Source organism: Kitasatospora sp. NPDC096128, assembly GCF_040303105.1.
GTDB lineage: Bacteria > Actinomycetota > Actinomycetes > Streptomycetales > Streptomycetaceae > Kitasatospora.
Genome location: NZ_JBEOSP010000005.1, coordinates 224756 through 281437 on the forward strand (window position 1 = coordinate 224756; position 56682 = coordinate 281437).

The window sequence follows — 56682 nt, forward strand, 5'->3', positions numbered from 1 at the left end:
GGTCGAAGGGTCGCCAAGCGCAGCCAGCGCCGAGGAAGTCGAGAAGGAGTGCCGATGGCCACCGCAGCCGCCATACCCGGACCGGCCGGGAACCCCCTGGTCGGATCGCTCTTCGACCTCACCCGCCGCCCGTTGCGCACCTACCTCGCGGCCCGGCGCGACCACGGCGACGTGGTGCGCATCGCGGCCGGGCCGCCCGGTCTGCGCGTCGACCTCTACGGGGTGTTCTCGCCCGAGGGCGTCCACCAGGTGCTGGGCAGTGAGGCGGCGAACTTCCGCAAGGAGAACAACTTCTACGACGAACTGCGGGCCAGCGTCGGCAACGGACTGCTGACCAGCCAGGACGAGGTCTACCAGCGCCAGCGCCGGCTGATCCAGCCGCTGTTCACCCGGCGCCGGGTCGACGGCTACGCGGAGGCGCTCGCGCAGGAGGCGCAGGCGCTCGGCGATCGCTGGCGGGCGGTGCCCGGCGGGGTGGTGGACGCGGCCGAGGAGATGTCCCGGTTCGCGCTGCGGGCCGTCGCGCGGATCCTCTTCGGTGCCGACGTGGAGGAGGCGGTGGAGGTGGTGAACCGCAGCTTCCCGGTGCTGGGCGAGTACGTCAAGGAGCGCGGATTCGCGCCGGTCCGGCTCCCGCGCGGCTGGCCGACGCCGGGCAACCGGCGCGGCCTGGCGGCGCAGCGGGCGCTCTACGAGGTGTGTGACCGGATCATCGCCGAGCGGGCTGTGCGCGGGGGCGGCGTCGACGAGGCGGACGACCTGCTGACGCTGCTCGGGCGGGCCCGCGGTGAGGACGGCGAGCGCCTGGATCCGGCCGAACTCCGGGACCAGGTCCTGGTGTTCCTGCTCGCCGGGCACGAGACCACGGCCACCTCGCTGGCCTTCGCGCTGCATCTGCTGGCCAAGCACCCGGAGCAGCGCAAGCTTGCCCAGGCGGAGGCGCGGACCGTCCTGGACGGGCGGGCGCCGACGGCGGCGGACCTGGAGCGGCTGCCGTACCTCACCCGGGTGCTCAAGGAGGCGATGCGGCTCTTCCCGGCGGCGGCGCTGATCGGGCGGCGGGCGGTCGAGGAGACGGTCATCGACGGGTACGTCATTCCGGCGGGGGCCCAGGTCGTGATCGCGCCGCTGGTCACCCAGCGGCACCCGGACCACTGGGTCGAGCCCGAGCGCTTCGAGCCGGACCGGTTCCTGCCGGAGAAGGAGAAGGCCCGGCACCGGTACGCGTGGTTCCCGTTCGGCGGAGGGCCGCGGGCCTGCATCGGGCAGCACTTCTCGATGCTGGAGTCGGTGCTGACCCTCGGGGTGCTGCTACGGGACTTCGAGCTGGAGGCGGTGGACCAGCGGGTGGCGCTGGCGCAGGGGGTCACGCTGCGGGCGGCGAGCGCGATGCGGGTGCGGGTGACGGCCCACGGGGGTCGGCGGCTGACAGGTAACAGCTGACAGATGACAACTAACAGATAACGGATAACAGATGTTGAAATCTGTTATCCGTTATCTGTTAGTTGTTCGTTGTCAGGCGCCCGGGCATCACTGGGCACAGGACCGGGTCATTCGAACACATCACCCCAACTGCGCGTGCAGCTTTTCAGATCTTCGCCTGACCTATTCCAGCCGCTCGATAGCGTCCCACGCACCCCAGGCCGAAAGCGCACATGCGAGCGGCATATGCCGCTCGGATGCAGTCCGCCCGGCCGGGGGTGCCCGGGGGCTCCGCCTGCCGCCCCGGGCCCGACCGGTCGACCGGAGGTCCCGTGGGCGCCCTCAACCAGTTCAGCCTCGGCTGGCTGACCCCCGTCCTGTCGTACGCGATGGCCTGCACCGGTGCCGCACTCGGGCTGCGCTGCACCCTGCGCGGCCTGGCCGCCACGGGCGCCGCCCGCCGCAACTGGCTGCTCACCGCTGCGGCCGCGATCGGCTCCGGCATCTGGACCATGCACTTCGTCGCCATGTTCGGCTTCGCCGTCGACGGCACCGAGCTGCGCTACAGCGTGCCGCTGACGGTGCTCAGCCTGCTGGTCGCCGTCCTGGTCACCGGCCTCGGCCTGACCGTGGTCTGCTACGGCCGGCACCGCGGACTGGCCCTGCTGGGCGGCGGCTGCATTACCGGCGTCGGCGTCGCCGCGATGCACTACCTCGGCATGGCCGCCGTCCGGATGCACGGCGGGCTGCGCTACGACGCCGGGACGGTCGCCCTCTCCGTCCTGGTCGCGGTCGGCGCCGCCACCGCCGCGCTCTGGGCCGCCGTCACCATCCGCAACGTGTACGCGGCGGCCGCCGCCTCGCTCGGCATGGGCCTCGCGGTCAGCTGCATGCACTACACCGGGATGGCCGCCGTCCACGTCCGGCTGGATCCCGCCCGTACCGGCCTGGGCGGGGTCAGTCCGATGGAGTTCGTCTTCCCGCTCGCCGTCGGCCTCGGCTCGTTCCTCTTCCTGGCCTCCGCCTTCGTCGCGCTCTCCCCGACCGCCCAGGAGCGGGTCGGCTACCTGGCGGCGGGGGAGCTGGCGATCGAGGAGTTCCCCGGCCTCGGGGCCCGGCCCGGCCCCGCGTCCGCGGGCCCCGCGCTCTCCGACCCCTACGGCCCCGACCCGGACGGCCCCGACCCGTACGGCCAGGACCGCGCTGCCTGAGCCCCGCCGCGTCCGAGCCCCGCTGCCCCCGCCCGAAAGGCCCCCGTCCATGCGCGAAGTCCGCGGTACCACCTCCGGCGCCCGCCGGGGTGCCCACGCCGGGCCACCCGCCCGTTCGCCGCGCCCCGGCCCCTGGCTGCGCCCCCGGACCGTCCGCGCCCGGATCATCGCCCTGCTGATGGTGCCGGTCGTCTCCGTCCTCGCCCTGTGGGGCTTCGCCACCGTGACCACCGCCCAGGGCGTCTGGGACCTGCTGCGCCTGCGCGACGCCCAGCGCGGCCTGCTCACCCCGGTCGCCGACACGGTCTCCGGCCTGCAGGCCGAACGGGCCGCCGCCGGGCAGCTGTTGGCCGGCCCGGGGCTCGTCCCGGGGACGGTGCCCGCCGCGGGCCGGGAGGGCGCTCTGCGCGAGGCCGCAGCCGCCACCGACCGGGCGCTCACCCCGCTGTACCCCGATCCCAGCCACCCCGGCCAGGGCTACAACCGGGCCGACGCCCAGGGTCTGGGCGCCGAGGCCGCCGCCCGCCTGGACGACCTCGGCGCCGCGCTGGCCGACCTGCCCGCGCTGCGCGGCAGGGTGCTCACCCGGAGCGTGGGCTGGCCGGAGGCGTACGCGGCGTACGGCGCGGCCGTGGACCGGGCGCTGGCCGTCTCCGGCGCGGTCGCCGCGTCGCAGGACGGCCGCTCCGGAGCCGACGCTCGGGCGCTCCCGGACTTGGACCGCGCCCGTGAACTCCTGTCCCGTGAGGACGCGTTGCTCCGCTCCGCGGAGCTCTCCGGCGCGCTCGGCGACGAGCAGCTGCGCGAGTTCTCCGGCACGGCCTTCGCCCGCCGCGCGTTCGAGCAGGGCGCGGCCGCCGGCTTGGGCTCCGCCGACCGGGACGCGCTGCTCGCCGTCACCGGCAGCCCGGACCACCGGGAGCTGGTCGGCTACGAGGAGAAGGTCCGCACCGCCGCCGACGGGCGATCCGCCGTCGCCGCGGTACCGGCGGACCGGTGGGCGGCGGTGGCCGTGAGTGTCGCCGACGGGCTGCGCGGCGTCGGGGACAGCGCCGGACGGCTCGCCGCCGAGCGCCGGAACCCCTACGCACTGGGCCTGTTCACCCCGGCCGGGGTCGCCGTGCTGCTCGGGCTGCTGGGCGTGGTCGCCTCGCTGGTGGTCTCGGTGCAGATCGGCCGGGGCCTGGTCACCGAGCTGACCGGCCTGCGCAACTCGGCACTTGACCTGGCCGGGCGCAAACTCCCCGCCACGATGCGGAGGTTGCGCGCGGGTGAGGAGGTGGACATCGAGGCCGAGGTGCCCCGGCCGGTGGGCCGCGACGACGAGATCGGCCAGGTGCACCGGGCGCTCGGCACCGTGCAGCGGGCCGCCGTCACGGCGGCGGTGGAACGGGCCGAAGTGCTGTCCGGGGTGTCCGGGGTGTTCGTCAATCTCGCGCGCCGCAGCCAGGTCCTGGTGCACCGCCAGCTCGCCCTGCTGGACAGCATGGAGCGGCGCACCGAGGATCCGTCCGAGCTGGCCGACCTGTTCCGGCTGGACCACCTCACCACCCGGATGCGCCGCCACGCCGAGGGCCTGATCATCCTCTCCGGCGCCGCCCCCGGCCGGGCCTGGCGCCGGCCCGTCCCGCTGGTGGACGTGGTGCGGGCGGCCGTCTCGGAGGTGGAGGAGTACGCCCGGGTCGAGGTGCACCCGCTGCCGCGCGCCGCCGCCGTCGGCCACGCCGTCGCCGACCTCACCCACCTGGTGGCCGAACTGGTCGAGAACGCCACGGGGTTCTCCCCGCCGCACACCAGGGTGCACATCCGCGGTGAACGGGTCGGCAACGGCTACGCATTGGAGATCGAGGACCGCGGCCTCGGCATGGGCCCCGCCGCACTGGCCGCCGCCAACCGGCGGATCGCCGCCGCCGAACAGACCGACCTGTTCGACAGTGACCGGCTCGGCCTGTTCGTGGTCAGCCGCCTGGCCCGGCGGCACGACGTCCGGGTCTCCCTGGTGACCTCCGCGTACGGCGGCACCACCGCCGTGGTGCTGCTGCCCACCGGGCTGCTGGCCGACGGGCGGGAGGAGCCGGGGCAAGACCACGAGCCGGTACCGGAGTTGGACGTACGGCCCGGTCCGGAGGCGGAGCCGGTCGAGGCCCTGTGGCCGGCGCCCCCCGCCGCTCCGGACGCCGGCTCCGGTCCTGCGTGGTGGCCGCAGGAGGGGCCGGCCCCCATCCGGTCCGGGGCGGAGCCCGTGGAGCCCGTGGAGCCCGTCCTCCCGGGCGGCGGGGTGGCGGGGACAGAGCTTCCGGCGGCGGGTGGGCCGCCGCCGGAGGGCGGGGCGTTGCTGCCGTTCGGCGTCCGGGGCGTCGACCCCGGGCCGACGCGCCGCACCCCGCTCCGGGCCTCCGGCGCCCGGACGGCCGGACCGGCTGCGGATGGGGGCCCGGGTGCGGCCTCCCGTCCGCAGCCCGGTCCGCCGCGGCCCTATGGCGCGGTGGCCGAGACCTTGCCCGGCGTGCGTCAGCCGACCGATGAAGCGGGCGAGTTGCCGCGCCGGGTGCGCCAGGCGAGCCTGGCGCCGCAGCTGCGGGAGACGCATGCCGCCGCCCCGCCCGGCGGCCGCCGGGCCACCGCCGGAGCCGGAGCCGGGGCCGCCGGGGCCGGGGCCGGTGCCGGGCCGGGCACCCGCAGTCCGGAGGAGGCGCGGGCGGCGATGGCGGCCTTCCAACGCGGCTGGGCCCGCGGCCTGCGGCTCGAAGCCCGGCCCGAAGCCCGGTCCGAGGCCCAGCCCGGCACCAGGCCCGACACCCGGCCCGAGGCCCGGCCCGGCACCAGGCCCGACACCCGGCCCCAGGTCTGGCCCAGCGCCCGCAGCGAAGCGCGACTCGACACCCGACCCGAAGGAGACCGGCCGTGATCGGCACCACCCACCGCACGGGAGAGCTGAACTGGCTCCTGGACGAGTTGGTCCAGCGCGCCCCCGAGATCCGCTTCACCGTGATGCTCTCCGCCGACGGCCTGGCCATGGGCAGCTCGGCCGGTCTGGCGCGCGAGGACGGCGAACACCTGGCGGCCGTCGCCGCCGGTTTCCACAGCCTCGCCAAGGGCGCCGGACGGCACTTCGGCGCGGGTGAAGTCCGCCAGACCATGGTCGAGTTGGAGGGAGGCTACCTGCTGGTCGCGGCAGCCGGGGAGGGCGCCTGCCTGGCCGTGTTCGCCACCGCACGGGCCGATCTCGGGCTGGTCGCCTATGAGATGGCCAGACTGGTCCGCCGGGTCGGCGAGCACCTCGGCGCCCCGCCCCGCGCGGTGCACGGCGGGTGAGTCCGGTGCCCCGGCCGGACCGCCCGTACCACCGGGCGGAGCACGCCTTCCACCCGTACCACCAGCGACATCCGGAGCACTCGCGGGCCGCCCCCGACCGGCCGCCCCGCAACCCGCTCGCCGCCGCCCACCAGGCCCGCTGGTACGACGACGAGGCCGGGCCGCTGGTCCGCCCGTACGCCATGACCGGCGGCCGGACCGGCGCCGGTGAGCAGCAGTTCGACCTGATCGCGGTGGTCGTGTCCGACCTGCCCGACCCGGCGCTCGCGCCGGACGGGCCAGGGCCGCCGGTCGGTCCCGAGCAGGCGCGGATCCTCCGCCTGTGCCTGGGCACGCCGCTGTCCGTGGCCGAGCTCGCCGCCGAACTCGACCTGCCGGTGGGCGTCGTGCGGGTGCTGCTCGGCGATCTGCTGGCGGCCGGGCTGGTCCGGGTCAACCGCCCCGTCCCGCCCGCCCTGCTCCCCGACGAGCGCATCCTCCAGGAGGTCATCCATGGGCTTCGCGCACTCTGACCACCCGTCCGACCCGAGGCACCCGTCCGACCGGACGCCCCCGTCCGGCCGGCGGCAGCCGCTCGGCCGGTGGCCGTCCGACCCGGTGGGTCCGGTGGACCCGTCCGACCCGGTGCTCGCGCTCAAGATCCTGGTGGCGGGCGGGTTCGGGGTCGGCAAGACGACGCTGGTCGGCGCGGTCAGCGAGATCCGCCCGCTGCGCACCGAGGAACGGCTGACCGAGGCCGGGCGCGGGGTGGACGACCTGGACGGGGTGGAGCGCAAGTCCGCCACCACGGTGGCGATGGACTTCGGCCGGATCACCATCCGCGAGGGGCTGGCCGTCTACCTGTTCGGGACCCCGGGGCAGGACCGGTTCTGGTTCCTCTGGGACGAGCTGGCGCAGGGGGCGCTCGGTGCGGTGGTGCTCGCCGACACCCGCCGGCTGACCGACTGCTTCCCGGCGGTGGACTTCTTCGAACACCGCGGCATCCCGTTCGTCGTCGCGGTGAACCGCTTCGCCGGGACGCGCGAGTACCGCCCGGAGGAGGTCGCCCGCGCGCTGGACCTGGACTCCGGCACGCCGGTGGTGCTCTGCGACGCCCGGCAGCGCGCCTCCGGCAAGGAGGTGCTGATCAACCTGGTGGAGCACGCCGGCCGGGTGCACGCCGCCCGGTTGCTGGCGGAGGTTGGCTCGGCCGGGTGATCGCGGCGGCGCGGCAGCGGAGCGGGTGAACTCCCCCGCTCCGTCCGGCTGATGACGAATTGCACACGAATGACTGCGCGGGACGAAAGGGCGGCCTATGATGTGACCTGTGTCACAACATGTCCGGTAGGGGTCGGGACAGGCCCCAACTGGGCGTTCAGGATGCCGATTTCCGGGGAGAGCGGCATGGCGGAATGCGGCGGGCGGTACACGGAAGGGCGGCACAAGGACTTCTGTCCGGGGCCGCCGGAACACCAATCCGCAGACTTCAACAGGGTGTTCACCGAACTCCTGCCCAGACTCCAGCAGGCGGCCGCGATGCTCACCGGGAGCCCGCTCGCCGCCGGTGACGTCGTCCACGACGCGTACCTGCGGATCGCCCGCCGCCCTGAGCGCTTCCTCGGCCATCCGCAGCCGTACGCCTACGTGTTCACCACGATGACCAACATCCTGCGCGACCAGTGGCGCCGGGAGCGCCGCCGGGCGGCGCTGCGCGAGCTGCCCGAGTCGGCCGAGGCCGCGGGCCCGGGCGGCGGCCGGCCTGCGTTCGATCCGTCGCCCGGCGGGATGGCCGAGCTCCAGGCGCGCTGGGAGGTGGTCCGCCTGCTCGGCTTCCTGACCGCCAAGCAGGCTCGCGCCGTGGTGCTGGTGGACCTCGACGGCTACTCCGTCGACGAGGCCGCCGAGCTGCTCGGCCTGCACCGCAGCACCCTGGCCGTCACCCGCCGCCGTGCTCACGTCCGGCTGCGCGCCGTCCTGGAGCGCGAGCGCCGGCACGACCCCTGAGGGCCGCCCCGCCCCGCCCCGGTCCGCCCCGCGCTGCGCCGCCCCGCCCCGCCCCGGTCCGCGCCTTTCCGGCTCTCCCGGTACGGGTGGGCCGCCGGGCCCGACGCACCGAGCCGACGGCAAGTCGGCTGATGCGCCACCCCGGCCCGTACGCTGAAAATCGTGATCACGTACGAGGACCACAGCGTCCGCGCCCTGGCCGAGGACGGCCGCTGGCCCGAGCTGCTCGCCGCCTACCGGCAGGGCCGGGCAGCCGCCGTCGTGCAGGCCGGGGAGCAGGCCGCGGTGGCCCTGACCGCGCCGCTCGGCCACCTGATCGCCTACGCGGCGCCGCCCGAGCTGGCCGTCCGGCTGTTCGACGCGGACGGTGGCGCGGGGACGTTCGCCGGGACGGGGGACCACGACGCCGGCCCGCTCTGGGAGGTGCTGGCGACCCGCCACTCCTGGCTGCGGCTGGCCCCGCTGCTCGGTCCGGCCCCGGTGCGCCGGCTGGTCGCGCACACCCGGGTGCTGCTCGGCGAGGACCTCTCCTACGGGGCCGAGCCCGATCCGGAGGGCGTGCCGCTGCGCCTGGAGTCCTGGGAGAAGGCGGGCTGGGACGAGGCCGCGCGGGTGCGGGAGTACCTGCCCGGCGGGGGAGCGCGCAGCGCCGTGCTGACCCTGCCGGCCAGCCGGGAGGGCCTCGGCGGGGTCGACCTGCCGCGGTCGGCGGCCCGGCCGGGCGGTCAGCGGGTCACCCGGGGGCTGGCGGAGCTGGCCTCGCTGGCGCCCTGGGCGGAGGTGGTCTGCGTCCGGGGCCCGGGTCCGCTGGCGGCCGCCGTGCTGGCCCGGGCCCGGCGGGTGGTCGGCGGGTTCCTGCCGTTCGCGCTCGCCTATCCGGCGCTGGTGCAGGCCGCCGCGGTGGGCCGGACGCACGGCTGCGCGCACGGGCGGTTGCGGCTCTGGCGGGCGCTGGGCGCGATGGCCGGGGCGCAGGGGCCGGACCGCTCCGAGGTGGACGCCCTGGTCGCCCGGATGCGCTGCTTCACCTGGCAGGAGCCGGCCGCCGGGCTGCGTCATCTGCACCTGGCGCTGGAGGATCCGGCCAGTGGGGTGGCCTGGGCGGTCAGCGGCTCCCGGGAGTTCTGACCGGGGCGGGCGGAGGCAAGTGCCGGCGGGCGGGGGCGGGCTCGGTGGGGCGGGAACGCGGAGCCCCCGGCCCGGCGCCGTTTCCGGGGGAAGGTGGTTGGCGCCGGACCGGGGGAGTGGCGGGGCCGCTCAGGCGGCGGCGGTCGCGGCCGGGGCGGTGTCCCGGGCGGGGACGGCCTCCGGCGCGGGGACGGCGCCGTGACTGTCGACCAGGGTCAGCTCGTCGAACGGCAGCTCGCCGTCCAGCACCCGGCGGGCGCGCTCGGCGTCCAGTTCGCCGGTCCAGTGCCCGATCAGCACCGTCGCGACGGCGTTGCCCGCGAAGTTGGTGAGGGCGCGGGCCTCGGACATGAACCGGTCGATGCCGACGATCAGGCCGACGCCGTCCACCAGGGCCGGCTTGTGCGACTGCAGTCCGCCCGCCAGGGTGGCCAGCCCGGCGCCGGTGACCCCGGCCGCGCCCTTGCTGGCGATCACCATGAAGACCAGCAGCGAGATCTGCTCGCCGATCGACATCGGCTTGTCCATCGCCTCGGAGATGAAGATCGAGGACATGGTGAGGTAGATCGCGGTGCCGTCGAGGTTGAAGCTGTAGCCGGTCGGCACGGTGATGCCGACGACCGGGCGGCTGACGCCGAGGTGCTCCATCTTGGCGATCAGGCGGGGCAGCGCGCTCTCGGAGGAGGAGGTCGACAGGATCAGCAGGAACTCGCGCCCGAGGTACTTGAGCAGCGCGAACACGTTCACCCCGGCGACCAGGCGCAGCAGCGCGCCGAGCACCACGACGACGAACAGCGCGCAGGTGACGTAGAAGCCGATCATGATCACGGCGAGGCTCTTCAGCGCGTCGACCCCGGTCGCGCCGACCACCGCCGCCATCGCCCCGAAGGCGCCGATCGGCGCGACCCACATGATCATCGACATGATCCGGAAGACCAGTCGCTGCAGGTGCTCGACGCCGCGCAGCACCGGGGCGCCGACCGGGCCCATCGCCTGGAGGGCGAAGCCCGTCAGCAGCGCGATCAGCAGGGTCTGCAGCACCTTGCCCTGGGTGAGGGCCGAGAACAGGGTGTCGGGGATCATCCCGAGCAGGAAGTCGGTGGTCGACTGGGCGCCGCCGGCGGCCGCCTGGGCGTGGCCGGACTTGGCGAGCGCGGCGGTCAGGTGCAGGCCGCCGCCGGGCTCCAGCAGGTTGCCGACGACCATGCCGATGGCCAGCGCGATGGTCGACATGGCGAGGAAGTAGCCGATGGCGAGGCCGCCGACCTTGCCGACCTTCGCCGCCTTGGTGACCGAGCCGATGCCCAGCACGATGGTGCAGAAGATCACGGGGCTGATCATCATCTTGATCAGGTTGACGAACCCGGTGCCGATCGGCTTCAGCTCCACGGCGAAGCCGGGGGCGGCCAGTCCGACCACCACGCCCGCGATCACCGCGGCGATCACCGCGAGATAGAGGTAGTGGGTCCGGTCCTTGCGTCTGGGTCCCCCCGCCGTGGCGGTCTCGGTGATCGACATCTGCGGCTCCTTCGCCGTGCAGTCCTGGTGGCCCCGGGTGGTGGGCCGCTCCGACTATGGGCTCCGGGAGTGACGGAGGTCACGTTTGCGTTCATAGAGTTCACGGGGAGCGCGATTTCGCGCAGGAGTTGACGCGGGAAGGGCCCGGGCGGGGGTGAGAGGTGCGGGCGGGGGTGAGAGGTGCGGGCGTGGCCCGGCCGCCCCGGAGCGCCCGGGGCGGTGGCGCACCGGTGGTGCACACTGGCAGGCATGTCCGTGAGCACCGCCCCCACCCGCTCGCGTCGCCGGTGGTTCCCCCTGCCGCGCCGGCTGGTCCGCAGCCTGGCCGGGCAGCTGTTCGTCGTCCAGGTGGTCATCGTCGCCGCCGTGGTCGCGGGCGGCGCGGTGCTCGCGTACCTGTTCACCGCCGAGCGCACCGAGGACGCGGCCCGCCGCGAGGTCACCTCGGTCGCCCACGCCGTCGCCGACTCCCCGTCCGTGCGCGCCGCCGTCTCCGGGCCCGATCCGACCGCGGTGCTCCAGCCGTACGTCGAGCAGGTGCGCCAGGAAGTCAAGGTCTCCTTCATCACCGTCATGGACACCGACGGGGTGCGCTGGACCCACCCGCTGCCCGAGCAGATCGGCAAGCGCTACCTCGGGCACATCGACTGGGCGCTGGCCGGCCAGACCCGCAGCGAGACCTACACCGGCACACTCGGCCCGTCCGTGCGGGTGGTCACCCCGGTGTTCGACGACCAGCACCGGGTGGTCGCGCTGGTCAGCGTGGGGCTGACGCTGGAGTCGATCTCCGCGCAGCTGAGCGGACCGCTGCTCGCCCTGGTCGGGGTCGCGGTGGCCGCCCTCGCGGTCGGCGGGGTGGGCACCTACCTCGCCAACTCCCGGCTGCGGCGGCACACCCACGGGATGGGGCCGGCCGAGCTCAGCCACCTCTACGAGTACCACCAGGCGACCCTGCGCTCGGTGCGCGAGGGGCTGGTCCTGCTCGACCGGGCGCACCGGGTCGTGCTGTGCAACGACGCGGCCCGCGAACTGCTCGGACTGGCGGGCGAGGTGGACGGTCGCCCGGTGGCGGAACTGGGGCTGCCGGAGGCACTGGTGGCGGCCGTGCTCGGGGAGGAGCCGGTCCGGGACGAGGTCCATCTGACCGCCGAGCGGGTCGTGGTGCTCAACACCTCCACCATCGGCACCGGCCTCGGCCGGGTGGTGACCCTTCGCGACCACACCGAACTGCAGTCGCTGAGCGGTGAGTTGGACTCCGTGCGCGGCTTCACCGAGGCGCTCGGGGCGCAGGCGCACGAGGCCGCCAACCGGCTGCACGCCGTCGTCTCGCTGATCGAACTCGGCCGCCACGAACAGGCGGTGGAGTTCGCCACCGCCGAACTCGCCCTCGCCCAGCAGCTCACCGACCGGGTGGTCGCCGCGGTCGGCGAGCCGGTGCTGGCCGCGCTGCTGCTCGGCAAGGCGGCCCAGGCGGCCGAGCGGGGCGTGGAGTTGACCCTCACCGAGGACAGCCGGATCGACGACGGGGTGCTGCCGCCCGGACTCCCCGCACGGGACCTGATCACCGTCCTCGGCAACCTGATCGACAATGCGGTGGACGCCGCGATCGCCGGGGCCGCGCAGAGCCCGGGCGCGCCGGAGGTCACCGTCACCGCGCGGATCGACGGCGGCGGGGGAGGCGGTGCGGGGGAGGCCGAACCGGGGGGCGCCCATCTGCTCCTGCGGGTCGCCGACACCGGCGCGGGCATCGACCCGGCCGCCGTCGAGGACGTGTTCCGGCGCGGCTGGAGCACCAAGCAGGACGGTCGCGGGCACGGCCTGGGCCTGGCGCTGGTCGCCCAGGCCGCCCGGCGCAACGGCGGCACCGTCGAGGTCGGGCGCGACCGCGGTGCGGTGCTCACCGTGCGGCTGCCGCTGACCGGCGGCCGGGCCCGGGAGCGGGAACGGGCCCCGGGGCAGGAATGGGCTGGGGGGCCTGAGCGGGTCGAGGGGCCTGGACGGGCCGGGGAGCCTGGACGGGCCGGGGAGCCTGAGCGGGCCCGGGAGCAGGAAGGGGCCCAGGCGTGAGCGACGCCGCGGCGGAGGCCGCCCGGAGCGGGATCGCCGTCCTGGTCGTGGAGGACGACCCGGTGGCCGCCGCCGCCCACACCCTGTACGTCGAGCGCGAGCCGGGCTTCCGCGCCGTCGGGACGGTGCACAGCTGCGCCGACGCGCTGCGCTTCCTGGAGCGGGCCCGCGCCGCCGGGACGCCCGTCGACCTCACCCTGCTCGACCTCTACCTGCCGGACGGCCATGGCCTCCAGCTGTGCCGCACGCTGCGCGCGGCCGGGCACGCCACCGACGTCATCGCCGTCACCTCGGCCCGCGACCTCGCCATGGTGCGGCAGGCGGTGTCGGCGGGGGTCGTGCAGTACCTGCTGAAACCGTTCAGCGCGGCCGCCCTGCACGACCGGCTGGTGCGCTACGCCCGCTACCGCGACAGCCTCGGGCGCACCGGCGAGGCGACCGGCCAGGACGAGGTCGACCAGGCGTTCGCCCTGCTCCGCACGCCCGAGCGCAACTCGCTGCCGAAGGGGCTGAGCGCGCCGACCCTGGACGCCGTGGCCTCGGTGCTGCGGGAGGCCTCGACCGGGCTGTCGGCGGCGGCCGCCGGCGCGGCCGCCGGGGTGTCCCGGATCACCGCGCGGCGCTACCTGGAGCACCTGGTGGACACCGGGCGGGCGGTGCGCGAGCCGCAGTACGGGAGCGTCGGGCGGCCGGAGCTCTGCTACCGCTGGAAGGGGCGCTGACGCCGGTCCGGGGCCGGTGCGACCTTCGGGGGCGTCGCCCGGCGACCTTCGGTGGTCGTCGTCCGTAACCTTCCGGCGCCCCCGCTCGTTGGACCGCACGGGGCGGCGCGGGTGGTACCGGGGGAAGTTCACTCACTCGGGTGGTTCTGGGTGCCCCCGAGGCGTTCCGGCAGGTCAAGGGCGATAAAGTTAGGCTTACCTAACTTCTTCTGGGGGTTCGCCTTGTCGCTCGCCGCCGTACCCGCCCAGGCCGTCTCCGGGGCCACCGCCGCCGGAGCCCCGCCCGCCGGTGAGGCCATCCTGCGCCGCCAGCGCGTCCGCGAGTCCGCCGCCCGGACGTACGCCCGCTCCTTCCCGATCGTTCCGGTCCGGGCCCACGGCATGACCGTCGAGGGCGCCGACGGGCGCCGCTACCTGGACTGCCTCTCCGGCGCCGGGACGCTCGCCCTCGGCCACAACCACCCCGTCGTGCTGGAGGCGATCCGCCGCACCCTCGACAGCGGTGCCCCGCTGCACCTGCTCGACCTCGCCACCGCGGAGAAGGACGACTTCACCAGCGCGCTGTTCGAGAGCCTGCCCCCCGGGTTCGCCTCCAGCGCCCGGGTGCACTTCTGCGGACCGGCCGGCACGGACGCCGTCGAGGCCGCCCTCAAACTGATGCAGACCGCCACCGGGCGCTCCGGCGCGCTCGCCTTCACCGGCGCGTACCACGGCATGACGGCCGGCGCCCTCGCGCTCACCGGCAACGTCGCCGTCAAGGAGCCGCTGCCCGGCGGCGGCGAGGTCGTCCGGCTGCCCTACCCGTACGGCTACCGCTGCCCGTTCGGGGTCGGCGGCGAGGCGGGCGCCGAACTCGGCGCGACCTACGTCGAACGGCTGCTGGACGACCCCTCCGGCGGCGTGGTGCCGCCCGCCGCGATGATCCTGGAGGCCGTCCAGGGCGAAGGCGGGGTCGTGCCCGCCCCCGACGGCTGGCTGCGCGAGATGCGCCGGATCACCGCCGAGCGCGGCATCCCGCTGATCGTGGACGAGGTGCAGACCGGCGTCGGACGCACCGGCGCGATGTGGGCCGTCGAGCACAGCGGCATCGTCCCGGACGCGATGGTGCTCTCCAAGGCCATCGGCGGCAGCCTGCCGCTCGCCGTCGTCGTCTACCGCGAGGACTACGACGGCTGGCGGCCGGGCGCCCACACCGGCACCTTCCGCGGCAACACCCTCGCGATGGCCGCCGGGGCCGCCACCCTGCGGTACGTCGCCGCGCACGGACTGGCCGAGCGGGCGGCCGTGGCGGGCGCGCGGATCACCGCCCGGCTCCGCGAACTCGCCGCCGAACTGCCCGCGATCGGCGACGTGCGCGGGCGCGGGCTGATGATCGGGATCGAACTGGTCGACCCGGGCGCCGAACCCGACGCCTGCGGTGCCCGGCCGGCCGATCCCGCGCTCGCCGTACGGGTCCGCGAGGCCTGCCTGGCGCGCGGGCTGATCGTCGAACTCGGCGGGCGGCACGACGCGGTGCTGCGGCTGCTGCCGCCGCTGACCATCACCGACGAGCAGGTCGCGGCCGTGCTGGAGCGGCTGGCGGAGGCGATCGCGGCGGCCTCGGCGGCGGGGTCGGTCTCCACTTCGGTCTCCGCTTCGGGGTCGGGGGGGCCGGTGCCGGGGTCGGTCCCGGCTTCGACGGCGCGGGGTGGGGCGTGACCGGCGGCTCCGGGGCGGCGCCCGAACTGCCCGGCGAGGGCGGCACTCTGGACGCCCTCGCGGGCGGCGCCGGCGGGCCCGGGGCACTCGGCCCGCTGCTGGCCACCGTCCTCGACGCCCTCGACACCGGCACCGCCCTGCGCTCCGGACCGCTGCCCGCCGGCAGCCCGGCCGAGATCGCCGCCCTGGTCGCGGACGGACTCGCCGGCGCCGGCGGACGCGGCGCGCTCGCCCGGCTCACCGAACTGCTCGCCTACGGCGCCGCCGACCCCGCCGACCCGGCCTGCGCCGCGCACCTGCACTGCCCGCCGCTCGCCGTCGCGGCCGCCGCCGACCTCGCGGTCAGCGCGCTCAACCCCTCCCAGGACTCCTGGGACCAGGCCCCCGCCGCGACCGCCCTGGAAACCGCGCTGCTCGCCGAACTCGCCACCCTGGTCGGCTACGACCCGGCGCGCGCCGCCGGGGTGCTCACCTCCGGCGGCACCGAGTCCAACCTCATGGGCCTGATGCTGGCGCGCGACCAGAAGCTCGACGGCATCGTCGAGCTGGACGGCATCCCGGCCGGCGCCCGACCCTGCATCCTCGCCTCCGAAGCCGCCCACTTCTCCGTCCAGCGCGCGGCCGCCCTGCTCGGACTCGGCGAGCGGTCCGTCCTCGCCGTCCCCGTCGACCGCCGACTGCGCATGTCCCCGGAGGAGTTGGAACGCTCCCTGGCCGAGGCCAGCTGGGCCGGACGCACCCCGATCGCCATCGTCGCCACCGCCGGCACCACCGACACCGGCGCCGTCGACCCGCTGCACGCCGCCGCCGACCTGGCCGGCCGCTACGGCGCCTGGCTGCACGTCGACGCCGCGTACGGCGGCGGCGCGCTGCTCTCCGACCGGCTCGCCCCGCTGCTCGACGGCATCGCCCGCGCCGACTCCGTCTCCCTCGACTGGCACAAGCTCGGCTGGCAGCCCGCGGCCGCCGGGGTCTTCCTGGTCCGACGGGCCGAGACGTACGTGTCGCTGGCCCGGCGCGCCGAGTACCTCAACCCCGTCGACGACGAGCGGGCCGGCTACCCGAGCCTGCTCGGCCGCTCGCTGCGCACCACCCGGCGGGCCGACGCCTTCAAGCTCGCCGTCACACTGCGCACCCTCGGCCGCGAAGGGCTCGGCCGGCTCGTGGACGCCTGCCACGACCTGGCGCTGGCCGCCGCGGACGCCGTCCGGGCCGAACCCTCACTGGAACTGCACACCGAACCCGTCCTCACCGCACTGCTGTTCCGCTACCGGCCGCCCGGGTTGACGGACGAGGCCGCCGTGGACGAGCTGAACGGGCAGCTGCGCCGGCTGCTGCTGCGCACCGGGCGCGCGGTGGTCGGGCGCACCGAGCTGCCGGGGGACGGGCCGGGGCGGGTGCGGCTGAAGCTCACGCTGCTCAACCCGCACACGACGGTGGGGGAGGTCGGGGCGCTGCTGCGAGAGGTGGTCGGAGCGGGGCGCAAGGTGGCGGGGGAGCGGGCGGGGTAGCGGTGCGCCCGGCCCCGACGGGGGCGCGGTCGGTCGTCCGGGGCGGTCGGTCGTCCGGGTGCGGTCAGTCGTCCAGCAGGACGCCGCGGGTGAGTTCCCAGGTGTCGGGGTCGGCGGCGACCAGGAGGCCGTCCTCGCAGCCGGGGGCCTCGGGACGGTAGGGGGAGCCGTCCAGGCGGGCCGCGACGCCGCCGGCCTCGGAGAGCAGCAGCGAACCCGGGGCGTGGTCCCAGGGGAGGGTGCGCCAGTAGAAGATGAAGTCGGTCCGGCCCTCGACGAGGTCCGGGTACTCGATCCCGGCGGCGCTGCGGCCGGGGGAGATCTCGCCGAAGGCCGAGCAGTGGGACTCCAGGCGGCGGCGTTCCTCCGGGGCGAGGAAGCGGCTCTTCAGGATGCCGGTCAGCTTCCCGGCGGCGGCGGGTGCCGGCGGGCGGGTGAGGCGTTCGCCGTCGCGCCAGGCGCCGGAGCCCAGTTCGGCCCGGTAGGCGGTCGCGGTGGCGGGCTGCCAGATCCACGAGGCGACGGTCAGGCCGTTGCGGACCAGGGAGCACATCACGGCGTAGTCGGGGCGGCCCGCGACGAAGTTGGAGGTGCCGTCCACCGGGTCGACCAGCCAGACGGCGGGCTCGTCGTGGATGGCCAGGGCCAGCGCCGGGTCGGCGGCCACGGCCTCCTCGCCGACCACCGGGACGGGCAGCAGCTCGTACAGGCGGCGGGCGATGATCGCCTCGGCCTCGCGGTCGGCGATCGTCACGATCTCGCCGGGCGCCTTCTCCATCACCTCGCCGGCGGTCAGCGCCCGGAAGCGCGGTTCCACCGCCTCGGCCGAGGCCTCGGCGAGTATCTCCGCCACCTTGTCCATCAGCACGTTCGCGCTCCCTTCGCCGGTTACCACTCTCGCACGAGTGCGCGGAGCGGGTGTCGGCGGACGGGGGTGCCGACGGCTGACGGCTGACCGCTGATGAGCGACAGCTAACAGATAACAGATGACAGATTTCGAAATCTGTTAGCTGTTATCTGTTATCTGTTAGCTGTCCGGTTGTTCGCCGTCGGCCGTTCCTCAGTCGCCCGGCTGCCGACCGTCAGCCGCCCAGGTAGTGGAACCCGGGGCGCGGGTGCATCAGGAACTCGTGGTGCGAGATGTTCCACCCGTACGCGCCCGCCATCGCGAACAGCACCCGGTCCGCCGCCCGCAGGCCCGCCGCGCCGTCCGCCGCCCGGGCCAGGACGTCCTTGGGGGTGCACAGCTGCCCGGCCAGGGTGGCCCGTCCCGTGGTGACCGCGGGGCGCGGCCACGGGTGCGGCCAGGCGTCCACCGGGAGCACCGCGAAGGGCTGGGAGTGCCCGCGGGTGGCCGGGGTGCGGAGGTGGTGGGTTCCGCCGCGGACCACCGCGAAGTCCTCGCCGTGGCTGCGCTTCACGTCCAACACCTCGGTCGCGTACCAGCCGGAGTAGGCGGTCAGTGCCCGCCCGGGCTCGATCCGCAGGGTCAGCCCGGGGCGGCTGTCGAGCAGCTCGGCCAGGCCCTCGCCGAAGGCCGTCCAGTCGAAGCGGTGTGCCGGGTCGTCGTAGTCCACCGCCATGCCGCCGCCGATGTTGACCTCGGTGAGCGGGAGGCCGTGCCGCTCGGCCAGCTCTGCCGACCAGGTGACGATCTGCTCGGCGACCGCCAGCTGCTCCTCGGCCGCCAGCCCGCTGGCCAGGTGGGCGTGCACCCCGCGCAGGCGTAGCCGGCGTCCGAGCGGGCCGCCGTCGGTGAGCAGCCGGACGCACTCCTCGGCGCGGTCCGGGTCGAGCCCGAACGGGGTCGGCCGCCCGCCCATGGCCAGCGGCACGGCGTCCAGGGCGTCGGTGACCACCGGCAGGTTCACCCGCAGCAGGACGTCCACGGCCGCCGCCGGGCGCTCGGCCAGGACGGCGGCGAGCCGGTGCAGCTCCTGCTCGCTCTCGACGTGCCAGCGGTGCACCCCGGCGTCCACGGCGGCGAGGATCTCGGCCGGGGTCTTGCCCGGACCGCCGAAGGCCAGCGGAGCGTCCGGCACGACGGCCCGCACGTGTGCCAATTCCCCGCCGCTGGAGACCTCGTAGCCGTCGACGGCCGCGCGCAGCGCGGTCAGCACCGGCGCCTCCGGGTTGGCCTTGGCGGCGTAGTACAGCTCGACCCGCTCCGGCAGCGCGGCCCGGACGGCGGCGGCGTGCTCGCGCAGTGCGCCCAGATCGTAGACGTAGGCGGGCAGTTGCTCGGGTGCGAGGGAGGCGACATGGTGCCGCACGGTGCCGTTCACCGGGATGTCGGTGGTCGGGGTGTTGCTCATCGGACGGCGCTCCCGGTCGGAAGGTGGGCGGTCATGCGGGCGGCCTCGGCGAGCACCGAGCCGGCCAGCGGGGAGGGCAGTCGGACGTATCCGGCCTCGCGGTCGGCCTTGCGCTCCCAGCGGGTCAGCAGGTTGGCCTTGGCGGGCAGCGGGACGCCGGCCAGCAGTGCCCGCAGCCGGGGCGGGCGGCCGTGCGCGGCGGCGTACTCCTCCAGGGTGTCCCGGACGGCCTGCCAGAGCGCGCCCTCCAGCTCCGGGTGGCGGTCGGCCAGGGCGGCGAGCAGTTCGGCGACGTGGTTGACCAGGAGGCAGTAGACCACCCGGTCCCAGCCGCGCTCGGCGTCGTAGGTCATCGGGCCGGCCACCTCGGGCGGCAGGGCGGCCAGCAGCCCGGCGTTCTGCTCGGGGACGAGCTTGGTGCCCTCCAGGTCGCGGAAGAGCACCTGGGCCGGAAGGCCGGCGGCGTCGACGCCGATCAGCACGTTCTGCAGGTGCGGTTCCAGCACCACGCCGTGGTCGAAGTAGGCCGCCAGTACCGGCGGGAGGAGCAGTCGCAGGTAGGCGCGCCACCAGTCGAGGGCCGTCGTGCCGTCCGAACGCCCCTCCAGTAGATGGGAGATGTGGGCCGAGCTGGTCGGGTGCTCGTCGGCGACGGCGCCGGCCAGCAGCGGGGTGACGCCGGGGCGCAGCAGACCGCCGAAGCCCTCGCGCAGGATCAGGCCGAAGCCCTCGAACAGCGCCCGGTCGGGGTGGCCGTCGGCGCCGGGCAGGGCGAGGGTGCGGAAGGCGGGCTCGCGCAGCGTCGCGGCGTCCGGGAAGCGCCGGGCGAGGTCGGTCAGCACCGGGTCCAGCAGGCGGGTGAGCCGGACGGCGCCGGTGAGCTCGTAGGCGGCGTTCTTGCGCAGGCAGTTGGTGATCCGGACGTTGAGGCTGAACTTGAGGAAGGCGTCCGCGCCGTACAGGGTGCGCACCGAGGCGGTGGCGGCGAAGCGTTCGCCGCGCGGGCCGAGGTCGAGGACGTCGCCGCGGGCCATGGCCGCGCGCAACAGCGGGTGATCGCCGATGAGTTGGTACTGCCAGGGGTGGGCGGGCAGCAGTCGGTAGCCGTCCGGCACCTCGCCGAGGCCGTCCAGTACGGCGCTCGCCCCCTGGTCCGCGGACTCCTCGGCCAGCAGCTCGGTGCGCACGGCCAGGTGGCGCAGCGGGAAGGCGGCGCGGGACTCGGGCGCGTAGTGGCGCCAGTCGCCCCGGGCGGCGGAGCGGGACTTGGGGGCCGGGTGGAAGCGGTGGCCGAACAGCAGGGCCTGCTCCGACTCCAGGTAGCGGTCCGCCCCGGCGGCCGGGCGGTCGGCCAGGCCGGCGCCGACGCCCTGGTGGCTGGACGCCACCTGGTCGAGGAACTCCTCGTTCACCGTGCCGGTGCGCAGCTCCAACTCGTCCTGGGCGTACCCGGCGAGCTCGCGCCAGTCCAACTCGCGCCAGCCTTCGGGGATTTCCTCGTGCACCGGGCCGGTGAACCGGTGTGCGCCGAGCAGTGAGGTGCGGCGCAGGGCGACTCGCAGCAGGGTGCCGCGGCGGGGCAGGCGCAGCAGCAGGTGACCGTCGTCGACGGCGGTCTGGTGCTCGGGGGCGGACACCTCGCGCAGCAGGCAGTTGAGCAGGGTGTGTGCCACCGCCTCGTCGGCGCCGGGCAGTTCGGCGGGGTCCGTGGTCGACGGCATGGCAGAGAGGGAGGCGGGGAGGGTGGTGGGCCGGGCGGTCATCGGGGACTCCTACGGGTCAGGAGGGCGAGCAGGGCGGCGGCCAGTGCGGCGACGGTGCCGGTGACGACCGGGGCGGCCGGTCCGCCGCTGCCGTTGGCGAGCGCGGCGGCCAGTCCGGCGGCGACGGCACCGCACTTGGAGACGGTTTCGCGGGTGCCGAACATCCGGCCCGGGGCGCGGCCGCGGGCGGCTTCGGCCGCGAGGACGGCGAGGCAGACCAGGCCGATGGTCATGCCGAGTCCGAGCACCGCCCGGGTGAGGGCGAAGGTGAGCAGTGAATGGGCCGGGGCGTGGCCGGCCAGTCCGAGGGCGACCAGGGCGAAGCCGAGGGCCAGCCCGCTGCGGGGCCGCGCCTCGACAACGGCGTGCACCCGGCCGGCGCCGACCAGGTAGACCAGGTGCGGCAGCGCGAACAGCAGGCCCGCGACGGTGCCGCCGGCGCCCGGCAGCCGCTGCTGGACCAGGGTGATCAGGTACGGGAAGGAGATGATGGTGGCGAAGACGAAGGCGAACTCGAAGGTGTAGAGCAGTCTGAGCGAGCCCGGCGGGTCGGCCGGGGCGGCCTCGCGGCCCACCGGGGTGACGGCCGGACGGGCCGGCTCCGGCAGGGAGTTGAGCAGCAGCGCGGCGGTCAGCGGCAGGACCGCCATCACCAGGTACTGCCGGTGCGGGTCGATCCACGGCGACAGTGCGCCCACCAGGATCGGTGCCGCGACCAGCGCGGCCCGGGCGCTGCCCTGCATCAGGGTGAGCGCTTTGGACAGCTGGGAGCCGTCCAGGGCCGCGGCCAGGTAGCCGTTGGTGGCGGAGAAGGTGCCGCCGAGGAAGCCCTGGAGGACCAGTGCGGCGGTGAACGCGGGCAGGCTGTCGGCGGCTCCGGCCAGCAGGAAGGAGACGGCGAGGCCGAGTTGGGCGCGCAGCAGCAGCCGCTTCTGGCCGAAGCGGTCGGCCAGCCGGCCCCAGAGCGGGGCGCCGAGGGCGGTGAAGACGGTCGGCACGACGTAGAGCAGGCCGGCCCAGTGGCCGCTGTGGTCCCCGAGGCCGGGGAGGATCTCGGTGAGGTAGGGCGGCAGGCCGAGGGCGGCGAAGGAGGCGACGAAGTAGCAGGCCGCCACCGCGTGCACCTGGCGCCGGTCCAGTCCGACGGCGCCGGCCGGCCGCGGCCGAGGTCGCGGCTCGGCGTCGACGGAGGCCATCATGAACGGCCCTTCAGCAGAAGGTAGTTGGGGCCGTCGGTGTAGTGCTTGTTGATGTCGGCGGCGCCGCTGCGCTCCTTGCTGAGCAGGCTCCCGGCGCTCACCATGGCCTTGACCGGCAGCCGTTCGGCGTCCAGCAGGTCGGTGCGCAGCGGCTGTCCGGCCGGGCCGAGCCGGTCGACCGCTTCGGTGAGCACGGTGCGCAGCAGCTCCAGGCTCCGCTCCAGCGGCACCCGGCCGTGCGCGGCCAGGCCGAAGGCGAGCGAGGCGGTGCACAGGTGGCCGGTGATGGTGGTGAACAGGTCGGTGAGCGCGCGGTCCTGCTCGGCGAGGATCCGCGGGTCGCGGAACTCATGGACCAGTGCCGCCAGTTCGGCGATCCGGGAGGCGCCCGCCCGGGTCGTGTTGATCCGGGGGCCGTCGTTGTCCTTGTAGAGCAGCCGCAGGCCGGTGCCGTCGAGGACGAGCGAGGTGTTCTGCTGGTGCGACTCCAGGGCGATGCCGTGGCCGAACAGGGTGGTCTGCCAGTCGATCAGCAGCCGCAGCAGCTCCTCGTAGAGCGCGGGGACGGAACCGTGGTGGAAGCGGTCGGCCAGGTGGTCGATCACCAGCCTGCCGTCGGGCGCCTCGGCGAGCAGGGCGGCCAGCGGGACGGTGACGGCCCCGTGCAGGCCGTCCGGGTAGCGGCGCAGGAGCACGGCGAGCAGCTCGTCCTCGGCGTGGGCGTAGTGCTGCTCGTCGGCGTGCAGCACCCGCCCGGAGAAGCGCGGTTCACGGGCGGCCACGGTCTCCACCAGGCGCTGCCCGACCGCGCCGTTCACCAGGGTGACCGGCTTGATGGTGCGCCGGTTGCGCAGGCCCAGGGTCGCGGTGGCGAGCGGCAGTTTGAGGTGGCAGGACGGGTCCTCGGCCACGGCGACCGTGCGCATGGACAGCGTCGGCAGCACCGTGAGGTACGGCTCGGGGGTGAGCACCGCACCCGGCGCGATCCTTGCGAAGTCCTCGTCCGCGGTGAGCGGATGGACCGGGACGGTCAGGAACTCGCCCGGCACGCCCAGCTGTTCGGCGCTCGGCCACCAGGCGGGCAGCGGACCGTCGCCGCGTACCGTCAGCAGGCCGGTCGGGACGGCGAGCCAGCGCAGCTCGAAGCTCTGGTGGAACTCCGGTGCGTAGGAGCGCAGTTGTTCCTCGGTGAGGCCGGAGCGGCCGCGTGCGGTCGGGTAGACCGGGTGGTCCAGGAAGGCGGCGAGGGCCTCGAAGCCGAGCGAGGCGCGCGGGCCGGTCCAGTCGGCCACGTCCTCGCCGTAGCGCTCGGCGAGTTCGGCGTGCACCTCGGGCAGCACCCGGTCGTGCAGATCCATGGTGGCGAGGGTCTGCCGGCACTCCTCGGCGAAGGCCAGGTGGCCGGGGCGGTCCAGGGGGTGGGCGCGCTCCGCCAGCCGGGCGAGGACGGTGGACAGGTCGGTGAGGCGGACGCCGTCCACCTCCAGCTCCGGCAGCCGGGCGGCGTGGTCGGCCTGGAAGCCGTCCGGGGCGACCGGCAGGGCGAGCGAGCCGTCGCTCAGCCAGGGGCCGTCGGGGCGCTGCTCCAGGAGGCCGCGGGTGCGCAGGCCGAGCACGTCCTCGCGCAGCAGCGCGGACAGCACGCGCAGGGTGAGCTGCTCGGCGGGGGTGCGGGAGGCGGGGGCGGGAGGGGTGGGGGAGCAGGCGACGGGGGTGCGGGAGGCGGGGGAAGGCGCGGCCGGGGTCATGAGGTGATCTCCCAGCGGTTGGCGGCGATGAACGCCGCCACGGCGCCGTCCACCACGTCCTGGTCCGGGCCGACCGCCCAGACGATGCCCAGGTAGTCGCGGTTGGTGCGGTAGAGCTCGTGCCGGGCGCCGACTTCGCGCACCGGCCGGTAGGAGAGCGTGACGCCGTCGGCCCGTCGCTCGTAGTGCGGCTCGGGGGCGGCGGTCAGGGTGCCGGCCCGCTCCGCGCAGACCCGCTCGTGGCGGGCCCGCTGGTCTCGGCGGGCGCCCAGGTCGGCGGGGAGCTCCTCGCCGAGGTGGGCGCGGAGCACCAGCTCGAAGTAGGGGATCCCGAGGATCTCGGCGAGCATCAGGTCGCACTGGTCCCCGATGGCACGGTAGTTGACCTCGATGATGCGGGCGCGGCCGTCCGGCTGGAGGACGAACTCGGTGTGGCAGGCGCCGAGTCCGACCCCCAGGGCGTCGAGCTGGGCGAGCACCTGGTCGACCACCGGCCGGGGGTGCGCCGGGGTGAAGGTCAGCACCTCCTCGATGAAGTCCGGCGGCGGGGAGAGGCGGGTGCGGAAGCCGCCGAGGACGTGCCGGGTCCGGCCGTCGCCGAGGGTCTCCAGGGTGCACAGCTCGCCGGCCAGGAACTCCTCGACCACCAGGGTGGCGTCGGGGCGGCGCTGCTGGATCTCCTTGACCCTCTGGGCGAGTTCGGTGCTGTCGGCGACCAGCGTGACGTCCTCGCTGGCGACGCCCTCGCGCGGCTTGACGATGCACGGGAACGACGGGGTGAGGCCGTTCGGGTCCTGCCCGGGCGCCAGTTCGGCGGACTCGACGGCGTCCAGCCCGCACTCGGCGAGGTGGCGGCGCAGCTCACCCTTGTTCTTCGCCCGAAGGGCGGCCTTCCAGTCCTTGCCGGCCAGTCCGAAGTACTCGGCGGCCAGGGCGGTCTGGGTCTGCAGGTGGTCGCTGTTGCTGAACACCGCGGCCGGCGTGTGGCGCTGGGATATCAGCCCGATCACCTCGCGGAAGTCCTGGACGTCGCACTCCACCACCTCGCACGTGAACTCCGCTCCGGTGTAGGCGCGTTGGTGGGCCTCGACGTGGTCGGTGAGGACGGTGACGTCGAGTCCGAGCCGGGCGGCGGCGGGCAGGAAGCCGCGGGTGACCGAGTCGGTGGGGTTGAGGGCGAGCAGGTAGAGCCGCATGGGGATTGTCCTCGGAGGCGTGGTGACGGACGAAGGACGGCGAACAGATGACAGAGTTCGAAATCTGTTATCTGTTATCTGAAAGTTGAACTCTGAAATCTGAAGGCTGAAATCTGTTCGCCGTCGGCTGTTCGTGGTCCGCCGCCCGCCGCCCCGCGTACCGGGGGCGGCGGGCGGCGACGGACGGCGGCCGACGGCTACTTGGGCGCGTCCACGCCCGCTGCCTTCGCGATGTCGACGAGCATCGCGTCCGCGGCCTGGACGCCGATGCCGGACATCCAGGTCTCGTCCGGCACCGTGAAGACCTTGTTGTTCTTGACGGCGTTCAGGCCCTGCCAGACCGGGGTCTGCTGGACCTCGTTCTCCTTGGTCTTGGACGGGTCGTCGGCGGTGGTGACGAACACCAGGTCGGCGTCGGCCTGGCTGACCTGCTCGGCGCTGACCTCGATGATGTTCTTGTCCACGTCCTGCGAGGCCGGGCGGGTCAGGCCGACGTCCTTGAGCACCACGCCGCTGTAGGAGGCCTTGGCGTACAGGCGGGTCGGGCCGGCCACGAAGCGGACCACCGAAGCGGTCGGCATCGTCCCGTTGTACTTGGCCTTGATCGCCTCGCCCAGCTTGTGCGCCCGGTCCTCGTAGTCGGCCAGGGCCTTCTTCGCCTCGTCCTCCTTGCCGAGCGCCTGGGCGTACAGCGCCAGGTTGTCCTTCCACGGGAAGCCGGTGGTCTCGGCCAGCACGGTCGGCGCGATCGCGTTCAGCTGGTCGTACACCTTGGCGTGCCGGACCTTGGAGGAGAGGATCAGGTCGGGCTTGAGGGAGGCGATCAGCTCCAGGTTCGGCTCGTTCATCGGGCCGACGTCCTTGGTGTCCTTGATCTTGTCCTTCAGGTAGTTCGGGAACCCGCCCTCGGTCTTCATGTGCGGGGACACCGCGCCGACCGGGGTGATGCCGAGCAGCGTGACGTCGTCCAGCTCGCCGCTGTCCAGCACCACGACGCGCTTGGGCTGGGACTTGATCTGGGCGGTCCCGGCGGCGTGCTTGACGCTGCGCGGGAACCCGGCGGCGGTGCCGGCCGAGGCGGTGGAGGAGCCGGAGTCACCGCCGGACTTGGCGCCGTCCCCGGTGCTGCCGCAGGCGGCGAGGAGCGTGGCGGACAGCGTGACGGCGAGGACGGCGACGGGGAGTCGGCGGTTCATCGGAGTTCCTTGGATCGGGCGAACGGGGATACGGGACAGGGGGGTAGGGCCTCAGGCCCGGGGGACGGCGGCGGCATCGGTGGCAGTGGCAGTGGCGGCACCGGAACAGGCACCGGAACAGGCACCGGCACCGGCGGCGCCGCCGCGCACCCGTGCCCGCGGCACGACCAGCGGAGTGCCGGTCTCGGGGTCGGGCACCACCCGGCAGGGCACGCCGAACACGGCCTCCACCAGCTCGGCCGTCAGCACCTCGGCGGGCGGACCGGCCGCGGCGAGCCGCCCGTCCTTGAGCACCACCAGGTGGTCGGCGTACCGCGCGGCCTGCCCGAGGTCGTGCAGCACCATGACCACGGTGCGTCCGGCCTCGGCGTGCAGGTCGGCGACCAGGTCCAGCACGTCGAGCTGGTGCCGCAGGTCGAGGAAGGTGGTCGGCTCGTCGAGCAGCAGCAGGTCGGTCTCCTGGGCGAGCGCGAGCGCGATCCAGACCCGCTGGCGCTGTCCGCCGGAGAGCCGGTCGACCTGCCGGTCGCGCAGGTCGGCGGTGCCGGTGCGCCGCAGCGCCTCCTCGACCGCGGCCTGGTCGGCTTTGGACCACGGGCTGAGCATCCGCTGGTGCGGGTAGCGCCCGAGCCGGACCAGCGCCTCGACGGTGACCGCCTCCGGCGTGACGGGCTGCTGCGGGAGCAGGCCCATCCGCTTGGCCAGGGTGCGGGCGGGCATCCGGTGGATGTCGGCGCCGTCCAGGGTGACGGTGCCGGCCGCCGGGCCGAGCAGGCGGACCAGGCCGCGCAGCAGCGTCGACTTGCCGCAGGCGTTCGGTCCGACGATCGCGGTGACGGCGCCGCCGGGCAGTTCGAGGTCGAGCCCGTCGACGATGGTCCGGTCGCCGTAGCGCAGCCCGAGGCCGTGGGCGGCTAGCCGGTGGGCATCCGTACGGGTGCCGGCGGCGGTGCCGGTGCCGGTGCCGGCGGCGGTGTCGGTGGCGCTGGTCATCAGCTGCTCCTCTGGGGAAGCCGGCCCTGGCGGATCATCAGCACCAGGAGCCAGGGCGCGCCGAGGGTGGCGGTGACGGCACCGACCGGCAGGCCGTGGACGGGGATCACGTGCAGCACGAGGAGGTCGGCCGCGAGCAGCAGCACGGCGCCGGTGAGCGCGGTGAGGCCGAGGGTGCCGACCGTCGGCGGACCGGCGAGCAGCCGGACCAGGTGGGGGACGGCGAGGGCGACGAAGGCGACCGGACCGGTGAGGGCGGCTGCCAGCGAGGCGAGGGTGATGGTGAGCAGCAGCAGCCAGAGCCGGTCCCGGGCGGGGTTCAGTCCGAGGCCGCCGGCCGATTCGTCGCCGAGGTCGAGGACGGCGACCCGCCGTTGGCAGAGCAGGACGGCGCCGGCGGTGAGGGCGATGGCGGTGCCGCCGATCCACACCTCGGTCCAGTTGCGCCCGTACAGCGAGCCGGTGGTCCACTGCATCGCGGAGGAGGCCAGTTCGGCCGGGAACCGTACGATCATCAGATTCACGGCGGCGGCCAGGCCCTGCTGGACCGCCAGGCCGACCAGCACCAGCCGGGTGACGGCCATCCTGGAGCGCCAGGCGAAGCCGCCGAGCAGCAGCGCGGCGAGCAGCCCGCCGCCGACCGCGGCCACCGGGATCAGCTCTTGCGAGGCCCCGGTGGCGAGCATCAGGACCGCGCCGAAGGAGGCGCCGCCGGTGATGCCGATGGTGTCGGGGGCGGCCAGCGGGTTGCGGAACAGCCGCTGCAGCATCGAGCCGGCCATCGCCAGCCCGGCGCCCGCGATCAGCGCGGACACCACACGCGGCGCCCGGAACTGCTGCACCACCAGGACGTCGCCGGGCTGCCCCTGGCCGAACAGGGCGCGCAGCGCGTCCCAGACGGAGATGCTCACCTGGCCGGTGCCGAGCGCGATGCCGGTCAGCACCACCAGCAGGGCGAGGGCCAGCAGCGACCAGGCGGCGGTACGGGCCCGGCGGCGGCCGATCGGGCCCATCGCGGCGGTCCGCCCGTTGCGCGCGCTCACTTGGCCACCTTCCGGGCCAGCACCGCGAGCAGCGGCGCGCCGAGGAAGGCGGTGACGATCCCGACCTCGATCTCGGAGGGCTGCACCACGAGCCGGCCGAGCACGTCGGCGGCGAGCAGCAGCAGCGGGCCGGTGATCAGGCAGCCGGGCAGCAGCCAGCGGTGGTCGTTGCCGAGCACGGTGCGGACCAGGTGCGGCGCGGCCAGTCCGATGAACGCCACCGGTCCGGAGACGGCGACCGCACTGCCCGCGAGCAGCACCACGGCCAGTCCGCCGACCACCCGGATCCGGGCCACCGGCACGCCCAGCGCCTGGGCGGTCTCGTCGCCCAGGGCCAGCGCGTTGAGCGCGGGGGAGATCGCGAAGGCGGCCACCAGGCCGATCGCCAGGAACGGCAGCACCGGCGTGAGGGTGTCCAGGTGCCGGCCGGCGATCGAGCCGGCCAGCCAGAACCGGGCCTCGTCCAGGGTGCGGTGACTGGCCAGCATCAGCGCCGAGGTCCAGGAGGTGAGCACCACGGTGAGCACGGTGCCGCCGAGCGCGAGCCGGACCGGGTCGAGGTCCCCGCCGCGCCGGGACATGGCGTACGCGGCGACGGCGGCGACGGCCGCCCCGGCGAAGGCGAACCAGACGTACTGGGAGGGGCGGGAGAGGTCCAGTGCGTAGATCGCGGCGACCACGGCGAGGCTCGCGCCGGCGTTGATGCCGAGGGTGACCGGGGAGGCCAGCGGGTTGCGGGTGACGCCCTGGGCGACCGCCCCGGCGACGCCGAGCGCGGCTCCGACGGCCAGTCCGATGAGCGTGCGCGGGACCCGAAGGCCCGTCACCACGTCGGCGTCCCCGCCGTGGGCGGCGCCGGTGAGGGCGTCGAGGACGGTGGACAGCGGGATGGAGCGGGAGCCCAGCGCCAGGCTCAGCGCGGCGCACAGCACGAGCGCGCCCGCACCGGCGACCAGCAGCAGCGGTCGCTGGAGCGCCGCGGGACGGGGCGTCGCCGGGGTTGTGGTGGCGGGCGGGTCGGTTCTCAGCACGAGTCGATATCTTAGGTTAGGTTTGCCTAAATTCGTCAAGATCGTGCCATTGGTCGTACGTCACACCCGGCTTCGCGGCCGGATGGTCGGCGCACGTCCTGAGGCATTGTAAGGTGAGCCTCACCTTAACGATCACTCGGAGTCGTTCTCAGGAGTGCCGATGGTCCCCGGAACACCCCTGCCCGTCGCGCCGGACTGTGCCCCGCCCGTAGCTGCTCCGCCCGTAGCTGCTCCGCCCGTGCCTGCTCCGCCCGTGCCTGCTCCGCCCGTGTCTGTTCCGTCCGTCGCCGTTCCGCCCGTGTCTGTTCCACCCGTCCACCCCGGGGGCCGGTCGGGCACCCTGGCCGGTGACTACGAGCGGCTGCGCGAACTCTGCCCCGCGCTCCGGCTGCATCTGCTCGACCCCGCCGAGCCCGACCCCTCGGCCGCCGACGGCTGGTACTCGGGCGCCCGACTCGCCACCGACGAACGGGCGCTGGCCGCCGTCCTGGCCGGGGCGGAGGACCGCATCGCAGCCGAGCACGGCCGCGCACCCCGCCCGCACGTCACCGCCTCCCGGCTGCTCCACCACTACGCCTGGTCCGTCTGCCTGCTCATCGCCGGCCCCTGGCACCTCGCCCGGCGGGTCCCCGCCGTCGACCCGGCCGACCTCTGGCTGCACGCCCCCACCGGCGACCTCGCGCTGCGCCCGCGCGGGCACGTCACCCTCCCCGGCGACGACGAGCTGCGCGCCGAACTGCGGGCCGCCGTGGTCGCCCACCTCGAACCGGTGCTCGCCGTGTTCGCCGGGCCGACCCGGCGCCGCGACCGCGCGCTCTGGGGCATGGTGACGGACGACCTCGCCTCCGCCGTCTGGTACCTCGGCCGGATGCTCGACGGCCAGGACGCCACCGCCGAGGGCGAGTCCGGCGCAGCCGCGGCGGAGGACGCCGCCGTCGCCGCCGCCGGGGCCCTGCTGCCCGGCGGTACCCTGCCGCTGCCCGGAGCCGCCGACTTCCGCCGGCTGCGCACCCCGGACGGCCGCGACCACCACACCCGCACCCGGCTCGGCTGCTGCCTCTACTACGCCGTCAAGCCCGAGGCCCTCGCCTGTCCGACCTGCCCGCGCACCTCCGACGAGGAGCGGCTGCGGCGGTTCTGACGGACGGTCCGCGCACCCTGAACCGCCCCTACCGGCCCTTACCGCCCTACCGCCCTACCGCCCGCTCACCGCTCCGCGCCGTCGCCGTCGCCGTCCGACCGTCGAAGCACCGCCACGCCCCGGTCCAGGTCCACCCCGAAGTGCGGCGGCGCCCCGGCCCGGGTGTCGTCCCGGCGTGACGCCTGCTCCCGCTTCTGCTCGACCTGGATCCGCTTGCCGGGGCTGAACATCGCGTGCATCTCGTCCAGCACGCCGCCACCGCCGCCGACCCCGACCCCCGGTTCGCGCTCGCGTCGGCGCGGCGAGGCCTCGGCCCGGACCTGCAAGCCCGCCAGCACCACCAGCCCGACCGCCGCCGCGACCACGCACGCCACTCCCACGATCAGCCCCATGACCGGCCCAACGCCTCACCCCCACATCGGCGTTCCCGGTTCCGGTCCCGCGCCGGTTAGGCTGCCCGCGGACCCTAAGGAGAGCCCTCACCCATGACCGTGCGCGGAACCCTCGTGGACATTCCGACGGCGGACGGCACCGCCGACGCCTACCTTGCCCACCCCGACGACGACCGGCCCCACCCCGGCGTGCTGCTCTACCAGGACGCCTTCGGGCTCCGGCCCCACCTGAAGTCCATGGCCGACCGGATCGCCGAGGCCGGGTACACCGTCCTCGTCCCCAACCTGTACTACCGAAGCGGCCGTGCCCCGCTGGTGGAACTGCCCGAGCTGATCGACATCGAGCAGTGCGGCGAGATCTTCGCCCAGCTCGGTCCGCTGCTGGGACCCGCCAGGGACCCGCAGATCGCCGCCCGGGACGCGGACGCCTTCCTTACCTGGTTCGCCGGGTCCCCGCTGGTCCAGGACGGTCCGATCGGCACGACCGGCTACTGCCTCGGCGCCTACCTGGCCCTGAGCGCCGCCGCCGGTCACCCGGACCGGATCGCCGCCGTGGGGGCCTTCCACGGCGCCCATCTCGCCACCGACCGTCCGGACAGCCCGCACCTGGGAGCCCGACGCATCACCGCCGAGCTCTACTTCGGCCACGCCGACCAGGACGAGTCGATGCCGCCCGAACAGATCGCCCGGCTCGACGAGGCCCTCACCGCCGCCGGGGTCCGCTACCGGGCGGAGCTGTACGAGGGCGCCGGGCACGGCTTCACCCAGGCCGACACCACCCGCTACGACGCGGTCGGCGACGCCCGGCACTGGTCGGCGCTGTTCGACCTGCTGAAGCGCAACCTGCCTGCGTAGCCCGCGGGTTCGCCGGGTCGCGGGTTCGCCGGTGCGCCGACCGCAGGGTTCGCCGCCCCGGCGGCCGGCGCGCCCGCCGGTCGTAGAGTGGGCCCCGCCGGGACGGCCGACGAGGGGAGTGGAAGTGACCAGCAGGCGGAGTGCGCGACCCGGCCGGGCTCCGGCGCCGACCGGAGTCCTGGAGGCCGTCGCCGAGGCACTGGCGGAGGGGGTGCCCGGTGGAGTGCGGCCGGGCGAACTCGACCGTGACGGAAGGGCGTTGCGCTGGCTGGAAGCAGGGCCGGGGCCGGGTGTGAAGCCGGGGCCGGGCGAGGGTGTGCCGGTCGTCGTCCTGATCGCGGGCATGGGCACCTCCGCGCTCACCTGGGCCCCGCTGCTGCCCGAACTGGCCCGCCCTGGCCGGGTCGTGGCGTACGACCGGGCCGGACTCGGCGCCAGCGAACCCGACCAGGCCCCGGTCCTGACCCTGGACGGCCAGGTCGCGGACCTGACCGCGCTGCTCCGGCACCTGGACGCCGGGCCGGCCGTCCTGGTCGGACACAGCTGGGGCGGCCAACTGGCCCAACTCCTGGCCCGGGAGCGGCCGGAGCTGGTGGCCGGCCTGGTCCTGGTGGATCCGGCGCACGAGGATTTCCGGCCGCGGGCGATCAGCGCGGTCGAGTCGCTGCTGCTCCGCGCCGGGCTGCTCCGCGTCGGGCTGCTCCGCGTCGGGCTGGTCCGCGCCGGGCTGCTCCGGGCGGCGCCGGCGCCCGCCGCACCGGTCGCGGGCGACGCGCTCGCCCGGGCCGAGGCGGCCGTCCTCGCCCACCCCCACCAACGGCGGGCCGTGCTGGCCGAGAACCGGCTGACGAACCGGGCCACCGGGCAGCTGCGCCGTCGCCGGGCCGCCGGGCCGCCGCTGCGGGTACCGGTCACCGTGCTGAGCGCGACCACGGGGCTGCCCCGCGGGCTGCGCGCCCGCTTCACCGCCGTGCAGGCGGGGATCACGGCCGGTACCGACCAAGGTGTCCACCTGCTGGTGCCCGGTGCCGGGCACGCCGTGCACGCGGACCGGCCGGAGGTGGTCGCGGCGGCCGTCCGGGAGGTGTCCGGACGGGTCCGGACCGCGCGCAGGCCCTGACCCCCCGGAGGCCGGTCCCCGGCCGTCGATCCCGGCCGTAGCGCGGCGGTCGGGCCCGCGGCACGCTCTGGCACACTGTGTGCCGACGACCCGGCGGGGAGGGTCATGACACCTTGGGGGCAGGGGAGATGAGTAGCGCTGGCACCGTGCTCGGCGGGCGGTACACGCTGGTCGAGAAGGTCGGCGGCGGGGGGATGGGGTCGGTCTGGCGGGCCGATGACGGGGTGCTGGCGCGGCCGGTCGCCGTGAAGATCCTCCGCGCGGACCTGTTCGAGGACGGCACCGGCCTCCAGCGGTTCCGCCGGGAGGCCCAGTTGGTCGCCGCGATCGACCACCCCGGGATCGTGGGCGTGCACGACTACGGGGAGAGCAGCGGGGACGGCGACGCCCGCTGCGCGTACATCGTGATGGACCTGATCGAGGGCCGGCCGCTGGACCGGGTGCTCCGGGACGACGGTCCGATGAGCGCCGAGCGCGCCCTGCGCCTGCTCGCCGACGCCCTGGACGCGCTGCACGCCGCCCACCGGCGGGGCATCGTGCACCGCGACCTCAAACCCTCCAACCTGATGGTGCGCGAGGACGGCGGTGTGGTGATCACCGACTTCGGCATCGCCCGGGCCGTCGCCAGTACCAAGCTCACCGCGCCGTACGCGGTCATCGGCACCGCGGCCTACATGTCCCCCGAGCAGGCCTCGGGGGAGAGCACCGGCCCGGCCTCCGACCTGTACTCGATCGGGGTGGTCGGCTACGAACTGCTGGTCGGGCAGGTGCCGTACCAGGGCGAGGGGCCGCTGCAGGTCGCGCTCAAGCACGTCAACCAGCCGGTGCCGGAACTGCCGGAGACCTTCCCGGCGGCGGTCCGGGCGCTGATCGCCACCGCGCTGGCCAAGCAGCCCGAGGACCGCTTCGAGAGCGCGGCCGGGATGGCGGCGGCGGCCCGGGTGGCGGTCGGCCTGCCCGGGGCCGCGCGGAGGGCGGCGGACAGCGGGACGATCGACCTGCGGGCGGACGGCGGCGCGGCCCCGGCGGCCGGGGCCGCGGCGGCGGGTGCCGCGGTGGTTCCCGCAGGGGGCGCTGCTCCCGGTGCTGCTATCGGCGCCGCTCCCGGTGCCGTTCCCGGTGCCGTTCCCGGTGCCGCCGTGGTCCCGGCCGGGCCGGAGCAGGTCGTGAAGGTGGACCCGAGGGCGGAGACCGAGCCGGGCCGACGCCGCTCGCGCCGCACCCTGCTGCTGCCGGTCGTGGTCCCGATCGTCATCTCGATGGGCACGGCGACCGTGCTGCTGGTCGACCGCAGCCCCGGCAAGTCCGATGCGGCCGTGCCGCCCGCCGCCCAGCCGACCGTGGTGGTGACGGTTCCGGCGGTTCCGACCGCCACCACCCCGGCCGCGACCACCTCCGCACCCGGCACCCCGGCGCCGACCGACACCCCGTCGGCCGACCCGGCCGCGAGCCAGCAGGCCACCGCCGGACAACTGCCAGCCGGCACCCAACTGCCCGTACCGGTCCCGGTCCAGGGCGGCAACGGTGGTACCCAGGGGCGCGGCGGCTCGAACCCCGGTGGCGGCGCGGCCGCAGGCGGTCAGCCCGGCGGCGGGGGGACGGCGGGCGACCAGCCGCCGGCCAAGCCCGGCAACCCGGCCTCACAGGGCGGCGGTTCAGGCGCTTCGGCCGGCTCGGGCGGTTCGGGAGGCCCGGGGAGCTCGGGCGGTTCGTCGGCGGGCGCCAATCCGCCCGCTCCGCCGACCTCCGGCCGTCCCGCGTCCTGCGGCGGCAACAACTGGAGCAGCATCGTCAGCGTCAAGGACGGCCGCCCGATCGGGATGCGCAACGACAACCTGAACGGCGACAACCCGATCGTCCTCGGCGGCGCCTCGCAGTACGGCTGGGTGCGCTCCACCGACCCGGGCAGCTGGATCCTGTTCAACGCCTGCAACAACGGCGGCCCGCAGCTGGTCCAGACCATGGACGGCAAGGTGGTGCTGAGCAACGGGTACAGCTTCCTGACCAGGTGGACGGTCCGCAACGGCAGCACCGCCGGCTCGTACACGCTGGCCGACTACCAGAACCAGTCGTGCATGACGGACAACGGCCCCGGCAACGAGCTCACCATGGTGACGTGCACGCCCGGGAACACGGCACAGGAATGGCGGCTGCAGTGACGGGCGCCGGGGCGGACGCAGGGATGGCCGCAGGGCCGGGCGCAGGAACGGGCGCAGGAACGGAGGCGGTGACGGACACGGTGGCCGAGAGCGCCCGGGTGGTGCTCTACTGGCGTCCCCTGTGCACCTATTGCATGAGGCTGCGCCTCGGGTTGCTCTTCACCCGCCTTCGGTACAGCCGCCGCTTCACCCGGGTCGACATCTGGAAGGACCCGGACGCGGCCGCCTTCGTGCGCTCGGTCGCGGACGGCAACGAGACCGTCCCGACGGCCACCGTGGCCGGCCGTCCGATGGTGAACCCCTCGCTGCGCCAACTGCTGCGCGCCGCAAGAGGATACGGCGCGTAGGCGGACGCTCACCGGGTGGCGGTCGCTAGCAGGCCGGCGCCCGCGTGGGCAAGGGTGACCGGTGGCGGGACCTCGCCATCCGGGCGTCAAGGGTGTGTATGGAAACTTCTACAGAGATGTAAAAGTCGATCGGCTGATGATCGGTCTTGACACTCGATCCGGTGATCGGTGACCAACGCGCCGTCGGCGCAGGCGATTGGCCCTGGTTCGAATCGGAACTCCCTGCAAGGCGCTGTGGATTGCCCCGATTTGACCGACCTTTGAATTCCTTTACCAACTGGCGGGACCTGGCCAATAGCTGAGGCAGACCTGTCAATTCACCTGCTGGATTGTCATGCTTCTTGTCACCCCCAGCGGTAGCCCCCCACCCCCACCCCTCGGTGGCAAGCCGCTCGACCGCACGGGGTTCCTGCACGTCAGCGCCCGTTCCGCCCCACAGGTGCCGACCCCGGCCCCCGGGACGTGGTGCGACCGCGCCCACACGCGGTTTCCCGGAAGGACTCGCACGTTGAAGCGTAAGCTCGCTGCTGTCGCCGTACTCTCGGCCACGGCCATGTTGACCGGTGTCGTCCAGGTGGCCACCACCGCCGCCCAGGCCGCCCCCGCGGCCCCCTCGCTGCGGGCGCAGGCCGCCTCGCAGCACGCGGCCGTGCTCGCGGTGGCCAACGGCCAGTCCGCCCCGCTCGCCCAGGCGCTCGGCCTCGGCGGCCAGGAGAAGCTGGTGGCCAAGGACGCGGTCGTCGACCAGGACGGCACCAAGCACCTGCGCTTCGAGCGCACCTACGCCGGCCTGCCGGTGATCGGTGGCGACCTGGTCGTCCACCAGAAGGCCGACGGCGCCGTCAAGTCGGTCGACAAGGCCGTCGCCGCCCGGATCGCGCTGCCGAGTCTGACCCCGCAGATCCCCGCGGACAAGGCCGCCGCCCAGGCCTCCGGCACGGTCAAGGCCACCATCGGGCAGACCATCGACTCGGACGAGTCCCCGATCGCCGACGTCCACCAGGTCGGCAAGGCCGAGCTGGTCGTGTGGGCCACCGACGGCAACCCGCGCCTGGCCTACCGGACCACCGTCGAGGGCGTGCGCGCCGACGGCACCCCGAGCGCCCAGATCCTGGTCACCGACGCGGCCGACGGCAAGGTCCTCTCCACCCACGAGAAGATCGAGACCGCCGCGGGCACCGGCAACGGCATCTTCGTCGGCCAGGTCTCCCTCGACACCAACCAGAACGGCTCGCAGTTCGAGCTCAAGGACACCGGCCGCGGCGGCCAGTCCACCACGGACATGAACAACAGCGAGTCGGGCAGCGGCTCGCTGTTCGCCAACCCCAGCAACAGCTTCGGCGACGGCACCAACAACAGCCGCGAATCCGCCGCCGTGGACGCCCAGTTCGGCGCTGCCACCACCTGGGACTTCTACAAGAACACCTTCAACCGCAACGGCATCCGCAACGACGGCGTCGGCGCCCTCAGCCGGGTGCACTACGGCTCCAACTACGTCAACGCGTTCTGGAGCGACGACTGCTTCTGCATGTCGTACGGCGACGGTGCCAACAACAGCGCCCCGCTCACCGAGATCGACGTGGCCGGCCACGAGATGACCCACGGCGTCACCGCGGCGACGGCCGCGCTCAACTACTCGGGCGAGTCCGGCGGCCTCAACGAGGCCACCTCGGACATCATGGGCACCATGGTGGAGTGGTACGCCAACCTGCCCTCCAACCCGCCGAACTACCAGATCGGCGAGCTGATCAACCTGCGCGGCGACGGCAGCCCGCTGCGCTACCTGGACCAGCCCTCCAAGGACGGCTCCTCGGCCGACTACTGGGACCCCAACGTCGGCAACCTGGACGTGCACTACTCCTCCGGCGTGGCGAACCACTTCTTCTACCTGCTCGCCGAGGGCAGCGGCGCGAAGACGATCAACGGGTTCAGCTACAACAGCCCGACGGCCGACGGCTCCTCGCTCGCCGGCATCGGCCGGGACAAGGCCGCGCAGATCTGGTACCGCGCGCTGACCGTGTACTTCACCTCGACGACCGACTACGCGGGCGCCCGCGCGGCCACCCTCAGCGCGGCGTCGGACCTGTACGGCGCGAACAGCGCCGAGTACAACGCGGTCGCGGCCACCTGGACCGCGGTCAACGTCAACTGACTCGGGCCTGAACCGGGTCGGGCCCGAGTTGGGCGGGCCCGACCCGGGGGTGCGGCCCGAGCAGGGCCCGGTCGGACTGTGGGTGCCGAACGACCGGGCCGGACGGCGGGGGTGACGGTGTGCGGACCACCGTCGCCCCCGACTTCGTGCGCGCTCACGCGGATGGGCGGGGGTCGGGCGAGGTGCTGGGCGACCTCCCACACGTGCCCGGCCGGATCGGCGAAGGCCGCCGTCCGCCGTCCCTCACGCCAGGTCCTTGCGGATCTGGTCCAGGATCAGCCCGGCCCCGGTGTAGCCGATGCCCAGCATCCACAGGTTGTCGTCCACCTGGAACACCCGGCCGTTGCGGACGGCGTCCAGGTTCTTCCACAGCGCCCCCTCGGTGATCCGGGTGTGGTCGGACTTCGCCCGGTCCCCGTACACCGAGTAGAAGATGACGTCGGCCGCCGCCTGGTCCACCTGCTCGGGGCTGATCTCCAGCGAGAACCCGGGCTTGTCCTGGTTGGCCGGGCGGCCGAGCCCGAGGTCCTTGAACAGCGAGCCGACGAAGGTGTCGTCCAGGTAGAGCCGGGTGGGCGCGCCGGCCAGGAAGCGGGCCATCTCGACCCGGGTGGCCGCCGCCTTGGCGGGACCGCCCAGCGCGGCGACGAGGTCCCGCAGCTTGGTCCGGTACGCCGCGTCCGCCGCCTCGGCCTCGCTCCGGCGGCCCGTCGCCTCGGCGTGCAGCCGGACGTTCTCCTGCCAGGTCGGCCCGGTGGTCTTGGACAGTACGGTCGGCGCGATCTCGGACAACTGGTCGTAGCGTTTGTCGTCGCGGACCTGGTTGCTCAGGATGAGGTCCGGCCGCAGCGCCGCGATCGCCTCCAGGTTGGGCTGGCCGATCATGCCGACCGCCTTCGTCCCGGCCAGCCGTTCGGCCGGCAGGTATGCCGGGAAGGGCGCGCCCTGGCTGACGGTGGTGGCACCGACCGGACTCAGTCCGAGGGTGACCACCGAGTCCAGGGCGTCGGTGTCCAGTGCCACAACCCGGCTCGCCCGGGCCGGTACGGTGCTCGCGCCACGCGCGTGCCGGACCGTCCGGGTGCCGCCGCCGGTCGGACCACCGCTCGGCGCGGGGGAGTCGGAGCCGCAGGCGCAGAGCGCCAGACCCGGGGCGAGTCCGGCGGCGAGGCCGAGTGCGGCACGGCGGCTGAGGGTGCGGGGCATCGGCGGCTCCTCGACGGACTGGCGGGCGCGGGGATCCCTGCCCGCCCGGCGGTCCCGCTACGCCTCGGAGCCGTACTCCCGCCGCTGGCGCAGCAGTTCGGCGTACTCGGCGCGCACCCGGCGGTCCATCGCGAGGGTGAACTGGGCGTCGGCGACGGTGCGGGCGAGCGGCCGCACCCGCAGGATGCGTTCGGTGAGCCGGGCCGCCTCGCCGGACGCCAGCGGGGTGTCGCCGGAGAGCGCGCTGAGCAGGTGGTCGCTGACCACCTCGATGAAGATCTCGGCGATGGCGTCGACGTGCTCCCGGGTGCGCCGGCTGGCGTCCAGCACGGCGGAGAGCGGCACGCCCTCGGCGACCAGCTCGGTGGTGGCGTCCATCAGCCGGCGGCTGACGTGGGTGATCCCGTCCTCCTCGACCGTGATGTAGCCCTGGGCGATCGACTCGGCGGTGTTCTCCTCGGTGAGCTGGTCCCCGAAGGCGGACTTCAACTCCTGCCACTCCAGGCGCACCGGGGTCTCGTCCGACCACGGGGCGACGATCGCGGCCTCGAGCCCGATCAGTTCGGCGACGTCCCGGCCGCTCTCCCCGGCGCCGATCAGTTCGGCGATCCCGCCCAGGGTGTGGCCGCGGTCGAGGAGTTCGCCGATCATCCGCAGCCGGGCCAGGTGCTCCTCGCCGTACCAGGCGATCCGGCCCTCCTTGCGGGGCGGCTGGAGCAGTTTGCGCTCGCGGTAGAAGCGCAGGGTGCGGGTGGTGATTCCGGCCGCCTCGGCCAGTTCCTCCACCCGGTACTCGCGTTTTCTGTCGTCCGCGACAGCTCTGACCTTGTCCACGGCGATCAGCATAGGTCCGTGACGTCGGCGGCGGAGCCTGCGGGAAGTCGGGGAACTTCCGGTGGATCCGGGCTGTCGTGCTTCTTCCATCCGGTGTCAGCAAGGGCTACCCTGCCAACCGTGCCAGTGATTACTGGCGCGATCGGCAGGGTTCCGGGGCGCGGTCCCCGGGTTTCCGAGGGCGCCGCCCCCGGAAGAGCGCGAAGACCACCGCCCCACCCTCAGGAGGAGGCCGCATGGCATCCAACAGCAAGCGCCCCCGCCCCGGCGCGACCTCGGCACCCGACCCCGGCGCCACGGCGGAGGCCGTACCGCATGTGCGGGTCGCGGTGATCGGCTCGGGCTTCGGCGGTCTCGGCGCGGCCGTCCGGCTGCGCCGCGCCGGCATCACCGACTTCGTCGTCCTGGAGCGCGCGGACTCGGTCGGCGGCACCTGGCGCGACAACAGCTACCCCGGCTGCGCCTGCGACGTGCCCTCGCACCTCTACTCCTTCTCCTTCGCGCCCAACCCCGACTGGCCGCGCAGCTTCTCCGGCCAGCCCGACATCCGCGCCTACCTGGAGAAGGTCGCCACCGTCTTCGGCCTCCGCCCGCACCTGCGCTTCAACGCCGAGGTGCTGGAGGCGCGTTGGGAGGCCGATCAGACCCGCTGGCGGATCACCACCCCGTCCGGCCAGTGGACCGCCGACGCCGTCGTCTCCGCCGCCGGACCGCTCGCCGACCCGCAGATCCCCGACCTGCCCGGCCTGAGCACCTTCCCCGGCAAGGTGTTCCACTCCTCCCGCTGGGACCACGCCTTCGACCTCACCGGCAAGCGTGTGGCGATGGTCGGCACCGGCGCCTCCGCCGCCCAGATCATCCCGGCGATCCAGCCGAAGGTCGGCCGGCTGACCGTCTTCCAGCGCACCCCCGCCTGGGTCCTGCCGCGCCGCGACCGCGAGATCACCCGACTGGAGAAGTGGCTGCACGGCCGCCTGCCGGCCACCGCCAAGCTCCGCCGCGGCACCCTGTTCGCGCTCCGCGAGATCCAGGTCGACGCCTTCGTCCGCCGCCCCGGGCTGCTGCGCATCGTCCAGCAGCTCGCCGAACGCCACATCGCCCAGGGCGTCGCCGACCCGGCGCTGCGCGCCAGGCTCACCCCGGACTACCGGATCGGCTGCAAGCGCATCCTGCTCAGCAACACCTACTACCCGGCGCTCGCCGCGGCCAACACCGAGGTCGTCTCCGCCGGCCTGCGCGAACTGCGCGGCTCCACCCTGGTGGCCGCCGACGGCAGCGAGCACGAGGTCGACGCCATCGTCTTCGGCACCGGCTTCCACGTCACCGACATGCCCATCGGCGCCCGGGTGTTCGGGGCGGACGGGACGAGCCTGGCCGAGGAATGGAAGGACGGCATGGAGGCGCTGCGCGGCTCGACCGTGCGCGGCTTCCCGAACCTCTTCTTCGTGATCGGCCCCAACACCGGTCTCGGCAACAGCTCGATGATCCTCATGATCGAGTCCCAACTGAACTACATGATAGACGCGTTGACGACGCTCGACACGGTCGGCGCCGCCGCCATGCAGCCCACCGCCCGGGCCCAGCGGCAGTGGAACCTGGAACTCCAGCACCGGATGGACCGAACCGTCTGGACCACCGGCGGCTGCCGCAGCTGGTACCTCGACCCGAACGGCAGGAACACCGTGCTCTGGCCCGGCTCCACGACCTCCTTCCGCCGGGCGACCCGAAAGGTCGACCTCGGCGAGTACGAGCTGATCAGGCGCACCGTCCCGGCCGCCGCCCGTCCCGTCGCTTCCACCGCCGCCCAGGAGGCCACCGCATGAGTGCCGTCCAGCTGCCCGCCGAGTACCTCCCGCCCACGCCCGTCGAGGAGTTGAGCATCCGCTCGGCGGACGGCATCCGGCTGCACGTCGAGGTGCACGGTCAGCCCGGTGCGCCCACCGTGGTGCTCTCCCACGGCTGGACCTGCTCGACCGCGTTCTGGGCCCCGGTGATCCACGAACTCGCGGACCGCTACCGGGTGGTGGCCTATGACCAGCGCGGCCACGGCCGGAGCGAGATCCCGCCCAGCAAGGCCCGCTACTCGACCCGGGCGCTCGCCGAGGACCTGGCCGCCGTGCTCAAGCGGGTTGTCCCGGACGGGGAGCGGGCGGTGCTGGCCGGACACAGCATGGGCGGGATGACCATCATGGCCGCCGGCGGCCGCCCCGAGATCGCCGAGCGCACCGCCGCGAACGTGCTGATCTCCACCGGCCCCGCCGACCTGGTCGCCGAGCTCACCGTCCTGCCGCCCGGTGTCCGGGCCCCGGGGCTGCGGCGCTTCCTGCACCGGCAGCTGCTGCGCTCCCGGATGCCGCTCGGGCCGGTCTCGGGAGTGAGCCGGGCCGCGCTCAAGTACGCGACCATGGGCCCGAGTTCGCCCGCCGGGCAGGTCGAGGCGACGGCCCGGATCGTGCACGCCTGCCCGACCGCGGTCCGCTTCCACTGGGCCGGGGTGCTCGAACGGCTGGACGTTCGCGCCGGACTCGGCCGGATCACCGCCCCCACCGCCGTGGTGGTGGGCACCGAGGACCGGCTGACCCCGCCGGTGCACGCCCACCGGATGGTCGCCGAACTCGCCGACCCGCAGGGGCTGTTGCTCCTTCCGGGGGTCGGGCACATGGCGCCGCTGGAACGTCCGGCGGAGGTCGCCGCCGAGATCCACCGGATGGCCGTCGCCCACCTGGCGAGCACGCCCGCCGTGGCTGCTCCCGCTCCCGCACCCGCCGTCGAGAGGACCACCGTCGCATGAACGCCATCCCGCCGCTGTCCGCGCAGGTCGTGGTGGTCACCGGGGCCGCCCGCGGAGTCGGTGCCTCGCTGGCCCGCAGGCTGGCCCGGCGCGGGGCCAGGGTCGCGCTACTGGGCCTGGAGCCCGAGGAGTTGAAGGCCGTGGCGGCGCAGTGCGGCGCCGCCGCCACCGCCTGGGAGGTCGACGTCACCGACCTGGGGGCGCTCGGCGACACCGCCGAACGGATCAAGGCGCACTACGGGCGGATCGACACCGTGGTGGCCAACGCCGGGATCGCGATCGGCGGACCGCTGGCCGACAGCGACCACCGGGCGTTCAGCCGGGTGATCGAGGTCAACCTGCTGGGCAGCGTCGCCACCGCGCGGGCCTTCCTGCCGGCCCTCACCGAGAGCCGCGGCTACCTGCTGCAGATCGCCTCGCTCGCGGCGCTGACCCCGGCCCCGCTGATGAGCGCCTACTGCGCCAGCAAGTCCGGGGTGGAGGCCTTCGCCCACTCGATCCGCGCCGAGGTCGCCTACCAGGGGGTCAAGGTCGGTGTGGGGTACCTGAGTTGGACCGACACCGACATGGTGCGCGGAGCCGACGAGGACGCCGTGCTGAAGCAGATGCGCAGCCGGCTGCCGTGGCCGGCCAACAAGACGTACCCGCTGGAGCCCGCCGTGGACCGGATCGTCGCCGGAATTGCCCGGCGCTCCGCCCATGTGTACGCCCAGGCCTGGCTGCGTGGGATGCAGCCGGTGCGCTGGCTGCTGCCGAGCCTGATCGCGGTGGTCGGCTCGCGTGACGTCGCCAAGCTCGCCCCGCAGCTCGCGGCCACCGCCGCCTCCCGGCTGCGCGCCGTCGGGGCCGGTGGCGCCGCCGACACGGCTGCGCGCGGGGAGCGGACGGGGGCGGGGGACTGACGGGAAGCGGGGGTTGACGGAGGACGGTTGACACCCCGACAGCCGGCGACCGGCGGCTGACAGGTGACAACTGACAGATAACAGATAACAGCTTTCGAAATCTGTTATCCGTTATCTGTCATCTGTCAGTTGTCACCCGCCCCCGCGATCCCCGCCAGCACCCGCAGCGCCCACCCGAGCACCGGCAGCGGCGGCGAGGCCAGCCCCACCCGCACCGCGGGCGGCGTGCTCCGCGGATCCACCGCGAAGGCCGCCGCGGGCGTGACCGAGATCCCCGCCCGGGCCGCCGCGGCGACGAAGGTCTCCGCCCGCCAGGCCCCCGGCAGTTCCCACCACAGGTAGTACGAGCATGGGTCCGCCCGCAGCCGCTGCCCGGCGAGCACCTCCCGGGCCAGCGCCTGCCGGGCCGTCGCGTCCGCCCGCTTCGCCGCCGCCACCGCGGCCGGCGTCCCGTCCCCGATCCAGCGCACCGCCGCCTCCAGCGCGAAGCCGTTCGGCGTCCACCCGCCGGCCCGCAGCGCACCCCCGACCCGTTCGCGCAGCCCGTCCGGGACGACCGCGAACCCGGTGGTCAGTCCGGGGGCGAGCCGCTTGGAGAGGCTGTCGACCAGCACCGTCCGCTCGGGGACGAGCGCCGCGAGCGGCGCCGACCCGGGCCGCAGGAAGGACCAGATCGCGTCCTCGACCACCGCCAGGTCCAGCCGGCGCAGCTCCGCGGCCAGCGTCGCCGCCCGCTCGGGCGGCAGGGTCGTGCCGAGCGGGTTGTGCAGCCGGGGCTGGAGGTACACCGCGCTCAGCGGCGCCGCTCGGTGGGCCGCCGCCAGGGCCTCGGGCAGCGGCCCGTGCTCGTCGACCGCGAGCGGCACCAGGTGGATGCCCAGTTGCCCGGCCACGGCCTTGACCACCGGGTAGGTCAGTGCCTCCACCCCCAGCCGCTGCCCGGGCGGCACCAGCGCGGCGAGCGCCCCCGCGACGGCCTGCCGCCCGTTGCCCGCGAACAGCAGCTCCCGCGGGTCGACGTCCCAGCCGTCGGCGTCCGTCGACAGCAGCTGCGCGAAGGCCCGCCGCGCCGGATCCGTCCCGGCCGCCCCGACCGGCCGCAGCGCCTCGCCGAGCGCGTCCGCCCGCAGCAGCGGTGCCAGCCCGGCGGCCAGCAGTTCGGCCTGCCCGGGCGCGGTGGGGTAGTTGAGCTGCAGGTCGATCGGCGCGTCGGCCGGCTCGGCGAGCGCGATCCGTCCGTCGTCGGCCGAGGTGCCGCGCCCGGCCCGGACGAAGGTGCCCCGCCCGACCTCGCCGACGGTCAGCCCGCGCCGGGCCAGTTCGCGGTAGACCCGGGTCGCCGTCGAGTTGGCGATGCCCCGGCCGCGGGCGAAGGCGCGCTGGGTGGGCAGCTGCCCGCCGGGTCGCAGGCGCCCGGCCATGATGTCGGCGGCGATCCCGTCCGCGATCAGCCGGTAGTCGTCCATCGGTCTCCGATCCCTTCGCGAACCCCTTCGCGATCCCCTTCGCGAATCCTTTCGCGCCCCGAGCGGGAATTGCACTGAGCGCAAAGCCATCATTGCATCGAGCGGGCTGCGCGCCCTAGCCTCCTCGCATGGACGAGCTGGATGCGTGGGACACGTTGACATCCGCCGTGGACGGCCACGCCGTGCTCGGCATCGCCGCGGTGGCGCTGGGCATGGTGCTGTCGCCGGGACCGAACATGATCTACCTGGTGTCGCGCTCGATATCGCAGGGCCGCCGGGCCGGACTGCTCTCGCTGACAGGCGTCGCGACCGGCTTCCTGGTCTACCTGGTCGCGGTGACGGCCGGGGTGGCCGCCGTGTTCTCGGTGGTCCCGGTGCTCTACACCGCGATCAAGCTGGCCGGCGCCGGGTACCTGCTCTGGCTGGCCTGGAAGGCGGTCAAGCCCGGCGGCACGGCGGTCTTCGCCCCGCAGCAGCTGCCGCCGGACCCGCCGCGCCGCCTGTTCGCGATGGGCTTCCTGACCTGCCTGCTCAACCCCAAGATCGCCATCATGTACATCTCGCTGCTGCCCCAGTTCGTGGCACCCGAGCGCGGCCACGTCGCCCTGCAGAGCCTGGTGCTGGGCCTGGTCCAGATCGTGATCGCGGTCACCGTGAACGGCCTGATCGCGGTGACCGCGGGCGGCATCGCGAGCTTCCTCAACCGCCGTCCGGCCTGGCTGCGCGTCCAGCGCTACGTGATGGGCACCGTCCTCGCCGGTCTCGCGGTGCACATCGCCGCGGACCGGGCCAAGGCGGTCGCCGTCTAGCCGGCGCGGCTGGCGGCCCGCAGCACCTCGTACCCCGCCTGCACGAACCGGCCGTTCAGCGCCGGCCCGGTGTTGGCCAGCGCGGCGACGGCGGCCGATCCGTCCGGGGAGAAGCCGACGAAGGCGGTGAACCCCCGGGTGCCGCCGGAGTGGAAGTAGAGGTCCCGCCCGCCCGAGCGGCGGTGCATCCAGACCAGGCCGATCCGGTCGGTCGAACGCGGCAGCCGCAGCCTCAGGCGCTGGACGTCCCGTACCGCTGCCCCCAACTCACCTTCCTCCCCGTTGAGGTGGAATCGCAGATAGCGGATCAGGTCGGCCCCGCCGGCCCGCACGGCGCCGGCCCCCGGGAGCCCGGGAATGAGCCAGGGCGGCACTTCCCGCCCGCGCCGGTATCCGGTCGCCCGCCCCGGTGCGTCCGGTGCGCAGCCCGTGGAGCGCAGTCCCAACGGTCGGCAGATCCGTTCGGCGAGCAGGCGCTCGTACGGCATCGCGGCGGTCTCGGCCAGGGCTCGGCCGAGGAGCGCGACCCCGTAGTTGGAGTACCCGAACCTGCTGCCCGGCCTCGCGCGCACGGTGGTGCGGGCCAGTCCGTCCCTCAACTGCTCGTCACCGTAGGCGGCGTAGGGGTTGCTGGACCAGGCCGGTGCGGCGCTGGCGAGCAGCCCCGGCGGTAGGCGGGGCAGGCCGGAGGTATGGGTGGCCAGGTGCAGCAGGCGGATCGGTTCGGTGGAACGGACGTGTGCCGGGTGCCAGTCGGGCGGCAGCCGGTTCTCGACCGGGTCGTCCAGGGCGAGTTCACCGCGTACGGCCATGTCGGCCAGCAGCAGCGCGGTGAAGGTCTTGGACACCGAGCCGAGTTCGAAGACGGTGTCCGGCGTGCACGGCGGTGAGGTGGGTGCGAGCCCGAGGCGGCCGTGGCAGTGAACCTCCTCCCGGTCCCCGTGTGCGACGGCCACCGTGACGGCGGTGGCGTACGGCCCGGCCGCCCGTGGCGTCGCCGCGACCGCGGCTGCCAGCTCGCTCATCCGGTCACCGGCTCATCCGGTCACCCGCTCACCGGAGTGCCGCCGAGCGCGCGCGAGAGCGCGACGGTGGCGGCCACCACCCCGACCACGGCGGTGTGTCCGTGATCGCGGAAGGCGTCCTCCGGGTCGTCGTAGTCGGGCGCCGACCCCTCGCACGGGATCAGGCCGTCCGGCTGCTGGACGGCGGCCAGGGCCTCCCAGCCGACCCGGCCTGTGACGGGCTCGCCGATGCACGAGTCGACGATCAACAGTTCACCCGCGAGGTCCCACTGCTCGATCTCCAGCCAGATGTCGAGCCAGACCGGCAGCCAGTCCCGCAGGTAGTCGCGCATCGGTTCGGGCAGGCACTCGGGCCGGGCGCCCCAGTCGGTGACGTGGAAGACGGTGTGGGTGACGTGGTAGGCGATCAGCCAGGCGATGGTCCAGGGCTCGGGAAGGGCACCGAGCCAGGTGGCCCCGATGAGCGTGTTCCAGTCCGGCCGGTGCTCCAGTCCTGCGATCCGCCGGGCGTTGGCCAGGGCGAGTCGGCGGTTGCCCGGGATCTCGACGGCGTGCACGGAGCGCAGGCGGCCGAGTGAGTCGAGCAGGTCCTCCAGCGCGGCGTGGCGGAAGCCGACCCGGGCGAAGTGGCCGTACGTCTCCAGCGGGTCGATGACCGTGACGTGCCGCAGTTGCCGCTCGTACAGCAGGTCGCCGTCCCGTAGTTGGGCCCAGGCGGCTTCGAGGAGCTCTCGCGCGAGCTCGGTGTCGCGCGGGCCGGTGATGCCGTCGCGCATCACGAGCGAGGAGGCCAGGGCGACTTCGCAGAGCGGCTTGTAGACGTCGTTCGGTTCGGCGAGGTCGATGACCGTGTTGTCCTCCAACCTGCCGTAGCCGTTCCGGTAACCGGCGTGCAGCCACGCCAGGGACCGGGAGCCGAGTTGTTGGGCGGTGGCGAGCATCCGGGTGTCGGTCATCGCGGAGCCCCGTTCGCCAGGGCTCGGGCTATGGCGAGTTCGAGCCCGGAGCGGTCGGTGCCGTCATCGACCTGGCCGATCCGGTCCAGGACGGGTTCGATCTCCAGTCGCAGCGGCCGGCCGTCGGCGTGCGCCCAGGCGAGCCAGCGGGCGAGTCGGACGGAGGTGGTGGCGTCGCGCCGAAGCATGGCGCGGACGGTGCCGCGGGCGAGGTCGAGCGTGCCCGCGCGGGCGGCGTCGTGCACGGGGCTGTCCAACCCGGGCAGGGCGAGGACGGACAGTTGCGCCATCCGCGCCGACCAGGTCCGCCAGCCGAGCCGTTCCCGGTCGAACGGGGGCAGCGGCGGCGGGGAGCCGGCTCGCGCGCCGTCGCCGTACGACGTGCGGGCGAGCAGCCGGTCGGCCGCCCAGTCCTGCCAGCCGATCACGAGTGCCGCGTCCTCGGACGCGGGCACCGGTGCCGGGAGCGTCCGGCGCGCCTCGGTCAGCAGCGCGGCGGCGGCGGCGTCGGGCTCGGCCCCGGAGAGCAGCTGCGGGGCGAAGACGTCCGCGCCCAGCACTCGTACGGCGGCCAGCAGCGGACGGGGCGCGGCGGTGTGGGGCTCCGCGAGCACGGCCGTGCCCCCGCCGTCCCGGAGGGCGTCGAGGGTACGGCCCGCCACTCGCTCGACCGCCGCGGCGTACTCGTCACGGAGTGGGGTCTCGGCGAACGGCATGGTGTGGTGGTCCTCCTTCGAGAGGCTGAGTGCGGGCGCAGAGCCCGCGAGCCCGGCTACCGGGTCGGCTTCTCCTTGGGGCCCTTCGGGGAGAGCAGCAGGAGGCCCAGCAGCAGGGCGGCACCAGCGGCTTCGGGCAGGTACGTGGGCGCGTCGGACACGACGGCCTCGTCCTCCACCATCAGGCTCGCGAGTGTCTCGGCCTCGGCGAGCGTCGCGCTGCGTGACGCCGAAGCGGTTTCGGTCCGGAACTGAGTAAGCATCAGATATGCCTCCTCGCCTGGATTTCATCGCCCGGTCGGGCGATGCCCCCGTCCGACACTACGAGCACGAACCGGTGCCTGCATCCGCAGCCCGCTGAGCTGGGACGTTGCCCTGGGTGTGGGCGCGGCTGCGGTGAGTCGGTACGGTCTGGGCATGACCACAGCCTTGATCACCGGCGCGACCGCCGGCATCGGAGCCGCGTTCGCCCGCCGGCTCGCCCGCGGCGGCTACCGGCTCGTCCTGGTGGCCCGCGACACCGAACGCCTGGAGCGCGCGAGCGCCGATCTGCAGCGCGAGTACGGCACGGAGGCCGAGGTGCTGACCGCCGACCTCGCCACCGAGGAGGGCATCGCCGCGGTCGAGGCCCGGCTCGCCGACACCGGCCGCCCGGTGGACCTCCTGGTCAACAACGCCGGCTTCGGCAACAAGGGCGCTTTCGGGACCGTCCCGCTCCAGGACGAGCTGGACATGCTGAAGGTGCACATCGAGGCGGTCCTGCGGCTGACCACGGCCGCCCTGCCGGGGATGCGCGAGCGCGGCCGGGGCGCGATCGTGAACGTCGCCTCGGTGGCGGCCTTTCTGCCGCGCGGTACGTACGGGGCGAGCAAGGCGTGGGTGGTGAGCTTCACCCAGGGCGTGCTGCGCGACCTCGGCGGCACGGGCGTGCGGATGATGGCGCTGTGCCCGGGCTTCACCCGGACCGAGTTCCACCAGCGGGCGGGCATGGGGACCGGCAACATCCCCTCCTGGTCCTGGCTCTCGGCCGAGCGGGTGGTGAACGAGGCGATGCGCGACCTCGCCCGCGGTCGCTCGGTGTCCGTGCCGGGCAAGCGCTACAAGCTGGCCGTGGCGGTCGCCCGGGTGCTGCCGTCCGGCAAGCTCGGCGGCCTGTCCTCCAAGGCGGCGCGCACCTACCGCACGAACTGAGACGGACGGCGGCCGGTCGGATCGCGGCCGGTCGGATCGCGGCCGGGCGTCGGGCGGCCGGTCGGATCGCGGCCGGTCGGATCATGGTCGGGCGTCGGGCGGTCGGGCGGAGCCGGCTCCAGCGCGAGGGAGTGGACGCGGGGGAATAGAGCCACCCTCACTATTAGCTTGCCTAACTATGAGCTACTCTCGCTATGCTGGCGTCCGCCCGGCCGCCACACCCCCGTCCGCGCCCGTACCCCGGCGCGCCCGACCCAGGGAGGCCCGTACTTGAGGCCCGCCATCAACTGGACCCCGCCCGAACGCGCCGAGGGCGATCCCCGCCCACCGGCCCAGTGGCGCCGCATCCTCGCGCTGTTCCGCCCGTACCGGGGCCGACTGGCCACGGTCGGGCTGCTGGTCGCCGCCTCCGCCGTGGTGTCCGTCGTCTCGCCGTTCCTGCTCAAGGCCGTGCTGGACACCGCCATCCCGCAGGGCCGCACCGGGCTGCTCAGCCTGCTCGTGCTCGGCATGATCCTCACCGCCGTCGTCAACAGCGTCTTCAACGTGCTGCAGACGCTGATCTCCACCACCGTCGGCCAGCGCGTCATGCACGACCTGCGCACCTCCGTCTACGGCCACCTGCAGCGGCAGTCGCTGGCCTTCTTCACCCGCACCCGCACCGGCGAGGTGCAGTCCCGGATCGCCAACGACATCGGCGGCATGCAGTCCACGGTGACCTCCACCGCGACCAGCCTGGTCTCCAACCTCACCGCCGTGGTCGCCTCGATCGTCGCCATGGTCGCCCTCGACTGGCGGCTGACCGTGATCTCGCTGGTCCTGCTCCCGCTGTTCGTCTGGATCAGCCGCCGGGTCGGCCAGGAGCGCAAGAAGATCACCACCGAGCGGCAGAAGCAGCTGGCCGCGATGAGCTCGGCGGTCCAGGAGTCGCTGTCGGTCAGCGGCATCCTGCTCGGCCGCACCATGGGCCGTTCCGACTCGCTGGCCCGGGAGTTCACCGAGCAGTCCGACCAGCTCGCCGACCTCGAGGTGCGGGCCAGCATGGCCGGGCGCTGGCGGATGAACACCATCATGATCGTGATGGCCGCGATGCCCGCGCTGATCTACTGGGCGGCCGGACTGACCTCCGCCGCCGGGGCGCCGATCGTCTCGGTCGGCACGCTGGTCGCCTTCGTCACCCTCCAGCAGGGCCTGTTCCGCCCGACCGTCAGCCTGCTCTCCACCGGCGTGGACGTGCAGACCTCGCTCGCGCTGTTCCAGCGCATCTTCGAGTACCTCGACCTGCCGGTGGAGATCGCCGAACCGCCGAACCCCGTCACCCTGGCCGACATCCGCGGCGAGGTCCGCTTCGAGGCGGTCGACTTCCGGTACGACCCCGAGCAGGAGCGACCGACCCTGGACGGCGTCGAACTCAAGGTCCCGGCCGGGACGTCGCTGGCCGTCGTCGGCGAGACCGGCTCCGGCAAGACCACCCTCAGCTACCTGGTGCCGCGGCTGTACGACGTCACCGGCGGCCGGGTCACCCTGGACGGCGTGGACGTGCGCGAGCTGTCCTTCGACACCCTGGCCCGCGCGGTCGGCGTGGTCTCCCAGGAGACCTACCTCTTCCACGCCTCGGTCGCCGACAACCTGCGCTTCGCCAAGCCGGGCGCCGACGACGCCGAACTGGTCGAGGCCGCCCGGGCCGCGCAGATCCACGACACCATCTCGGCGCTGCCGGACGGCTACGACACCCTGGTCGGCGAACGCGGCTACCGCTTCTCCGGCGGCGAGAAGCAGCGCCTCGCACTCGCCCGCACCATCCTGCGCAACCCGCCGGTGCTGATCCTGGACGAGGCCACCAGCGCGCTCGACAACCGCACCGAACGCGCCGTCCAGCAGGCCGTGGACACCCTGGCCGCCGGCCGGACCACCATCACCATCGCGCACCGGCTCTCCACCGTCCGCGCCGCCGACCAGATCGCGGTGCTCGACCGCGGCCGGGTGGTCGAACTCGGCACCCACGAGGAGCTGGTGGAACTGGACGGACGCTACGCCGCGCTGCTGCGCCGGGAGACGCCGGAGGCGGCGGCGCTGTCGGACGCCGCCCTCGGTCACGCGTAGCGCGGCACCCGCGGCACCCGCGGCACCCGAGGCACCCGCGGCACCCGCCGAGCGGACGGGCCGCTCAGGCCGCCTTCGGGACCTCGTTGTAGGTCTCCGCGACCTCCTGGCCGGAGAGCCGCTGGATCGCCGCCATCACCTCGTCGGTCACCTGCCGACGGGCCTTCAGCGAACGGGCCTGCCCGTGCAGCTCGTCGAAGTGCAGCGGCTCGCCGAAGCGGACGGTGACCTTCTTGATCCGCGGGAGGCGCTTGCCCACCGGCAGGATCTGCTCCGGGCCCTCCAGGGCCACCGGGACCACCGGGACGCCCGCGGTCAGCGCGAGCCAGGCGACGCCCGTCTTGCCCCGGTAGAGCCGGCCGTCCAGCGACCGGGTGCCCTCGGGGTAGATGCCGAAGGCCTTGCCGTCCTCCAGGATCTCCAGTGCCGACTCCAGCGAGGCCTGAGCGGAACGGTAGGTGCCGCGCTCGACCGGAACGGCGCCGATCGACTCGAAGAAGCCCTTGGAGAGCCGGCCCTTGAGCCCGGTGCCGGTGAAGTACTCGGCCTTGGCCAGGAAGTGGACCCGGCGCGGGGCGGTGAGCGGGATCACCACGCTGTCGATGAACGACAGGTGGTTGCTGGCCAGGATCACCCCGCCCTTGCGCGGCACGTTCTCGATGCCCTCGATGGCCGGACGCCAGATCCCCCGTGAAACGGGTTTCAGCACCAGCCTGGTGGCGAGGTCGAGCACGGGTTCCCTCCCTGGACGAACGACCGCCCCGGAGGCGTCCGGGTCAGCAAATCAGACCCGCAGACTACGACACCCACCCGGGCGCCCGTCCACTCCCGCCGACCGTGGCGAACACCACGGCCGGGTAGGGTACGGCCGTCCGAACCGAGCACCGCATTGCAGTACCCAGGAGGAACGATGGAGAGCGTCGAGGCCATCAAGGAGATGTTCGACCGTTTCGACAAGAACGGCGACGGCAAGATCACCCCGGCCGAGTACGCGCTGGCCGCCAACGAGATGGGCGACCACAGCGTCACCATCTCGATGGCCGAGGCGCTGATCCACGCGATGGACACCCGCCACCAGGGCTACCTGGACTTCGAGGAGTTCCTGGCCGCCCGCCAGCGCTGAGCCCGGGCGGACGGGGCCGGTCGCCGTACCGGCGGCACCGGCCCCGTCCGGAGGCCCTCCAGGGGCGCTCGGGCAGGCCTGCTGCGGCCCGTGGCGGGGCTATGTGTCCGTACGGTCCTCCGGTGCCACCGGGAACACCCGGCGCACCACCCGCTCCGCCGCCCCGCCGTCGTCCCAGACGCAGAACTTCTCCCGGAACCGCTTCCGCGCCTCCGGCTCCGGATCGCCCGCGCGCAGCGCCCGCGCCAGTCCGGCCGCGTCGACCGTGACCGCGCCCGGCGGCTCCGCGAACAGGTCGAAGTACACGCCGCGTTCGCGCTGGTACTCCTCCCAGTCCGGGGCGAAGACGACCACCGGCCGGTCCAGCACCGCGTAGTCGAACATCATCGACGAGTAGTCCGTCACCAGCGCGTCCGCCGCCAGGTAGAGGTCCTCGACCACCGGGTGCGCCGACACGTCCACGATCTGTGCCGCGTCCTCACCGGCCGTCAGGTCGCCCGGGCCGTCGGTGTGGAAGTAGTGGGTGCGCACCAGCAGCGTGAACCGCGGGCCCAGCCGCCGGGCCAGCTCCGCCACGTCCAGCAGCGGCACGTAGCCGCCCTTGCCGCCGCGGTGGGTCGGCGCGTACAGCACCGACGTGGTGCCGGGCCGCAGCCCCAACCGCTCGCGCATGGCCCGGACTTCCACCGGGGTGGTGTTGGCCAGCCGGTCGTTGCGCGGGTAGCCGGTGTCCAGCATCTCGTAGCGGCCGGGGAAGGCCCGGGCGAAGTGCTCGCTGGTGTGCGGGTTGGAGGAGACCAGGAAGTCCCAGCGGTCGACGGCCTCCTGGAGCCGGTCGAAGTCCATCCCCTCGGCGGCCTCGGGGCGGCCCCGCAGGTCCATGCCCATCGCCTTGAGCGGAGTGCCGTGCTGGGTCTGGACGTGCACCGTGCCCGGCCGCTTCGCCATCGTGCGCGGGAAGTTGACGTTGTTCACGAAGTACTTCGCGGTCGCCATCGCCTTCAGGTAGGCCGGGGTGTTGACGATCACGTACGGGACACCGGGCGGCATGGCGTCGGCCTGCCGGCGGTTCTCCACCACCCACACGCCCCGGATCTGCGGGGCGAGTTCCCTCGCCTTCTCGTAGATCGCCGCCGGGCTGCACGCGTAACCCCGGTGCCAGTACGCGGCGTAGACCGCCAACTGCTCGTCCAGCGGCAGGCGGCGGAACGCGTTGTACGCCGTGAACCGGGCGCCGCTGCGCACGCCCTTCTTCACCGCGGGGGCCACCGCCCGTGCCCCGCGCTTGAGTTCGCGCGGCAGCCGGCCGGTGCGGCGCAGCTCGGCGTAGGCGATCCGGGCGCCGCGCGCGGCCAGCCGGTACTGCACGCCGCGCACCCCGCCGGGGAAGCGGTAGTCGGCCGGGCGGTGGCGCTCGAAGTGCAGGGCGACCCGGTGGAAGTAGTCCCTGCGCCGGTCGACGGGGACCAGCCCGGGGGTGTCGTAGACGTTCAGCGCTTGGCGGACGGTCCGGTCGAAGACCAGGGTGCGCAGCGACGGCGGGACGGGCCGGCCGGGGCCGTCCGGGCGCTCGCACCGGTCCAGGAAGGCGAAGATCGCGTCGTACTGGGCGAACACGTCGGCGTGCTTGGGGGAGGCGGTGGCGGTGATCGCGCCGTCCCGGCCGCGCCGGTAGTTGTAGCAGGGGCGGTCGAGGTAGCGCAGCCGCCGGGCGGCGAGCAGCGCGGGGTAGGTGACCGAGATGTCCTCGTAGTAGCCGCGGCCGAAGGCGACGCCGAGGCCCTCCAGGTAGGCGCGGCGGAACACCTTGTTCCAGACCGACATCACGGTCTGGAACAGCGCCGGGTGCTCGGCCACCGTGCAGCCCTCGGCCAGCGGGGAGCCGACGAGTACGTGCCGCCAGGGGTTGGGCTCGCTCCCGCCGTCGGGGTAGACGTGGGTGAAGTCGGTGAGCAGCACGTCGGCGGGCAGCTCGCGGCGGCGCTCCTGCGCGAGCTCGTCCAGGATCACGCCGACGGTGCGCTCGGGCAGCCAGTCGTCGCTGTCCACGAACCAGACGTACTCGCCGCGCACCTGCGGCAGGGCGGCGGCCCGGGCGCCGCCGAGGCCCTGGTTCTCGGTGAGGTGCATCACGTGCAGCCGGGGGTCGCGGGCGGCGTAGGCGTCCAGGATCGCGCCGGAGCCGTCGGGGGAGAGGTCGTCGACCGCGATCACCTCGAAGCGGGTCTCGGCGGCGGGGGTCTCGCCGAGGATCGAGTCGAGGCAGCGCGGCAGGTACCGCTCCACGCCGTGGACCGGGAGCACGATGCTGAGGAGGAGGGACACGCTGGCCGAGTCTACCGATCCACACGGTGCGACCTGCGGGGACGTCCGGCCGGTCGCAGCGGGCCGGAACGACGGGCGGTCGCAGCGGTCCGGGCGGTGCGGCGGGAACGGGCCGGGCGGTGTGGTGGGGCCGGGCCGTGTGGTGGGGCCGGGTGGGGCCCGGAACCGCCGGTGCCGGGCCCCGAGCGGGGCGGCACCGGCAGTCGGGTGGCGGCCGGGCCGACCCTCTACGGCCGACCGCCGGTCCGGGCACCGAGCGGGCCTGGCCACCGCAGCGTCGAGGTGGCCGGGCAGTGGCCCGCAGGAGCCGGAGTTCCTTCAAGTCCGAGCCATTCACGACTCGAACGCACGAGTGGGTGCGGTGCGGGCACCTTCGTGTTGCCTCAGATATTGCTTGGAGGATTGGCGGGAGTCAATCCCTCGTATGTGTTCACTTCATGAACCCGGCTGTCCGCGGTTCGGCCGCCCGCCAGTGATCGTTTTGTCGACCTTGCGACTGTCCCCTATATGGGGGCGATCGGTCGACACCGCGGGAACACCGCGGGAACACCCGCCGGACGCCCCCTGCGCCCGGCGCACTCGGCGCGAACGGGCGCCGGGTCCGCGCCTCCTGGCCCTGGTGACGGATGGCGGGTCGTGCACCATCATCGATGCGTAGTCGTGACCGCCCGAGCTGCCCCTGGTGCATCGTCAGTTGACGGCGCACGGTACGGTGGCACAACACCGAGGACGGTTGCGCGGAGGCCGTCCCACACGGATAGTCTTCGCCTCACGGCCCTGGCGCCTCGTAGGGGTGGGAAACTGATGGAACACATGCAAGTGCGGACTCGGCCCCGTGTGCCGGCGATCCAGTGCGGTGTCGGCGCGACCGGCCGCCGGATCGAGCGACACCTGGCCGTGCTCGGCGCGCCCGCGCTCCCGGCGGTGGACACCGCCGAGGCGCTCGGGTTGATAAGGGAACTGACGCCGCGCGGCGCCGACGCCCCGGCGGCGGCCCGTCGTCGCCACACCCGGGTCTCGCTGCTGGCGCCGCTGCGCCGGCTGCGCCGGAGCCTCTTCGGCGGGCGCGGCTAAGACCCTGGGACCAGGACCGCGGGCCTCGGCCCCGGTTCGGTTCCCGAACGACCCGACGGACCACCGGTCCGTCGGGTCGTCGGCGTATCCGGCACCCGGAACCGCTGTTTTGGTCTGAACCTTTCACCCTACGCGAGGCCGCCGCCCCGGCGCGGGCAGTCGGCGAGGCAGTACGCCCGACCCGCCGGCCTGGGTCAGGATGGCGCCATGGCGGACCACAACCACTCCACGTCAGCCGGGTCGACCGGGCCGTTCCAGACCACCACCCTGGAGATCACCACCGGCAGCCGCGAGGTCGCACTGGACATCACCGACCGCTGCGCGGCCTTCCTCGACGAACGGGCCGCCGGGCGGGACGGGCTGCTCAACGTCTTCGTCCCGCACGCCACCGCGGGGATCGCCGTCCTGGAGACCGGATCGGGCAGCGACGACGACTTCCTCGCCACGCTGCGCGAACTGCTCCCGGCCGACGACCGCTGGCGCCACCGGCACGGCAGCCCCGGCCACGGACGGGACCACGTGGTGCCCGGCCTGGTCGCCCCGCACGCCACCCTGCCGGTGCTCGGCGGTCAACTGGCCCTGGGCGTCTGGCAGTCGGTAGTGCTGATCGACACCAACGGGGACAACCCGCGCCGCACCGTCCGGCTGTCCTTCCTCGGCTGAGCCGCGGCCCGCCGGCGTCGGGCCGGCGTCGGCCGTCCTGGCGGTGGGCCGGGGGCTCAGCGGCCCTGGTGCGCCTGGGCCGCGTGGCCGGCCACGGCCGCGAGGTAGCGCTCGATCGCCAGGTACTGGCAGAGCAGCGCGACCGGCCGGCCCAGCCGGGCGTACCAGGCGGACAGCCGGGAGAACGCGGCCACCTCGAACCACACCTCGCCCTCGGCGTCCATCGACACCAGGAACGACTCCTCCCCGCACTCCGGATGCCCCGGCAGCGTC

49 protein-coding genes (1 of these 49 running past the window's edge) are annotated in these 56682 nt (G+C 74.2%); 27 read left to right on the plus strand and 22 right to left on the minus strand.

Translation table 11 applies throughout. The features are described from left to right. Positions 1-54: 54 nt before the first annotated feature. From ABTY61_RS08500 to ABTY61_RS08535, 8 genes are all read left to right on the plus strand, one after another. Positions 55-1443 carry a cytochrome P450 gene (locus ABTY61_RS08500; RefSeq protein ID WP_350504172.1) on the plus strand — a complete coding sequence of 463 codons (1389 nt, stop codon included), beginning with the start codon at positions 55-57 and terminating at the stop codon, positions 1441-1443. A 311-nt stretch (positions 1444-1754) separates the two neighbouring features. Then, on the plus strand, positions 1755-2633 hold the full coding sequence (locus tag ABTY61_RS08505; RefSeq protein WP_350504173.1) for an MHYT domain-containing protein: 879 nt from the start codon (positions 1755-1757) through the stop codon (positions 2631-2633). A 49-nt stretch (positions 2634-2682) separates the two neighbouring features. Next, positions 2683-5541, plus strand: a complete 2859-nt coding sequence (locus ABTY61_RS08510) for a sensor histidine kinase (RefSeq protein ID WP_350504174.1) — start codon at positions 2683-2685, stop codon at positions 5539-5541. After that, positions 5538-5948 (plus strand): roadblock/LC7 domain-containing protein, encoded by a 411-nt coding sequence (locus ABTY61_RS08515; protein ID WP_350504175.1) that lies wholly within the window; start codon positions 5538-5540, stop codon positions 5946-5948. Before ABTY61_RS08510 ends, ABTY61_RS08515 begins: the two co-directional genes overlap by 4 nt. A gap of 164 nt (positions 5949-6112) precedes the next feature. Then, positions 6113-6460 carry a DUF742 domain-containing protein gene (locus ABTY61_RS08520; RefSeq protein WP_350504258.1) on the plus strand — a complete coding sequence of 116 codons (348 nt, stop codon included), beginning with the start codon at positions 6113-6115 and terminating at the stop codon, positions 6458-6460. Continuing rightward, positions 6441-7145 (plus strand): GTP-binding protein, encoded by a 705-nt coding sequence (locus ABTY61_RS08525; protein WP_350504176.1) that lies wholly within the window; start codon positions 6441-6443, stop codon positions 7143-7145. The genes ABTY61_RS08520 and ABTY61_RS08525 overlap by 20 nt, the downstream gene beginning before the upstream one ends. A gap of 276 nt (positions 7146-7421) precedes the next feature. Beyond that, on the plus strand, positions 7422-7931 hold the full coding sequence (locus ABTY61_RS08530; RefSeq protein ID WP_350504177.1) for an RNA polymerase sigma factor: 510 nt from the start codon (positions 7422-7424) through the stop codon (positions 7929-7931). Positions 7932-8093: 162 nt separating this feature from the next. Next, entirely contained in the window at positions 8094-9059 is a 966-nt protein-coding gene (locus ABTY61_RS08535; protein ID WP_350504178.1) for a hypothetical protein, read from the plus strand. A gap of 129 nt (positions 9060-9188) precedes the next feature. Here ABTY61_RS08535 and ABTY61_RS08540 read toward each other — a convergent pair whose 3' ends face one another. Further along, positions 9189-10577, minus strand: coding sequence for a cation:dicarboxylate symporter family transporter (locus ABTY61_RS08540; protein WP_350504179.1), 1389 nt, complete (start codon positions 10575-10577; stop codon positions 9189-9191). A gap of 249 nt (positions 10578-10826) precedes the next feature. Here ABTY61_RS08540 and ABTY61_RS08545 point away from each other — a divergent pair, with 249 nt between their 5' ends. From ABTY61_RS08545 to ABTY61_RS08560, 4 genes are all read left to right on the plus strand, one after another. After that, positions 10827-12644 carry a sensor histidine kinase gene (locus ABTY61_RS08545; protein ID WP_350504180.1) on the plus strand — a complete coding sequence of 606 codons (1818 nt, stop codon included), beginning with the start codon at positions 10827-10829 and terminating at the stop codon, positions 12642-12644. Continuing rightward, complete coding sequence (locus ABTY61_RS08550; protein ID WP_350504181.1) at positions 12641-13366, plus strand: response regulator; 726 nt, start codon at positions 12641-12643, stop codon at positions 13364-13366. The genes ABTY61_RS08545 and ABTY61_RS08550 overlap by 4 nt, the downstream gene beginning before the upstream one ends. Before the next feature lie 222 nt (positions 13367-13588). Beyond that, positions 13589-15064, plus strand: a complete 1476-nt coding sequence (locus ABTY61_RS08555) for a diaminobutyrate--2-oxoglutarate transaminase (RefSeq protein ID WP_502895242.1) — start codon at positions 13589-13591, stop codon at positions 15062-15064. Beyond that, positions 15061-16575: a pyridoxal phosphate-dependent decarboxylase family protein gene (locus tag ABTY61_RS08560; RefSeq protein WP_350504182.1), complete on the plus strand. Its 1515-nt coding sequence runs from the start codon at positions 15061-15063 to the stop codon at positions 16573-16575. Before ABTY61_RS08555 ends, ABTY61_RS08560 begins: the two co-directional genes overlap by 4 nt. A gap of 64 nt (positions 16576-16639) precedes the next feature. Here ABTY61_RS08560 and ABTY61_RS08565 read toward each other — a convergent pair whose 3' ends face one another. From ABTY61_RS08565 to ABTY61_RS08610, 10 genes are all read right to left on the minus strand, one after another. Next, positions 16640-17437: an inositol monophosphatase family protein gene (locus ABTY61_RS08565; protein ID WP_350504260.1), complete on the minus strand. Its 798-nt coding sequence runs from the start codon at positions 17435-17437 to the stop codon at positions 16640-16642. A gap of 220 nt (positions 17438-17657) precedes the next feature. Continuing rightward, entirely contained in the window at positions 17658-18890 is a 1233-nt protein-coding gene (locus ABTY61_RS08570; protein ID WP_350504183.1) for a type III PLP-dependent enzyme, read from the minus strand. Further along, positions 18887-20653, minus strand: coding sequence for an IucA/IucC family protein (locus ABTY61_RS08575; protein WP_502895243.1), 1767 nt, complete (start codon positions 20651-20653; stop codon positions 18887-18889). The genes ABTY61_RS08570 and ABTY61_RS08575 overlap by 4 nt, the downstream gene beginning before the upstream one ends. After that, positions 20650-21852, minus strand: coding sequence for an MFS transporter (locus ABTY61_RS08580; protein ID WP_350504184.1), 1203 nt, complete (start codon positions 21850-21852; stop codon positions 20650-20652). Before ABTY61_RS08580 ends, ABTY61_RS08575 begins: the two co-directional genes overlap by 4 nt. Then, on the minus strand, positions 21849-23600 hold the full coding sequence (locus ABTY61_RS08585) for an IucA/IucC family protein (RefSeq protein WP_350504185.1): 1752 nt from the start codon (positions 23598-23600) through the stop codon (positions 21849-21851). Before ABTY61_RS08585 ends, ABTY61_RS08580 begins: the two co-directional genes overlap by 4 nt. Then, complete coding sequence (locus tag ABTY61_RS08590) at positions 23597-24796, minus strand: ATP-grasp domain-containing protein (RefSeq protein WP_350504186.1); 1200 nt, start codon at positions 24794-24796, stop codon at positions 23597-23599. The genes ABTY61_RS08585 and ABTY61_RS08590 overlap by 4 nt, the downstream gene beginning before the upstream one ends. 197 nt (positions 24797-24993) lie before the next feature. Next, a complete protein-coding gene (locus ABTY61_RS08595; protein ID WP_350504187.1) occupies positions 24994-25992 on the minus strand; it encodes an ABC transporter substrate-binding protein in 999 nt (332 codons plus the stop codon). A 51-nt stretch (positions 25993-26043) separates the two neighbouring features. Further along, positions 26044-26985, minus strand: coding sequence for an ABC transporter ATP-binding protein (locus ABTY61_RS08600; protein WP_350504188.1), 942 nt, complete (start codon positions 26983-26985; stop codon positions 26044-26046). Then, positions 26985-27998, minus strand: a complete 1014-nt coding sequence (locus tag ABTY61_RS08605; RefSeq protein WP_502895251.1) for a FecCD family ABC transporter permease — start codon at positions 27996-27998, stop codon at positions 26985-26987. Before ABTY61_RS08605 ends, ABTY61_RS08600 begins: the two co-directional genes overlap by 1 nt. 26 nt (positions 27999-28024) lie before the next feature. After that, positions 28025-28990 (minus strand): FecCD family ABC transporter permease, encoded by a 966-nt coding sequence (locus ABTY61_RS08610; protein WP_350504262.1) that lies wholly within the window; start codon positions 28988-28990, stop codon positions 28025-28027. A 367-nt stretch (positions 28991-29357) separates the two neighbouring features. Here ABTY61_RS08610 and ABTY61_RS08615 point away from each other — a divergent pair, with 367 nt between their 5' ends. Continuing rightward, entirely contained in the window at positions 29358-30200 is an 843-nt protein-coding gene (locus ABTY61_RS08615) for an iron-sulfur protein (protein ID WP_350504190.1), read from the plus strand. A 65-nt stretch (positions 30201-30265) separates the two neighbouring features. Here the strand turns inward: ABTY61_RS08615 and ABTY61_RS08620 are convergent, their stop codons facing one another. Further along, positions 30266-30592: a DUF6191 domain-containing protein gene (locus ABTY61_RS08620; protein WP_350504191.1), complete on the minus strand. Its 327-nt coding sequence runs from the start codon at positions 30590-30592 to the stop codon at positions 30266-30268. A 93-nt stretch (positions 30593-30685) separates the two neighbouring features. Between ABTY61_RS08620 and ABTY61_RS08625 the strand changes: the two genes are divergently transcribed. The 5 genes from ABTY61_RS08625 (at position 30686) to ABTY61_RS08645 (ending at position 37225) form a co-directional block, all read left to right on the plus strand. Continuing rightward, complete coding sequence (locus ABTY61_RS08625; protein WP_350504192.1) at positions 30686-31447, plus strand: dienelactone hydrolase family protein; 762 nt, start codon at positions 30686-30688, stop codon at positions 31445-31447. A 124-nt stretch (positions 31448-31571) separates the two neighbouring features. Beyond that, positions 31572-32567 (plus strand): alpha/beta fold hydrolase, encoded by a 996-nt coding sequence (locus ABTY61_RS08630; protein WP_350504193.1) that lies wholly within the window; start codon positions 31572-31574, stop codon positions 32565-32567. A 128-nt stretch (positions 32568-32695) separates the two neighbouring features. Beyond that, entirely contained in the window at positions 32696-34726 is a 2031-nt protein-coding gene (locus tag ABTY61_RS08635; protein ID WP_350504194.1) for a serine/threonine-protein kinase, read from the plus strand. 68 nt (positions 34727-34794) lie between these two features. Next, complete coding sequence (locus ABTY61_RS08640; RefSeq protein WP_350504195.1) at positions 34795-35073, plus strand: glutaredoxin domain-containing protein; 279 nt, start codon at positions 34795-34797, stop codon at positions 35071-35073. Positions 35074-35626: 553 nt separating this feature from the next. Beyond that, positions 35627-37225, plus strand: coding sequence for a M4 family metallopeptidase (locus ABTY61_RS08645; RefSeq protein ID WP_350504263.1), 1599 nt, complete (start codon positions 35627-35629; stop codon positions 37223-37225). Between the two features lie 243 nt (positions 37226-37468). Here the strand turns inward: ABTY61_RS08645 and ABTY61_RS08650 are convergent, their stop codons facing one another. Beyond that, a complete protein-coding gene (locus ABTY61_RS08650) occupies positions 37469-38431 on the minus strand; it encodes an ABC transporter substrate-binding protein (protein ID WP_350504196.1) in 963 nt (320 codons plus the stop codon). A 57-nt stretch (positions 38432-38488) separates the two neighbouring features. Continuing rightward, positions 38489-39265 carry a MerR family transcriptional regulator gene (locus ABTY61_RS08655; protein ID WP_350504197.1) on the minus strand — a complete coding sequence of 259 codons (777 nt, stop codon included), beginning with the start codon at positions 39263-39265 and terminating at the stop codon, positions 38489-38491. A 236-nt stretch (positions 39266-39501) separates the two neighbouring features. On the opposite strand from ABTY61_RS08655, the gene ABTY61_RS08660 reads away from it, so the two are divergent. The 3 genes from ABTY61_RS08660 to ABTY61_RS08670 are packed head-to-tail and all read left to right on the plus strand — an operon-like array spanning position 39502 to position 42958. Next, a complete protein-coding gene (locus ABTY61_RS08660; protein WP_350504198.1) occupies positions 39502-41088 on the plus strand; it encodes a flavin-containing monooxygenase in 1587 nt (528 codons plus the stop codon). Continuing rightward, positions 41085-42056 carry an alpha/beta fold hydrolase gene (locus ABTY61_RS08665; protein ID WP_350504199.1) on the plus strand — a complete coding sequence of 324 codons (972 nt, stop codon included), beginning with the start codon at positions 41085-41087 and terminating at the stop codon, positions 42054-42056. The genes ABTY61_RS08660 and ABTY61_RS08665 overlap by 4 nt, the downstream gene beginning before the upstream one ends. Then, positions 42053-42958: an SDR family oxidoreductase gene (locus ABTY61_RS08670; protein ID WP_350504200.1), complete on the plus strand. Its 906-nt coding sequence runs from the start codon at positions 42053-42055 to the stop codon at positions 42956-42958. The genes ABTY61_RS08665 and ABTY61_RS08670 overlap by 4 nt, the downstream gene beginning before the upstream one ends. A gap of 125 nt (positions 42959-43083) precedes the next feature. Here ABTY61_RS08670 and ABTY61_RS08675 read toward each other — a convergent pair whose 3' ends face one another. Further along, positions 43084-44424 carry an aminotransferase-like domain-containing protein gene (locus ABTY61_RS08675; protein ID WP_350504201.1) on the minus strand — a complete coding sequence of 447 codons (1341 nt, stop codon included), beginning with the start codon at positions 44422-44424 and terminating at the stop codon, positions 43084-43086. A 128-nt stretch (positions 44425-44552) separates the two neighbouring features. Here ABTY61_RS08675 and ABTY61_RS08680 point away from each other — a divergent pair, with 128 nt between their 5' ends. Next, positions 44553-45233 carry a LysE family translocator gene (locus tag ABTY61_RS08680; protein WP_350504202.1) on the plus strand — a complete coding sequence of 227 codons (681 nt, stop codon included), beginning with the start codon at positions 44553-44555 and terminating at the stop codon, positions 45231-45233. Here the strand turns inward: ABTY61_RS08680 and ABTY61_RS08685 are convergent. Genes ABTY61_RS08685 through ABTY61_RS08700 form a run of 4 tightly spaced genes read right to left on the minus strand, consistent with a single transcriptional unit; the run spans position 45230 to position 48193 of the window. After that, the gene (locus ABTY61_RS08685) at positions 45230-46258 is read right to left on the minus strand and encodes a serine hydrolase domain-containing protein (protein WP_350504203.1); all 1029 of its coding nucleotides are present in this window, start codon (positions 46256-46258) and stop codon (positions 45230-45232) included. The two genes, ABTY61_RS08680 and ABTY61_RS08685, sit on opposite strands and share 4 nt — an antisense overlap. A gap of 20 nt (positions 46259-46278) precedes the next feature. After that, a complete protein-coding gene (locus tag ABTY61_RS08690; RefSeq protein ID WP_350504204.1) occupies positions 46279-47214 on the minus strand; it encodes a DUF6895 family protein in 936 nt (311 codons plus the stop codon). Further along, on the minus strand, positions 47211-47930 hold the full coding sequence (locus ABTY61_RS08695; protein ID WP_350504205.1) for a hypothetical protein: 720 nt from the start codon (positions 47928-47930) through the stop codon (positions 47211-47213). The genes ABTY61_RS08690 and ABTY61_RS08695 overlap by 4 nt, the downstream gene beginning before the upstream one ends. Before the next feature lie 56 nt (positions 47931-47986). Further along, a complete protein-coding gene (locus ABTY61_RS08700) occupies positions 47987-48193 on the minus strand; it encodes a hypothetical protein (RefSeq protein ID WP_350504206.1) in 207 nt (68 codons plus the stop codon). Positions 48194-48347: 154 nt separating this feature from the next. Here ABTY61_RS08700 and ABTY61_RS08705 point away from each other — a divergent pair, with 154 nt between their 5' ends. Together ABTY61_RS08705 and ABTY61_RS08710 are read left to right on the plus strand one after the other, a co-directional pair. Then, positions 48348-49121, plus strand: a complete 774-nt coding sequence (locus ABTY61_RS08705) for an SDR family NAD(P)-dependent oxidoreductase (RefSeq protein ID WP_350504207.1) — start codon at positions 48348-48350, stop codon at positions 49119-49121. Between the two features lie 270 nt (positions 49122-49391). Beyond that, positions 49392-51224: an ABC transporter ATP-binding protein gene (locus tag ABTY61_RS08710; RefSeq protein ID WP_350504208.1), complete on the plus strand. Its 1833-nt coding sequence runs from the start codon at positions 49392-49394 to the stop codon at positions 51222-51224. Between the two features lie 64 nt (positions 51225-51288). On the opposite strand, the gene ABTY61_RS08715 is transcribed toward ABTY61_RS08710, so the two are convergent. Next, positions 51289-51957 carry a lysophospholipid acyltransferase family protein gene (locus tag ABTY61_RS08715; RefSeq protein ID WP_350504209.1) on the minus strand — a complete coding sequence of 223 codons (669 nt, stop codon included), beginning with the start codon at positions 51955-51957 and terminating at the stop codon, positions 51289-51291. 177 nt (positions 51958-52134) lie between these two features. Here ABTY61_RS08715 and ABTY61_RS08720 point away from each other — a divergent pair, with 177 nt between their 5' ends. Continuing rightward, entirely contained in the window at positions 52135-52347 is a 213-nt protein-coding gene (locus ABTY61_RS08720) for an EF-hand domain-containing protein (protein ID WP_350504210.1), read from the plus strand. Between the two features lie 99 nt (positions 52348-52446). On the opposite strand, the gene ABTY61_RS08725 is transcribed toward ABTY61_RS08720, so the two are convergent. Beyond that, complete coding sequence (locus tag ABTY61_RS08725; protein WP_350504211.1) at positions 52447-54672, minus strand: bifunctional glycosyltransferase/CDP-glycerol:glycerophosphate glycerophosphotransferase; 2226 nt, start codon at positions 54670-54672, stop codon at positions 52447-52449. Between the two features lie 804 nt (positions 54673-55476). On the opposite strand from ABTY61_RS08725, the gene ABTY61_RS08730 reads away from it, so the two are divergent. Continuing rightward, on the plus strand, positions 55477-55746 hold the full coding sequence (locus tag ABTY61_RS08730) for a hypothetical protein (protein WP_350504212.1): 270 nt from the start codon (positions 55477-55479) through the stop codon (positions 55744-55746). 207 nt (positions 55747-55953) lie between these two features. Beyond that, a complete protein-coding gene (locus ABTY61_RS08735; protein WP_350504213.1) occupies positions 55954-56409 on the plus strand; it encodes a YjbQ family protein in 456 nt (151 codons plus the stop codon). 56 nt (positions 56410-56465) lie between these two features. Here ABTY61_RS08735 and ABTY61_RS08740 read toward each other — a convergent pair whose 3' ends face one another. Further along, positions 56466-56682, minus strand: partial view of a DUF1990 domain-containing protein gene (locus ABTY61_RS08740; protein ID WP_350504214.1) — the final stretch only. The gene runs 377 nt beyond the window's last position; the window shows 217 of its 594 coding nt (coding positions 378-594); its start codon lies beyond the right edge, outside the window — the gene reads right to left on this strand; it ends in the stop codon at positions 56466-56468.

Coding starts and splice junctions, on each gene's coding strand:
- ABTY61_RS08700 (WP_350504206.1), bottom strand. CDS start 48,193: ATGCTTACTCAGTTCCGGACCGAAACCGCTTCGGCGTCACGCAGCGCG.
- ABTY61_RS08635 (WP_350504194.1), top strand. CDS start 32,696: ATGAGTAGCGCTGGCACCGTGCTCGGCGGGCGGTACACGCTGGTCGAG.
- ABTY61_RS08595 (WP_350504187.1), bottom strand. CDS start 25,992: ATGAACCGCCGACTCCCCGTCGCCGTCCTCGCCGTCACGCTGTCCGCC.
- ABTY61_RS08525 (WP_350504176.1), top strand. CDS start 6,441: ATGGGCTTCGCGCACTCTGACCACCCGTCCGACCCGAGGCACCCGTCC.
- ABTY61_RS08580 (WP_350504184.1), bottom strand. CDS start 21,852: ATGATGGCCTCCGTCGACGCCGAGCCGCGACCTCGGCCGCGGCCGGCC.
- ABTY61_RS08510 (WP_350504174.1), top strand. CDS start 2,683: ATGCGCGAAGTCCGCGGTACCACCTCCGGCGCCCGCCGGGGTGCCCAC.
- ABTY61_RS08625 (WP_350504192.1), top strand. CDS start 30,686: ATGACCGTGCGCGGAACCCTCGTGGACATTCCGACGGCGGACGGCACC.
- ABTY61_RS08670 (WP_350504200.1), top strand. CDS start 42,053: ATGAACGCCATCCCGCCGCTGTCCGCGCAGGTCGTGGTGGTCACCGGG.
- ABTY61_RS08650 (WP_350504196.1), bottom strand. CDS start 38,431: ATGCCCCGCACCCTCAGCCGCCGTGCCGCACTCGGCCTCGCCGCCGGA.
- ABTY61_RS08645 (WP_350504263.1), top strand. CDS start 35,627: ATGTTGACCGGTGTCGTCCAGGTGGCCACCACCGCCGCCCAGGCCGCC.
- ABTY61_RS08620 (WP_350504191.1), bottom strand. CDS start 30,592: ATGGGGCTGATCGTGGGAGTGGCGTGCGTGGTCGCGGCGGCGGTCGGG.
- ABTY61_RS08540 (WP_350504179.1), bottom strand. CDS start 10,577: ATGTCGATCACCGAGACCGCCACGGCGGGGGGACCCAGACGCAAGGAC.
- ABTY61_RS08605 (WP_502895251.1), bottom strand. CDS start 27,998: ATGGGCCCGATCGGCCGCCGCCGGGCCCGTACCGCCGCCTGGTCGCTG.
- ABTY61_RS08675 (WP_350504201.1), bottom strand. CDS start 44,424: ATGGACGACTACCGGCTGATCGCGGACGGGATCGCCGCCGACATCATG.
- ABTY61_RS08585 (WP_350504185.1), bottom strand. CDS start 23,600: ATGACCCCGGCCGCGCCTTCCCCCGCCTCCCGCACCCCCGTCGCCTGC.
- ABTY61_RS08545 (WP_350504180.1), top strand. CDS start 10,827: ATGTCCGTGAGCACCGCCCCCACCCGCTCGCGTCGCCGGTGGTTCCCC.
- ABTY61_RS08680 (WP_350504202.1), top strand. CDS start 44,553: ATGGACGAGCTGGATGCGTGGGACACGTTGACATCCGCCGTGGACGGC.
- ABTY61_RS08705 (WP_350504207.1), top strand. CDS start 48,348: ATGACCACAGCCTTGATCACCGGCGCGACCGCCGGCATCGGAGCCGCG.
- ABTY61_RS08730 (WP_350504212.1), top strand. CDS start 55,477: ATGGAACACATGCAAGTGCGGACTCGGCCCCGTGTGCCGGCGATCCAG.
- ABTY61_RS08695 (WP_350504205.1), bottom strand. CDS start 47,930: ATGCCGTTCGCCGAGACCCCACTCCGTGACGAGTACGCCGCGGCGGTC.
- ABTY61_RS08685 (WP_350504203.1), bottom strand. CDS start 46,258: ATGAGCGAGCTGGCAGCCGCGGTCGCGGCGACGCCACGGGCGGCCGGG.
- ABTY61_RS08500 (WP_350504172.1), top strand. CDS start 55: ATGGCCACCGCAGCCGCCATACCCGGACCGGCCGGGAACCCCCTGGTC.
- ABTY61_RS08720 (WP_350504210.1), top strand. CDS start 52,135: ATGGAGAGCGTCGAGGCCATCAAGGAGATGTTCGACCGTTTCGACAAG.
- ABTY61_RS08735 (WP_350504213.1), top strand. CDS start 55,954: ATGGCGGACCACAACCACTCCACGTCAGCCGGGTCGACCGGGCCGTTC.
- ABTY61_RS08575 (WP_502895243.1), bottom strand. CDS start 20,653: ATGACCGCCCGGCCCACCACCCTCCCCGCCTCCCTCTCTGCCATGCCG.
- ABTY61_RS08600 (WP_350504188.1), bottom strand. CDS start 26,985: ATGACCAGCGCCACCGACACCGCCGCCGGCACCGGCACCGGCACCGCC.
- ABTY61_RS08690 (WP_350504204.1), bottom strand. CDS start 47,214: ATGACCGACACCCGGATGCTCGCCACCGCCCAACAACTCGGCTCCCGG.
- ABTY61_RS08570 (WP_350504183.1), bottom strand. CDS start 18,890: ATGAGCAACACCCCGACCACCGACATCCCGGTGAACGGCACCGTGCGG.
- ABTY61_RS08660 (WP_350504198.1), top strand. CDS start 39,502: ATGGCATCCAACAGCAAGCGCCCCCGCCCCGGCGCGACCTCGGCACCC.
- ABTY61_RS08565 (WP_350504260.1), bottom strand. CDS start 17,437: ATGGACAAGGTGGCGGAGATACTCGCCGAGGCCTCGGCCGAGGCGGTG.
- ABTY61_RS08590 (WP_350504186.1), bottom strand. CDS start 24,796: ATGCGGCTCTACCTGCTCGCCCTCAACCCCACCGACTCGGTCACCCGC.
- ABTY61_RS08665 (WP_350504199.1), top strand. CDS start 41,085: ATGAGTGCCGTCCAGCTGCCCGCCGAGTACCTCCCGCCCACGCCCGTC.